This is a genomic window from Bradyrhizobium sp. P3_C3, from assembly GCF_056402655.1.
In genome coordinates this window covers 109,480-164,763 of record NZ_JBFUGY010000001.1, presented here as the reverse complement: position 1 = coordinate 164,763, position 55,284 = coordinate 109,480, and the positions used below count along the sequence as shown (strand labels likewise).

Here is a 55,284-nt window from a genome sequence, read left to right as displayed (position 1 = left end):
CCGGCTCAAGGCAGTCGCCGATGATGCGCCCGCAGGCGGGCATGCCCGGCCGCCGCATCGGCGTCTACGGCATGGGCGAGATCGGCCGCAAGATTGCGGCCCGCTGCGCCGCCTTCGAGAGCGAGGTCGGCTATTTCAGCCGCACCAAATACGATCTGCCCTATCAATATTTCCCGACGCTGGAGGCGCTGGCCGACTGGTGCAGCGTGCTGATGATCGCGGTCCGGGCAGGGGCCGAGACCCAGCACGTCGTCAACGCCGATATCCTCGGGCGACTCGGGGAGCACGGCTATGTCGTCAACATCTCCCGCGGCTCAGTGATCGACGAGAAGGCCCTGGTCGCGGCCCTGACCGACAGGACCATCGCCGGCGCCGGCCTCGACGTCTTCGATAAGGAACCGCACGCCCCCGACGTGCTGACGGCGCTCCCCAATGTCGTGTTCGCCCCGCATATCGGCGGCCACACCCTCGAATCGCACGTCGCCATGCAGAACTGCGTGCTGGCGAACCTGACGGCGTTCTTCGCGGGCAAGCCGCTGCCATACGGGGTCAAATCGGCCTGAATCGGCCCTTGTCGGGCGGCCTCAAGCCCGGCCGGCAATGGATTGGAACTGGTGTGAATTTTGCTCTTGGCAAGCGGGCTCCGAGCGGTTAAAGAACCGCTTCCGGACGTGCCGGCCTCGGCTGGCGCGTTCGTGCACGCATTCCGAAAACCCGACAAGACAGGAGATCATTCCTTTTCAGGACGTCCGTGAGGATTTGCCCGAAAAGGAAGGAAAACCCGTCGGTTGGTGGAGTGCGGGCAGGGGTCGGGCGGTTCGCCGGCTGACCTTGTCCTGTCCAAGACTGCAGGCGCCCGCGGGAAATTTCGATTTCTCAACGGCTTAATCGCATGGCCTGCATAGACGGGTGAAGACCGGATTTCACTTCGCGCCCAGCTTCAATGGCTGGTTCGCGAAACGGGTCTGGTTCGGACCTCGACACGCCGTGGGCTTTGAGGGCTCCCGGAGGGCAGGCTTTGAATTGTCGTCTCGCCCGGCGCGTGTCCTAGGGGTTTTGGCCCCGAGGTTCAGGTTTTGGGTGGGGCGATGGGTGCAACCCGGCGGTCCCGCTTCTCGCGATGACCGCCAACCGGAAAGAGCTTGCTGTGGAACGAGCGGCAAAAAAGGAAGCGGTCGAACAGCTCAATGGGGTCTTCAAGACCACGAGCGTCGCGGTCGTTGCTCAATATTCCGGCCTGACCGTTGCCCAGATGCAGAAGCTGCGTATGCAGATGAAGCAGGCTGGCGCCTCGGTGAAGGTCTCGAAGAACCGTCTCGCCAAAATTGCTCTTGAAGGCACTGACGTCGTTGCCATCGGCCCCATGCTGAAGGGACCGACCGTGATCGCCACTTCGAACGATCCGGTAGCGGCGCCGAAGGTCGCCGTCGAATTCGCCAAGACGAACGAAAAGTTCGTCATCATTGGCGGCTCGATGGGAAAGACCGTCCTGAATGTCGACAGCGTGAAGGCACTTGCCTCGCTGCCGTCGCTTGATGAACTGCGCGCCAAGATCGTCGGCCTTCTTGTGGCGCCGGCGACCAAGATCGCTCAGCTCGCCAATGCGCCCGCGGGCAAGCTCGCGCGCGTCATCCAGGCTCATGCCTCAAAGGGCGAAGCGGCCTGACGCCCTTCGCAAAACTCAAACCCGAACCAGACTTACACTTAAGGAAACTGAACAATGGCTGACTTGCAGAAGATCGTTGACGACCTCTCGAGCCTCACCGTGCTCGAAGCTGCCGAACTCGCGAAGCTCCTCGAAGAGAAGTGGGGCGTTTCGGCTGCCGCGGCTGTCGCCGTGGCCGGCCCGGCTGGTGGTGGCGCTGCCGCCGCTCCGGCCGAAGAGAAGACCGAGTTCACGGTCGTTCTTGCCGCCGCCGGCGACAAGAAGATCGAGGTCATCAAGGAAGTCCGCGCGATCACCGGCCTGGGCCTGAAGGAAGCAAAGGACCTCGTCGAGGGCGCGCCGAAGCCTGTCAAGGAAGGCGTGAACAAGGACGAAGCCGAGAAGATCAAGGTCCAGCTCGAGAAGGCTGGCGCGAAGGTCGAGCTCAAGTAAGCAACGCTTACTGGCCGGATCCCGGGGCGCGCATCATGCGAGGCCCGGGATCCTGGTCCATCCCCAAAAGGGGCGGGCCAGATGCAAAAGGCGTGCGACGGAGCGCTCCGACGTAGGCCGAACACGAAAAAGTGTTGGGATTTGAAGGTTAACCCCTCGAATCTCGACTATTGTCGCCCCATATCGGTTCGACAGCACGAAAGCGCGGTGGGCAGGGATGCCGGATTCCCTGTAAGCCGTTGGGAGAGCAGGCTATTTCGGGCTTTTGCAGTCCGTGAAGACAATCGTTGTGACGGGCGGGCGTGCCTATGCGCCCCGCGCGTCGTTTTGCGTTTTGAAGGTCTGAAGAACAGATTCAGGACATGACGGCCTGAAACTGGATTTTTGGTCCCCAAAGCGGGTTCGAAAAATTCAACCCGGGGAGCGGTGGCAACCGCGTCCTGGACGGCGCGCCCGGAGCGGGCGACGAAATGAGAGGCCACGATGGCGCAGCAGACATTCACCGGTCGCAAACGCGTTCGCAAGTTCTTCGGACACATCAAGGAAGTCGCCGAGATGCCGAACCTCATCGAGGTTCAGAAGGCGTCCTATGACCAGTTCCTGATGGTCGACGAACCCGCGGGCGGGCGTCTCGACGAGGGCCTGCAGGCTGTGTTCCGCTCGGTGTTCCCGATCTCCGACTTCTCGGGCACCTCGATGCTGGAATTCGTCCGCTACGAGTTCGAGCAGCCGAAATACGACGTCGACGAGTGCCGCCAGCGCGGCATGACCTTCGCGGCACCCCTCAAGGTGACGCTGCGCCTCATCGTGTTCGATATCGACGAGGAAACCGGCGCGAAGTCGGTGAAGGACATCAAGGAGCAGGACGTCTACATGGGCGACATTCCGCTCATGACGATGAACGGCACCTTCATCGTCAACGGCACCGAGCGCGTTATCGTCTCGCAGATGCACCGTTCGCCCGGCGTGTTCTTCGACCACGACAAGGGCAAGACCCATTCCTCGGGCAAGCTGCTGTTCGCCGCCCGCGTCATCCCGTATCGCGGCTCCTGGCTCGACATCGAGTTCGACGCCAAGGACATCGTCTATGCGCGTATCGACCGTCGCCGCAAGATTCCGGTGACGTCGCTGATGTTCGCGCTCGGCCTCGACGGCGAGGCGATCCTGTCCACGTTCTACAAGAAGATTCTCTACAAGCGGACCAAGGAAGGCTGGCGCGTTCCGTTCGACGCCAACCGTTTCCGCGGCTACTCGACCATCAACGACCTGATCGACGCCGACACCGGCAAGGTCGTGCTCGAGGCCGGCAAGAAGCTCACCGTGCGCGGTGCGCGTCAGATGCAGGAGAAGGGCCTGAAGGCGCTGCGGCTGTCCGATGAGGAGCTCGTCGGCAACTATCTCGCCGAGGACCTCGTCAACCCGAAGACCGGTGAGATCCACGCGGAAGCCGGTGAAGAGATCACCGACAAGTCGATGAAGGCCCTCAACGAGCAGGGCTACAAGGAGCTGCCGCTGCTCGACATCGACCACGTCAATGTCGGCGCCTACATCCGCAACACGCTCTCGGCCGACAAGAACATGACGCGTGAGGACGCGCTGTTCGACATCTACCGCGTGATGCGTCCGGGCGAGCCGCCGACGCTGGATTCGGCGCAGGCGATGTTCCAGTCGCTGTTCTTCGACGCCGAGCGCTACGACCTGTCCGCGGTCGGCCGCGTCAAGATGAACATGCGCCTCGACCTCGATGCGCCCGACACCCAGCGTACGCTGCGCAAGGAAGACATCCTCTCCGTCATCAAGACGCTGGTGGATTTGCGCGACGGCAAGGGCGAGATCGACGACATCGACCATCTCGGCAACCGCCGCGTGCGCTCGGTCGGCGAGCTCATGGAGAACCAGTACCGCATCGGCCTCCTGCGCATGGAGCGCGCGATCAAGGAGCGCATGTCCTCGGTCGACATCGACACGGTCATGCCGCAGGACCTGATCAACGCGAAGCCGGCGGCTGCCGCCGTGCGCGAGTTCTTCGGTTCCTCGCAGCTCTCGCAGTTCATGGACCAGACCAACCCGCTGTCGGAGATCACCCACAAGCGCCGCCTCTCGGCGCTTGGACCGGGCGGTCTGACCCGCGAGCGCGCCGGCTTCGAGGTGCGCGACGTGCATCCGACGCATTACGGCCGCATCTGCCCGATCGAGACGCCGGAAGGTCCGAACATCGGCCTGATCAACTCGCTCGCGACCTTCGCGCGCGTGAACAAGTACGGCTTCGTCGAGACGCCGTACCGCAAGGTCAAGGACGGTCGCGTCACCGACGAGGTCGTGTACCTCTCGGCGATGGAAGAGGGTCGCTACACGGTCGCGCAGGCCAACGTGCCGCTCGACCCGAAGGGCCGCTTCACCGAAGATCTCGTGGTCTGCCGTCACGCCGGCGAAGTCTTGCCGGTGACGCCGGACAAGGTCGACTACATGGACGTGTCGCCGAAGCAGCTCGTTTCGGTCGCCGCGGCGCTGATCCCGTTCCTCGAGAACGACGACGCCAACCGCGCGCTGATGGGCTCGAACATGCAGCGCCAAGCGGTGCCGCTGGTTCGCGCCGAGGCGCCGTTCGTCGGCACCGGCATGGAAGGCGTGGTTGCGCGTGACTCGGGCGCCGCGATCGCGGCGCGCCGTTCGGGCGTGATCGACCAGATCGACGCGACCCGCGTCGTCATCCGCGCCACGGAAGATCTCGATCCGACCAAGTCGGGCGTCGATATCTACCGTCTGATGAAGTACCAGCGCTCCAACCAGTCGACCTGCATTAACCAGCGTCCGCTGGTGAAGGTCGGCGACATCGTCAAGAAGGGCGACATCATCGCCGACGGTCCGTCGACCGATCTCGGTGAGCTCGCGCTGGGGCGGAACGTGCTGGTCGCGTTCATGCCGTGGAACGGCTACAACTTCGAAGATTCGATCCTGCTCTCCGAGCGGATCGTGAAGGAAGACGTCTTCACCTCGATCCACATCGAGGAGTTCGAGGTGATGGCCCGCGACACCAAGCTCGGGCCTGAGGAAATCACCCGCGACATTCCGAACGTCTCGGAAGAAGCGCTGAAGAACCTCGACGAAGCCGGTATCGTCTACATCGGCGCGGAAGTGCGCGCCGGCGACATCCTGGTCGGCAAGATCACGCCGAAGGGCGAAAGCCCGATGACGCCGGAAGAAAAGCTTCTGCGCGCCATCTTCGGCGAAAAGGCCTCCGACGTTCGTGACACCTCGCTGCGCGTTCCTCCGGGAGTGCAGGGCACGATCGTGGAAGTGCGCGTGTTCAACCGTCACGGCGTCGACAAGGACGAGCGTGCGCTGGCGATCGAGCGGGAAGAGATCGAGCGTCTGGCCAAGGACCGCGACGACGAGCAGGCGATCCTGGACCGCAACGTCTACAACCGTCTTGCCGAGCTCCTCGAGGGACGGCAGGGCATTGCGGGCCCGAAGGGCTTCAAGAAGGACACCAAGATCACCCGTGCGGTGCTCGAGGAGTACCCGAAGTCGCAGTGGTGGCTGTTCGCTTCGCCGAACGACAAGCTGATGGCCGAGATCGAGGCCATGCGGAAGCAGTACGACGAGTCGAAGAAGGGGCTGGAACAGCGCTTCCTCGACAAGGTCGAGAAGCTTCAGCGGGGTGACGAATTGCCGCCCGGCGTGATGAAGATGGTCAAGGTCTTCGTCGCGGTGAAGCGCAAGATCCAGCCCGGCGACAAGATGGCCGGCCGCCACGGCAACAAGGGCGTGGTGTCGAAGATCGTGCCGATCGAGGACATGCCGTTCCTCGAAGACGGTACGCATGCCGACATCGTGCTCAATCCGCTTGGCGTGCCCTCGCGCATGAACGTCGGACAGATCCTCGAGACCCATCTCGGCTGGGCTTGCGCCGGCCTCGGCAAGCGTATCGGCCAGACGGTCGATGCCTATCTGTCGAAGCAGGACATCAAGCCGCTGAAGGAAACCTTGAAGAAGGTCTACGGCGAGGACGAGACGATCAAGTCGCTCAACGACAACGAGTTGATCGAGCTTGGCCACAATCTGAGCCGCGGCGTGCCGATCGCGACGCCGGTGTTCGATGGCGCCAAGGAAGCCGACATCGAGGAGATGCTGAAGCTTGCCGGTCTCGACGCTTCGGGTCAGTCGACCGTCTATGACGGCCGTACCGGCGATGCCTTCGATCGCAAGGTGACGGTGGGCTACATCTACATGCTCAAGCTGCACCATCTCGTGGACGACAAGATCCACGCGCGTTCGATCGGTCCGTACTCGCTCGTTACCCAGCAGCCGCTGGGCGGCAAGGCGCAGTTCGGTGGCCAGCGCTTCGGCGAAATGGAGGTGTGGGCGCTCGAGGCTTACGGCGCGGCGTACACGCTCCAGGAGATGCTGACGGTGAAGTCGGACGACGTCGCCGGCCGTACCAAGGTGTACGAGGCGATCGTCCGCGGCGACGACACGTTCGAGGCCGGTATTCCGGAATCGTTCAACGTGCTGGTCAAGGAAATGCGCTCGCTCGGCCTCAACGTCGACCTGCACAACTCCAAGGTGGGACCGGCGCCGACGTCGGAAGCAGCCGAGTAATACGACCTTTCATGCCCGGCCTTCACGGCCGGGCATCGGCGCCCCTCCCGAGGCCTTGAGGGCAGGGCGCCCCGATTGAGTGATTTTCGAATTTGCGGCCGTAGGCGACCGGCACGCGAGGAGAAGACGATGAACCAAGAAATTATGAATCTCTTCAACCCGACGACTCCGGCTCAGGTCTTCGACCAGATCCGGATTTCGATCGCGTCTCCTGAGAAGATTCTGTCCTGGTCCTACGGCGAGATCAAGAAGCCGGAGACCATCAACTACCGTACCTTCAAGCCCGAGCGCGACGGCCTGTTCTGCGCCCGCATCTTCGGGCCGATCAAGGACTACGAGTGCTTGTGCGGCAAGTACAAGCGCATGAAGTACAAGGGCATCATCTGCGAGAAGTGCTCGGTCGAGGTCACGCTGTCGCGCGTCCGGCGCGAGCGCATGGGCCATATCGAGCTCGCAGCCCCCGTCGCCCACATCTGGTTCCTGAAGTCGCTGCCCTCGCGCATCGGCCTTCTGCTGGACATGACGCTGAAGGATCTCGAGCGGATCCTCTACTTCGAATATTACGTCGTGCTCGAGCCGGGCCTCACCGCGCTCAAGGACCGTCAGCTCTTGTCGGAAGACGAGTATCTGAAGGCGCAGGACGAGTACGGTCAGGATTCCTTCACCGCCATGATCGGCGCGGAAGCGATCCGCGAGCTGCTCAAGGGCATGGACCTCGAGAAGCTCGAAGCCACCTTGCGCCTCGAGATGCAGGAGACCGACTCCGACATCAAGCACAAGAAGCTCGCCAAGCGCCTGAAGATCGTGGAAGCGTTCCGCCACTCCGGCAACAAGCCGGAATGGATGATCATGACCGTGGTTCCGGTGATTCCGCCGGACCTGCGTCCGCTGGTGCCGCTGGACGGCGGCCGCTTCGCGACCTCGGACCTCAACGACCTCTACCGCCGCGTCATCAACCGCAACAACCGCTTGAAGCGGCTGATGGAGCTGCGCGCGCCGGACATCATCATCCGCAACGAGAAGCGCATGCTTCAGGAAGCGGTCGATGCGCTGTTCGACAACGGCCGCCGCGGCCGCGTCATCACGGGCGCCAACAAGCGTCCGCTGAAGTCGCTCGCCGACATGCTCAAGGGCAAGCAGGGTCGCTTCCGTCAGAACCTGCTCGGCAAGCGCGTCGACTATTCGGGCCGTTCGGTGATCGTGGTCGGTCCCGAGCTGCGCCTGCATCAGTGCGGCCTGCCGAAGAAGATGGCGCTCGAGCTGTTCAAGCCGTTCATCTACTCGCGGCTTGACGCCAAGGGCCTGTCCACCACCGTGAAGCAGGCGAAGAAGCTGGTCGAGAAGGAGCGGCCCGAGGTCTGGGACATCCTGGACGAGGTCATCCGCGAGCATCCGGTGCTGCTCAACCGCGCACCGACGCTGCATCGTCTCGGCATCCAGGCGTTCGAGCCCGTGCTGATCGAGGGCAAGGCGATCCAGCTGCATCCGCTGGTCTGCGCCGCGTTCAACGCCGACTTCGACGGCGACCAGATGGCCGTGCACGTTCCGCTGTCGCTCGAAGCGCAGCTGGAAGCGCGCGTCCTGATGATGTCGACCAACAACATCCTGCATCCGGCGAACGGCCAGCCGATCATCGTGCCGTCGCAGGACATCGTGCTCGGTCTCTACTACGTCTCGATCATGCGCGAAGGCCTGCCCGGCGAGGGCAAGATCTTCGGCGACATGGCCGAGCTCGAGCACGCGCTGCACGCGAAGGTCATCCACCTCCACACCAAGATCAAGTATCGGTGGCAGGGCATGGACGAGACCGGCAAGGTCTCGACGCGCTGGATCGAGACCACCGCGGGTCGCGTCATGCTCGGCAATCTGCTGCCGAAGAACCCGCGGATTTCGTACGAGATCATCAACAAGCTGATGACCAAGCGCGAAATCTCGGGCGTCATCGACCAGGTCTACCGTCACTGCGGCCAGAAGGAGACTGTGATCTTCTGCGACCGCATCATGGCGCTCGGCTTCTACAACGCGTTCAAGGCCGGCATCTCGTTCGGCAAGGACGACATGGTCGTGCCGCACTCCAAGTGGAAGATCGTCGACACCACCCGTACGCTGGCGAAGGATTTCGAGCAGCAGTACAACGACGGTCTGATCACCCATGGCGAGAAGTACAACAAGGTCGTCGACGCCTGGTCGAAGGCCACGGAAGAAATCGCCAAGGCGATGATGAAGGAGATCTCCTCGACCAAGAAGACGGCGAGCGGGGCGGATGCCGACATCAACTCGATCTACATGATGGCTCACTCCGGTGCCCGCGGTTCGCCGGCCCAGATGCGCCAGCTCGCCGGCATGCGCGGCCTGATGGCCAAGCCGTCGGGTGAGATCATCGAGACGCCGATCATCTCGAACTTCAAGGAAGGCCTCTCGGTGCTCGAGTACTTCAACTCGACCCACGGCGCCCGTAAGGGCCTCGCGGACACCGCGTTGAAGACCGCGAACTCGGGCTACCTGACCCGTCGTCTCGTCGACGTGGCGCAGGACTGCATCATCACGCAGAACGACTGCGGCACCAAGCTCGGCATCAAGATGCGCGCCATCGTCGATGCCGGCACCGTGGTCGCCTCGCTCGGCTCGCGCATCCTCGGCCGTACGGCCTGCGAAGACGTGCGTGACAGCTCGGGCAAGGTGATCATCAAGCGCGGTACGCTGATGGAAGAGAGCCATCTGGACGCCATCCACCAGGGTGGCGTGCAGGAGGTGAAGATCCGCTCGGCACTGACCTGCGAGCTCGTCAACGGCATCTGCGGCATGTGCTACGGCCGCGACCTCGCCCGCGGCACGCCGGTCAACCACGGTGAAGCCGTCGGCGTCATCGCGGCGCAGTCGATCGGCGAGCCCGGCACCCAGCTGACCATGCGCACCTTCCACATCGGTGGTGCGGCGCAGCTCAACGAGCAGTCGTTCGTCGAATCCAACTTCGACGGCAAGATCGTGATCCGGAACAAGGCCATCGCCCGCAACAGCGAAGGTCACCTGGTCGCGATGGTCCGCAACATGGTGATCGCGATCGTCGATGCCGACGGCACCGAGCGTGCGACGCACCGTATCCAGTACGGTTCGCGCCTGCACGTCGACGAGGGCGACACCGTCAAGCGCGGCCAGCGCATCGTCGAGTGGGATCCCTACACCCGTCCGCTGCTCACCGAAGTCGAAGGTACCATCGGCTTCGAGGATCTGGTCGAGGGGCAGTCGATCTCGGAAACGCTCGACGAGGCCACCGGTATCGCCAAGCGCGTGGTCATCGACTGGCGCTCGACCCGCGGCGGCGCGGACCTGCGTCCGGCCATCGTGGTCAAGGGCAAGGACGGCAAGGTGCTCAAGCTCGCCCGTGGCGGCGATGCCCGCTACATGCTGTCGGTCGATGCCATTCTCTCGGTCGACGTCGGAGCCAAGGTCAATACGGGCGACATCCTCGCCCGTGTCTCGACCGAAAGCGCCAAGACGCGTGACATCACCGGCGGTCTGCCGCGGGTGGCGGAACTGTTCGAGGCACGGCGTCCGAAGGATGCGGCGATCATCGCCGAAATCTCGGGCACCATCCGGTTCGGACGCGACTACAAGAACAAGCGTCGCATCTCGATCGAGCCGATGGACAAGACCGACGAGGCACGCGAGTACCTGATCCCGAAGGGCAAGCACATCCACCTTCAGGACGGCGACGTCGTCGAAAAGGGCGACTTCATCGTCGAAGGCAACCCGGCGCCGCACGACATCCTGGCGGTCAAGGGCATCGAGGAGCTTGCGGCCTATCTGGTCAACGAGATCCAGGAGGTCTACCGGCTCCAGGGCGTGCTCATCAACGACAAGCACATCGAGGTGATTGTCCGTCAGATGCTCCAGAAGGTGGAAGTCACCGACCAGGGCGACACGGACATGATCTCCGGCGAGCAGGTCGACAAGATCGAGTTCGACGCGCTCAACGAGAAGGCGAAGGAAGAGGGCAAGAAGATCGCTACGGGAACGCCGGTTCTGCTCGGCATCACCAAGGCGAGCCTTCAGACCCGCTCCTTCTTCTCGGCGGCCTCGTTCCAGGAGACCACCCGCGTCCTCACGGAAGCGGCGGTCAACGGCAAGGTCGATCCGCTCGAAGGCCTCAAGGAGAACGTCATCGTCGGCCGGCTGATCCCGGCGGGCACCGGCGCCTCCATGGCCAAGATCCGCGAAGTCGCGATGAAGCGCGACAAGCTGATCCTGGACGAGCGCGAGAAGCAGGCGGCCGTCGTGTCGCCCGCGCCGGAAGCGGAGCTTCCTGCGCTGCCTCCTGCGGAATAATCCTTCATCCGTAGGAATACCGAGGACAATGAAAAGGCCGGCGCAAGCCGGCCTTTTTGCTGCTTTGTTTGCCTGTTGCGGTGCAGGATCAACCTTTGTTCATCTTTCCTTCAGGCGCAAAAGCGCTTCTGCTAAGGGAAGTTAGACCGGTGGTCCCGTGACGGGGGCAGGGCCGGAGACCACGGAACTCATATGCTTGATCTCGCAATCGTAGGCGGCGGCCCCGGCGGGCTGATGAGCGCCTGGTACTTGAAGCGTAAGCTCGGCGACCTCTGCCGCATCACCATCTACGAGGCCTCCGACCGGCTCGGCGGCAAGATCGTCACGCGCAAATTCGATTCCGCGCCGGCGATGTACGAGGCCGGCGTTGCCGAGATCTACGACTACTCGATGACCGGTCCCGATCCGCTGCGCGAGCTGATCCAGCATTTCGGACTTCAGACCATTCCGATGGACGCCGAGCAGGTGCAGTTCGGCGGCGAGCTCCTCAACGACGTCGCGGGCATGCGCCGCAAATACGGCGCCAAGACTGCGGCGGCGATCGAGGCGTTCCGGAACCGCTGCGCCGAGGCGATGACGCCGATCGAATATTACGAGGGCGTCGGCGCGCACGACAACGAGAATCCCTGGGCCTACAAGACCGCCGAGCAGGTGCTCGACGAGGAGGTCGAGGACGAAACCGCGAAGCGTTTCTTCAAGGTGATGGCGCGCTCCGACATCGCGACCGAAAGCCACAACACCAACGGGCTCAACGCGCTCAAGAACTACCTGATGGATGTCGACGGCTATATCGGCCTCTATTCCATACAGAACGGCAACGAGCAGCTGATCGAGTGCCTGCAGTCAGAGGTCAACGCCGACGTCCAGCTCAATCACCGCGTGCTCACCGTCGGCAAGGCGCCGACCGGCCGCTACCAGCTGAAGATGATGAACGGCAAGGGGCCGGAGACGCGCGACTTCGACCTCGTGCTGGTCTGCCTGCCGCATTCGTGGCTCGCGACGATGGGCTGGGAAGGCGAGCAGCTCCGTAAGTCGATGGTCAAGCACGTCTCGTATTTCGATCGTCCCGCGCACTATCTGCGCGTCTCGATCCTGTTCGACACGCCGTTCTGGGGCGAGAAGATTTCCGGCGCCTGGTTCATGTCGGAAGCCTTCGGCGGCTGCTGCGTCTACAACGAGGGCGCGCGCCATGACGTTGGCAAGCACGGCGTGCTGAACTGGCTGATTCCCGGCTCCGACGCGCTGGCCTTCGCCAATTTGTCGGATCAGGAGCTGATCGACGCCGCACTGAAATCGCTGCCCGCCTCGCTCGGCGATGCGCGTTCGCATTTCGTGGAAGGCAAGATCCACCGCTGGCTGTCGTCGGTGAACGCCATCCCCGGCGGTCTGCCCGTGCGCGACGTCATGACCAATCACCGGCCGGAGCCGAAGGAGCATCCCGGCATCGTGGTGGTCGGCGATTATCTGTTCGACTCCACGCTGAACGGTCTGCTCGACTCCTCGGACGCGGCGACCGACATCATCCTGACCGAGATGATGCGCCTGCGCCGCGAGCGCGGACAGGAGGAGGGCGAGCCGGTCTCGGACAAGATCGACCGCGACTATTTCGAGAACTATCGCGGCCTCGGTCCCTACAGCGAAGCTTGGCGCCACTTCACCGATCCCGATTATCTCACCAAGCTGATCGGCATCGTCTGGGGCAAGGCCAGGGGCGCCAAGCTGCTGGTCGCGGGCTCGGCCAGCGGCGAACTGGTGGGCGCGCTGCGCGATCGCGGCATCGATGCCTTCGGCATCGAGAACAACCGCGCCATCCACGCCAGGACGCCGAAGGCGCTGAAGAAGTACAACAAGCTCGGCTCGATCACCGACATGCCGTTCAAGGATGGCGCCTTCGACTTCGTGTTCGAGACCAGCCTCTGCCATGTTTCCCCGAAGCAGGTGGTCCGCGCGATCCGCGAACTGAACCGCGTGGTCAAGACCGGCCTCGTGTTCGGCTCGATCACCTCGGACATGGCTTCGGTGGTGATCGACCGCTACGACCTGCTGCGCGGCGTCAAGAAGCTCGGCACCTGGTGGGAATGGTCCGAGCTATTCTTCGGCAACGGCTTTGACCTGTCGATGCATCGCAAGGACTGCACCGATGCGCTCTGGGAGGCGACGCTTGCCGCCAACAAGGGCCCGGGCCAGTGGTACGCCGACGCCGACAGCCTGCGTTATTCCTTCTTCGACAAGGTCGAGGGTGAGGACGACGACTAGAGACAGGATCGGACCGGCGTAGCCAATTGCTTTGCCGAATTCGTCATGATCGCATAGAATCGGTGCGATAGCGGTTGCCGCTATTTCCTGCTTTCTCCGCGGTCATGCCGGCCGTCAGCATCGGTTGGTTTCATGGCGTCCAAGCCCCTCCCGCCCGACAAACAGAAACTCGCCACGGAAGAGGCGGCCGAGCTCGACGACAAGCTTGTCCCAGTCAAGCCGGACCTCGAAGACGACGAGGACGACGAAGACGAGGAGGATGACGAGCTCGACGACGACGATGAGGACGAGGAGCTCGTCGTCTTTACCGCGCGCGAGGCCGCAGGCGCGCTCGCGACCATCCTGGGTTTCGTCAAGCCGTTCCTGTCCAACTACAAGCGGATGCTGTCATTCGTGGCGTTCGGCGTCTGCGTCGAGACGCTGTTCAACGTCATCATGCCGCTCAGCCTGAAGTACCTGATCGACGACGCGCTCGGCGAGGAGGATTTCCAGGCGCTCTACAAGATCCTCGGCGTGCTCGCGGTCGCCGGCATCTTCACCTCGATCGTGGCGGTCTGGTACGAGCGCTGGGACGCCAGGCTGGCTGCCTGCATCATCTCCGATGTCCGCAAGCGCCTGTTCGAGCACGTCCAGGACCTGCCGGCGGCCTATTTCGGCCGCACCAAGCGCGGCGAGATCCTGTCGCGCTTTTCCGTCGACCTTTCGGCCTTCGAGGGCTCGGTCAAGACCTTCGCCAACAGTGCGGCGCTGCCGTTCCTGGAATTGATCGCCGGCATCATCCTGATGTTGTTCCTGAACTGGCAGCTCGCCGCGGTCGCGCTGCTGGTGTTCCCGATCACGCTGATCGGGCCGCGCATCCTCACCCCGAAGGCGGTGCAGGCCAATTACGAGCAGAAGCAGAACGAGAGCGCGCTGCTCGGCATGGTGCAGGAGAACGTGGCCGCGCAGGCCGTGATCAAGGCGTTCAGCCTGCAACGCAAGATGTTCGGCTTCTTCAGCTTCCGCAACGACGAGACCCGCCGCAAGATCGCTTCGGCTGCGTTCCTGTCGACCATGGTGGAGCGGACGGTCACCATTTCGGTGCTGCTGCTGCACCTCGTCGTGCTCGCGATCGGCGCCTATCTGGCGACCAAGGGCCAGATCACCATCGGCACCTTCGTCACCTTCGAGAGCGCGTTCTGGGAGGTCTCCTACAACATCGCCCACGTGATGCACTTCATCCCGGTGTCGATCTCCTCGGCGGCCGCGATCCGCCACATGCAGGAGCTGCTGGATGAGCCGACGCGCGGCGCCGATCGTCCCGGCGCGCCCGATCTGCCGCGCATCACCAACGACATCACCTTCGACCACGTGACGTTCCAGTACGAAGGCAGCCAGACGCCGGTGCTGGACAATCTCAGCCTCAAGCTCAACGCCGGCAAGCGCATCGCCATCGTCGGCCCCTCGGGCTCCGGCAAGAGCACGCTGCTCAATTTGATCCTGCGGCTGTACGTGCCCAACGAGGGGCGCGTCGCCATCGACGGCGTCGACGTGCGCAAGGTGACGCTGGATTCGCTGCGCCGGAGCATGGCGGTGGTGTTCCAGGAGAACATGCTGTTCAACATGTCGATTCGCGAGAACATCCGGCTCGGCAAGGAAGGCGCGACCGACGAGGAGGTGGAGGACGCCGCCAAGAAGGCCGAGATCCACCGCTACATCATGAGCCTGCCGCAGCGCTACGACACGCCGGTCGGCGAGCGCGGCGATACGCTGTCGGGCGGCCAGCGCCAGCGCATCGCGATTGCGCGCGCGGTCATCCGTAACCCTTCCGTGCTGCTGCTGGACGAAGCCACCTCGGCGCTCGACCAGACCACCGAGGCCGCGATCAACCGCACGCTGCTGAAGGTCGCGAAGGGGCGCACCATGATCTGGTCGACCCATCGCCTGACCTCCGTGGTCGAGATGGACGAGATCATCGTGATCTCAGGGGGCAGGGCGATCGAGCGCGGCTCGCATGCCGAGCTGCTCGCCAGGAACGGCACCTATCGCAAGCTGTGGAACGACCAGATCCACCAGCCGCATGGCGCTGTGGCTCAGGCCGATGACGACAGCGACGATGACGACGAGGATGAAGACGACCTCGACGAGGATGATGAGGACGAGGACGACGAGGAGGCGTGACCGAGGAAGTTCGGCTCCAGATGAATTGCTCCTCCGAGCGGCCGCAGCAAGCCTTGAACTGACCAAGCGATGAAGCGCGCCCAGCGCTGCGCGGTCCAGTAGGGACTCGTCGCGGTCGAGACGGAGCGGAACTCGAACGCCTTCGCCGCCGACCATTCGTCGCAGGCCCGCTTGACCGGATCGGCGTAGAAGGTGGCGATCTTGGCCCCGTCCATCCCGTCGGAGGCGAGCCACTCCGGGATATGGACGTTGCAGAGCCGCTCGACGTCGGTGAAGACCTTGTCACAGCCGGTGCCGGCGGCGGGGCAGGAGGTCGAGAACGCATCGCCCACCAGCACGAGGCCGGGCTGGCCGCTTGCGTCGTTCACATAGAGGTCGACCGGGCGGATCTTGATCTCGCCGGCGATGTCGAAGGCGCCGGTGATGCGCTTGAGCCGGGGCAGGGCGGCGTTCAGCGTCTCGGCTGGCGCGCGGCGCAATTCGCGCAGCCATGGGTCGTCGACGCCGCGATAGACGAACAGATTGGCGCGCATCCGCGGACCGGTCGGAAACAGTGTGATGTAGGGGATTCGGTCGCTCGGCCGTTCCGAGAAATAGGTCAGTGCCGGGAAGTCGAACGAATTCCGTCCCGCCGGCACCACGTCGAACCCGATCGAGATCGAATGGCAGGCGCTGATGACTTTTCTCGCGATGCCGAGCTGGTGGCGCAGGCCGACGTTCAGGCCGTTGGCGAGCACGACCAGCCGGGCCGAGATCGTCTCCTCATTGGAGAGCGTGATCTTTTGCCGCTCCGGGCTCGTCTCGAGCGAGACCGCCTTGGCGCAGATGCGCTCGACGCCGGCAGGGATCTCGTCACGGACGGCGTTGACGAGCGAATCGTAGAGGATGTTGAACTGCCGACTCGGTGCCTTGTCGAGCAAACGGCCGAATCGAGCGATCCAGTTTTCGCCGGCAAAGGTCGCGCGGCGCAGCACCGATTCTCCGATTCCGGTCTTCAGGAATCGCTCGACCTGGACGTGACCACTGAGTTTTTCGACTCGAAAGTCCGCCGGATAGCTCTCATGCGGGTCGATCAGCACCGTCGAAATGCCGGCGCGGCCGAGCATTGCGGCGGCGGTCGAGCCGGACAATCCCCCGCCGATAATGGCAATGTCGGTGTAGCGCATGGTGCAAATCTCTGCCGCAGGCGGCAGATTGACGCATCAACAGGAAAAAAAGCCTTAGCAAGGGTTATAAAAGTACATTTAACCCGGGTATAAATTGTTTTTGGGCTGGCGGAACGGACGTCCGGTCCCCATATCCGGCAGGCGCGGTGAGTGCGGGCAAACAGCGATTTCGTCAGGTGGCAGAAGCGTTTTCTGACTGTCGTTTGACCTTGACTTGGCCGACTCTCACTTATAGAAAGCGCCTCACTTAACGACAGGCGGTGAGCATCGCCAGCGTCGGAACGGGCCACCCGTTGATCCGCAGGGATTAGATCCCCAAGGATCGGATCCTCAGGGATCGCTAAGGCGGGCACCAACCTCGACGAATGCCGCTCAAACGCTGTCGATCATAGCTAGGCAATGCCAGTGCGATTTTAGGTCTCTTGAGCTCGTTCTCTTGAGATCGAATTCGGATGCATGACCTCGGTGCGCGGGCCGCAGCTTTATGCTGATTGCCCTGAAACTGCGGTCCTCTGTGGCGTCGTAACGCTTTCCGCTCGGTGATGGAGCGGTTGGCGCAATTTCGCTTTGTGCGGATTGTTCCGTGCGAGGCGACCTCGTCGGGCGGGTGGCCCGAAAAAAATTGCGGTTCCGGCAACGGGCCGCGCCAAGACAGCGGACCCGGAAGGGACCGCGGCAGAACAAAGGGTAAGGCCAGGATGCCGACGATCAACCAGCTGATCGCTCAACCGCGTGAAGTGCAGAAGTCGCGCAAGAAGGTGCCGGCGCTGCAGCAGTCGCCGCAGAAGCGTGGTGTTTGCACCCGCGTCTACACCACGACCCCGAAGAAGCCGAACTCGGCGCTTCGTAAGGTCGCCAAGGTGCGCCTGACCAACGGCTTCGAGGTGATCGGCTACATCCCCGGCGAAGGTCATAACCTCCAGGAGCACTCGGTGGTCATGATCCGCGGCGGCCGCGTCAAGGACTTGCCCGGCGTGCGCTACCACATCCTCCGCGGCGTTCTGGATACCCAGGGCGTCAAGAACCGTAAGCAGCGTCGTTCGAAGTACGGCGCGAAGCGTCCGAAGTAAGCGGGAACCAGCTCAATGTCTCGTCGCCACTCAGCGGAAAAGCGCGAAGTTCTTCCCGATCCGAAGTTCGGGAACATCATCGTCACGAAGTTCATGAACTCGGTGATGTACGCCGGCAAGAAGTCGGTCGCCGAAGGCATCGTCTACGGTGCGTTCGGCATCATCGAAGCCAAGACCAAGCAGAGCCCCCTCGGCGTGTTCGAGCAGGCACTCGAGAACGTCATGCCGACGATCGAAGTGCGCTCCCGCCGCGTCGGCGGCGCGACCTACCAGGTGCCGGTCGAAGTTCGTTCGGTGCGCCGTCAGGCGCTGGGCATTCGCTGGCTGATCTCGGCCGCGCGCGATCGCAACGAGAAGACGATGACCGAGCGGCTCTCGGCTGAGCTGCTCGACGCCTCGAACAACCGCGGCAACGCCGTCAAGAAGCGCGAAGACGTGCACCGGATGGCGGAAGCCAACCGCGCCTTCTCGCACTATCGCTGGTAACGGCGAAACACGGAATCTAAGGATCAGCCCATGCCTCGCGTTCATGCCATAGAGAACTACCGCAATTTCGGTATCATGGCGCATATCGATGCCGGCAAGACCACGACCACCGAGCGCATCCTCTATTATACCGGCAAGAGCCACAAGATCGGCGAAGTGCACGAAGGTGCCGCGACGATGGATTGGATGGAGCAGGAGCAGGAGCGTGGCATCACGATCACCTCGGCTGCCACCACCGCATTCTGGGCCGGCAAGCGCCTGAACATCATCGACACCCCCGGCCACGTCGACTTCACCATTGAAGTCGAGCGTTCGCTGCGCGTGCTCGACGGCGCCGTCTGCGTGCTCGACTCGAACCAGGGCGTCGAGCCCCAGACCGAGACCGTCTGGCGCCAGGGTGACAAGTACAAGGTTCCGCGCATCGTCTTCGCCAACAAGATGGACAAAACGGGTGCCGACTTCTTCAAGTGCCTGGCCGACATCGTTGACCGCCTCGGCGCCAAGCCGATCGCGATCCAGCTTCCGATCGGTGCCGAGAACAACTTCAAGGGTCTCGTCGACCTCGTGAAGATGCAGGGCATCATCTGGAACGATGAATCGCTCGGCGCGAAGTTCGACTATGTCGACATCCCGGAAGATATGGTCGAGCAGGCCAAGGAATACCGCGAGAAGATGGTGGAAGCTGCCGTCGAGCTCGACGATGACGCATTGGCCGCCTTCCTCGACGGCAACGAACCGGATGAAGCGACGCTGAAGCGGCTGATCCGCAAGGCGGTGCTGACCGGCGCGTTCTATCCCGTGCTGTGCGGCTCGGCCTTCAAGAACAAGGGCGTGCAGCCGCTGCTCGACGCCGTCGTCGACTATCTGCCGTCGCCGATCGACGTCCCCGCGATCAAGGGCACCGACGACCGCGGCAACGAGGTCGTGCGCAAGGCCGACGACAAGGAGCCGCTCGCGCTGCTCGCGTTCAAGATCATGGACGACCCGTTCGTCGGCACCATCACCTTCTGCCGCATCTACTCCGGCGTCCTGCAGAGCGGCACCGGTGTCGTGAACTCGACGCGCGAGAAGAAGGAGCGCATCGGGCGCATGCTGCTGATGCATGCGAACAACCGCGAGGACATCAAGGAAGCCTATGCCGGCGACATCGTCGCGCTGGCCGGCCTGAAGGAAGCGCGCACCGGTGACACGCTGTGCGATCCCGACAAGCAGGTGATCCTGGAGAAGATGGAATTCCCCGAGCCGGTCATCGAGATCGCGATCGAGCCGAAGTCCAAGGCCGACCAGGAAAAGCTGGGCGTGGCGCTGGCGAAGCTCGCCGCGGAGGATCCGTCCTTCCGCGTGTCGACCGACCAGGAGTCCGGCCAGACCATCCTCAAGGGCATGGGCGAACTCCATCTCGACATCAAGGTCGACATCCTCAGGCGTACCTACAAGGTCGACGCCAACATCGGCGCGCCGCAGGTTGCGTTCCGTGAGCGCGTCACCAAGAAGGCCGAGGTCAAGTACACCCACAAGAAGCAGACCGGCGGTACCGGTCAGTTCGCGGAAGTGTCGATCGTGGTCGAGCCGAACGAGCCCGGCAAGGGCTACGAGTTCGAGTCCAAGATCGTCGGCGGTGCGGTTCCGAAGGAATACATCCCCGGCGTCGAAAAGGGCCTCAACAGCGTGATGAGCTCTGGTGTCGTCGCGGGCTTCCCCGTGGTCGACGTCAAGGTTCAGCTCGTCGACGGCAAGTACCACGACGTCGACTCGTCGGCGCTCGCCTTCGAAATCGCATCGCGCGCGGCATTCCGCGAAGCGCTGCAGAAGGGCAAGTCCGTCCTGCTCGAGCCGATCATGAAGGTCGAAGTGGTGACCCCGGAAGACTACACCGGCTCGGTCATCGGCGACCTGAATTCCCGGCGCGGTCAGATCCAGGGTCAGGACATGCGCGGCAACGCCAACGTCATCAACGCGATGGTGCCGCTCATGAACATGTTCGGGTACGTGAACAACCTGCGCTCGATGAGCCAGGGTCGCGCGACCTTCACCATGCAGTTCGACCACTACGCAGAAGCGCCGGCCAATGTGTCGGCAGAAGTCCAGAAGAAGTTTGCCTGATTGTCGTCGGTCTCGAACTGACGATTGAACGGAGAGTCAAATGGCCAAAGCAAAGTTTGAACGTAACAAACCGCACTGCAACATCGGCACCATCGGTCACGTCGACCATGGCAAGACGTCGTTGACGGCTGCGATCACCAAGATCCTCGCCGAGACCGGCGGTGCGACGTTCACGGCGTACGACCAGATCGACAAGGCGCCGGAAGAGAAGGCGCGCGGCATCACGATCTCGACGGCGCACGTCGAGTACGAGACCAAGAACCGCCACTATGCCCACGTCGACTGCCCCGGCCACGCCGACTACGTGAAGAACATGATCACCGGCGCCGCCCAGATGGACGGTGCGATCCTGGTCGTGTCGGCCGCTGACGGCCCGATGCCGCAGACCCGCGAGCACATCCTGCTCGCCCGCCAGGTCGGCGTGCCCGCGCTCGTCGTGTTCCTCAACAAGTGCGACATGGTCGACGATCCGGAACTCCTCGAGCTCGTCGAGCTCGAAGTCCGCGAACTGCTCTCCAAGTACGACTTCCCGGGCGACAAGATCCCGATCATCAAGGGTTCGGCGCTCGCCGCTCTCGAAGATTCCGACAAGAAGCTCGGCCATGACGCCATCCTCGAGCTGATGAAGAACGTCGACGAGTACATTCCGCAGCCGGAGCGTCCGGTCGACCAGCCCTTCCTGATGCCGGTTGAAGACGTGTTCTCGATCTCGGGCCGCGGCACCGTCGTGACCGGCCGTGTCGAGCGCGGCATCGTCAAGGTCGGCGAGGAAATCGAGATCGTCGGTCTGCGCGCCACGCAGAAGACCACGGTCACGGGCGTCGAAATGTTCCGCAAGCTGCTCGATCAGGGCCAGGCGGGCGACAACATCGGTGCGCTGCTCCGTGGCACCAAGCGCGAGGACGTCGAGCGCGGCCAGGTGCTGTGCAAGCCGGGTTCGGTCAAGCCGCACACCAAGTTCAAGGCTGAGGCCTACATCCTCACCAAGGAAGAGGGCGGTCGCCACACCCCGTTCTTCACCAACTACCGTCCGCAGTTCTACTTCCGCACCACCGACGTGACCGGTGTCGTGCATCTGCCGGAAGGCACCGAGATGGTGATGCCGGGCGACAACATCGCGATGGAAGTGCACCTGATCGTGCCGATCGCGATGGAAGAGAAGCTCCGCTTCGCGATCCGCGAAGGTGGCCGCACCGTCGGCGCCGGCGTCGTCGCCTCGATCATCGAGTAATTACGAGAATAGGGATTGGCGCGTAGCGAGTGTGACATTCGCTATTCGCTATTCGCCACCCCCCACTAAAGAGAGACCACGGCAATGAACGGCCAAAACATTCGTATCCGTCTCAAGGCGTTCGACCATCGTATCCTCGATACGTCGACCCGCGAGATCGTGAACACGGCGAAGCGCACCGGCGCGCAGGTCCGCGGACCCATTCCGCTGCCCACCCGCATCGAGAAGTTCACCGTCAACCGTTCGCCGCACGTCGACAAGAAGAGCCGCGAGCAGTTCGAGATGCGCACTCACAAGCGCCTGCTCGACATCGTCGATCCGACCCCGCAGACCGTCGATGCTTTGATGAAGCTCGACCTGGCCGCCGGTGTCGACGTCGAGATCAAGCTCTAAGATTTTTGGATCACGTTCGCGACTAGCGGACAGAAAGAACAGGAAGCACGCCGATGCGCTCCGGAGTGATCGCACAAAAGGTCGGGATGACGCGGGTCTTTACAGAGGCCGGCGAACATATCCCCGTGACCGTGCTGAAGCTCGGCAATTGCCAGGTCGTAGGCCACCGCACTGAAGAGAAGAACGGTTACGTCGCGCTCCAGCTTGGTTCTGGCAGCCGCAAGACCGTGTACATGCCCAAGGCAGAGCGCGGCCAGTTCGCGGTCGCCAAGGTCGAGCCGAAGCGGCAGGTCGAGGAATTCCGCGTCTCCGCGGATGCCATGATCCCCGTGGGCGCCGAGATCCTTGCCGATCATTTCGTAGTCGGCCAGTTCGTCGACGTCACCGGCACCTCGGTCGGTAAGGGCTTCGCCGGCGGTATGAAGCGCTGGAACTTCGGCGGTCTGCGCGCCACCCACGGTGTGTCGGTCTCGCATCGTTCGATCGGTTCGACCGGTGGCCGTCAGGACCCCGGCAAGACCTGGAAGAACAAGAAGATGCCCGGCCACATGGGTGTCGACCGCATCACCACGCTCAACCTTCGAGTCGTTCAGCTCGATGTCGAGCGCGGCCTGATCCTCGTCGAAGGCGCCGTTCCCGGCTCCAAGGGCGGCTGGATCCGCGTGCGCGACGCTGTCAAGAAGCCGCTGCCGAAGGATGCTCCGAAGCCCGGCAAGTTCAAGGTTGCTGGCGAAGCGGACGCTGCTCCGGCTGCACAGGAGGCGTGAGATGGAATTGAAGGTCACGACCCTCGAAGGTAAGGAAGCCGGCTCGGTCCAGCTTTCCGACGCCATTTTCGGCCTCGAGCCGCGCCAGGACATCATTGCGCGTTGCGTGCAGTGGCAGCTCAACAAGCGTCAGGCCGGCACTCACAAGGCCAAGGGCCGCGCCGAGATCTGGCGCACCGGCAAGAAGATGTACAAGCAGAAGGGCACCGGCGGTGCTCGTCACGGCTCGGCCCGCGTGCCGCAGTTCCGCGGCGGTGGCCGTGCCTTCGGTCCGGTGGTGCGTTCGCACGCCACCGATCTGCCGAAGAAGGTCCGCGCGCTTGCCCTCAAGCATGCGCTGTCGGCGAAGGCCAAGGACGGCGATCTGCTGGTGATCGACAAGGCCGCGCTGGAAGCCGCCAAGACCAAGGCGCTGCTCGGCCACTTCTCGGGCCTCGGTTTGACCAACGCGCTGATCATCGACGGCGCCGAGCTCAACAACGGCTTTGCCGCTGCGGCCCGCAACATCCCGAACATGGACGTGCTGCCGATCCAGGGCATCAACGTCTATGACATCCTGCGCCGTCAGAAGCTCGTTCTGACCAAGGCCGCCATCGATGCGCTGGAGGCGCGCTTCAAATGACGAAGAACATCGAGCCTCGCCACTACGACGTGATCTTGTCGCCGGTCGTGACCGAAAAGGCGACGATCGCCTCGGAGCACAACAAGGTCCTGTTCAAGGTGGCCGCGAAGGCGACCAAGCCGCAGATCAAGGAAGCGATCGAGAAGCTGTTCGACGTCAAGGTCAAGAGCGTCAACACGCTGGTCCGCAAGGGCAAGACCAAGATCTTCCGCGGCAATCTCGGCTCGCAGTCGAACAGCAAGCGCGCGATCGTGACCCTCGAAGAGGGCCACCGGATCGACGTGACCACCGGTCTGTAAGGTCGTACGACGATGGCACTGAAAAAATTCAATCCCACGACGCCGGGCCAGCGCCAGCTGGTCATGGTCGATCGTTCGGCCCTCTACAAGGGCAAGCCGGTCAAGGCGCTCACCGAAGGCAAGCACTCCTCGGGCGGTCGCAACAACACCGGTCGCATCACCGTGCGCTTCCGCGGCGGCGGTCACAAGCAGACGCTGCGCATCGTCGACTTCAAGCGCGACAAGGTCGATGCACCCGCGACGGTCGAGCGGCTGGAATACGATCCGAACCGCACTGCGTTCATCGCGCTGGTCAAGTACGAAGACGGCACCCAGGCCTATATCCTGGCGCCGCAGCGCCTTGCCGTCGGTGATTCCGTGGTTGCCGGCAACTATGTCGACGTGAAGCCGGGCAACGTCATGCCGCTCGGCAACATGCCGGTCGGCACGATCATCCACAACATCGAGGTCAAGATCGGGAAGGGCGGCCAGCTCGCTCGTTCCGCCGGCACCTACGCCCAGCTCGTCGGCCGCGACCACGACTACGTGATCATCCGCCTGAACTCGGGCGAGCAGCGCCTGGTGCACGGCCGTTGCCGCGGCACGATCGGCGCGGTGTCGAACCCGGATCACATGAACACCTCGATCGGCAAGGCCGGCCGCAATCGTTGGCTGGGCCGCAAGCCGCATAACCGCGGTGTCTCGATGAACCCGATCGACCATCCGCACGGCGGTGGTGAAGGTCGTACCTCGGGCGGTCGCCACCCGGTCACCCCGTGGGGCAAGCCGACCAAGGGCAAGAAGACCCGCAGCAACAAGTCGACCAACAAATTCATTCTCCTAAGCCGCCACAAGCGGAAGAAGTAAGGAACGCCGGACATGGTTCGTTCAGTCTGGAAAGGCCCGTTCGTCGAGGGTTCTCTGCTCAAGAAGGCAGATGCCGCCCGCGCGTCCGGCCGTCACGACGTCATCAAGATCTGGAGCCGTCGCTCGACGATCCTGCCGCAGTTCGTCGGCCTGACCTTCGGCGTCTACAACGGTCAGAAGCACGTACCGGTTGCCGTCAACGAGGAAATGGTCGGTCACAAGTTCGGCGAGTTCTCGCCGACCCGGACCTTCCATGGCCACTCCGGCGACAAGAAAGCCAAGAAGGCTTGAGGATTAAACGATGAGCAAACCTAAGCGCGAACGGAGCCTCGCCGAGAACGAGGCCAAGGCGGTCGCCCGGATGCTGCGGGTGAGCCCGCAGAAGCTCAACCTGGTCGCCCAGCTCATTCGCGGCCGGAAGGCGGCTGCTGCGCTCGCCGACCTGCAGTTTTCGCGCAAGCGGATCGCGGTTGACGTAAAGAAGTGCCTGGAATCGGCTATCGCCAATGCCGAGAACAACCACGACCTCGACGTCGACGATCTCGTCGTGGCGCAGGCCTTCGTCGGCAACGGCCTCGTGATGAAGCGCTTTGCCGCCCGCGGCCGTGGCCGCTCGGGCCGTGTCTACAAACCATTTTCGCAGCTGACGATCATTGTTCGTCAGGTCGAAGCCGAAGCAGCAGCGGCTTAAGGGGCGCAGGAGAAAACGATGGGTCAAAAGATCAATCCAATCGGTCTGCGTCTCGGCATCAACCGGACCTGGGATTCCCGCTGGTTCGCCGGCAAGCAGGAATACGGCAAGCTGCTGCACGAGGACGTCAAGATCCGCGAGATCCTGCACAAGGAGCTCAAGCAGGCGGCCGTCGCCCGCATCGTGATCGAGCGTCCGCACAAGAAGTGCCGCGTCACCATCCACTCGGCTCGTCCGGGCGTGGTGATCGGCAAGAAGGGCGCCGACATCGACAAGCTTCGCAAGAAGGTCGCGGACATCACCTCGTCCGACGTCGTCATCAACATCGTCGAGATCCGCAAGCCGGAGCTCGATGCGACGCTGGTGGCCGAGTCGATCGCGCAGCAGCTCGAGCGCCGCGTGGCGTTCCGCCGTGCCATGAAGCGCGCCGTGCAGTCGGCGATGCGTCTCGGCGCGGAAGGCATCCGCATCAACTGCTCGGGTCGCCTGGGCGGCGCGGAAATCGCGCGCATGGAGTGGTACCGCGAAGGTCGCGTGCCGCTGCACACGCTGCGCGCCGACATCGACTACGGCGTTGCGACCGCGTTCACGACCTTCGGCACCTGCGGTGTCAAGGTCTGGATCTTCAAGGGCGAGATCCTCGAGCACGATCCGATGGCCCAGGACAAGAGAATGGCCGAAGGCGAGACCGGCGGCGGTGGTGATCGCGGTGGCCGTGGGCGCCGTGACAACGCTGCGGCCTGACGCCAGCACAGAGAATTTGAGGGCTTGAAGCCATGATGCAACCTAAGAAAACGAAGTTCCGGAAGGCGCATAAGGGCCGCATCCACGGCGTTGCGTCTTCGGGTGCGACGTTGGCCTTTGGCCAGTTCGGCCTGAAGGCGACCGAGCCGGAGCGCGTTACCGCGCGCCAGATCGAAGCCGCTCGCCGCGCGCTGACCCGCCACATGAAGCGCGCCGGCCGCGTCTGGATCCGCGTGTTCCCCGACGTTCCGGTGTCGAAGAAGCCGGCCGAAGTCCGCATGGGCTCCGGCAAGGGTGCTCCGGAACTGTGGGTCGCGCGCGTCAAGCCCGGCCGGGTGCTGTTCGAGATCGACGGCGTCAACACCCAGACGGCGCGTGAAGCGCTGACCCTGGCGGCCGCCAAGCTGCCGATCAAGACGCGCTTCGTCGAGCGCATTGCGGAGTAATGGCCATGGCCCAGATGAAGATCGAAGACATCCGTGCATTGAGCCCTGATCAGCAGGATGACGCCATCCTGAATCTGAAGAAGGAGCGCTTCAACCTGCGCTTCCAGCGCGCCACCGGGCAGCTCGAGAACACCTCGCGCCTGCGCGAGGCTCGCCGTGACATCGCCCGCATCAAGACCGTCGCCGCGCAGAAGCGCGCGAAAGAGAAGTAAGGGGCTTACGAATATGCCGAAACGTACTTTGCAAGGCGTGGTCGTCAGCGACAAGACTGCCAAGACCGTTGTGGTGCGCGTCGATCGCCGCTTCACGCACCCGATCTACAAGAAGACGATCCGCCGTTCGAAGAACTACCACGCGCACGACGAGGACAACCAGTTCAAGCCGGGCGACATGGTGTGGATCGAGGAAACCAAGCCGATTTCGAAGTTGAAGCGCTGGATCGTGATCCGGGGCGAACACAAGAAAAGCGCCTGATCTGTTGGCTTTAGCCGACTGACTTCAGGAAAATGTTGAGCGCCGGCTGGGCTGGCGCAAGAGAGAAGAGGACGAGGTGCATCAATGATTCAGATGCAGACCAACCTCGACGTGGCCGACAATTCTGGCGCACGCCGTGTCATGTGTATCAAGGTGCTCGGAGGCTCCAAGCGCCGCTACGCCACGATCGGCGACATCATCGTCGTCTCGATCAAGGAAGCGATTCCGCGTGGCAAGGTGAAGAAGGGCGACGTGATGAAGGCCGTCGTAGTGCGCGTCCGCAAGGACATCCGCCGCGCCGACGGTTCGGTCATCCGCTTCGACCGCAACGCCGCCGTTCTGATCAACAACCAGTCCGAGCCGGTCGGCACCCGTATCTTCGGGCCCGTGCCGCGCGAGCTGCGCGCGAAGAACCACATGAAGATCATCTCTCTCGCGCCGGAGGTGCTGTGATGGCTGCGAAGATCCGCAAGGGCGACAAGGTCGTCGTGCTGACCGGTCGCGACAAGGGTCGCACCGGCGAAGTATTCGAGGTTCGCCCGGACGCCGGCACGGCGCTGGTGCGCGGTATCAACATGGTCAAGCGTCATCAGAAGCAGACGCAGGCCCAGGAGGGCGGCATCATCTCGAAGGAGTCGCCGATCCAACTGTCCAACATCGCGTTCGTCGGCAAGGATGGAAAGCCGACCCGCGTCGGATTCAAGATTCTGGCGGACGGCAAGAAGGTCCGCATCGCCAAGAGCTCGGGAGCTGAGATCGATGGCTGAGGTCGCTTACACGCCGCGCCTGCGCGCGGAATATGACGCGAAGATCCGGACGGAAATGACCGAGAAGTTCGGTTATGAGAACGTCATGCAGGTTCCGCGTCTGGACAAGGTCGTGCTGAACATGGGCGTTGGCGACTCCGTCAACGACCGTAAGAAGGCCGAGAACGCCGCCGCTGAATTGACGCTGATCGCCGGCCAGAAGGCGATCGTGACCTATTCGCGTATCGCGATCGCGACCTTCAAGCTGCGTGAGAACCAGCCGATCGGCTGCAAGGTCACGCTGCGCAAGGCCCGCATGTACGAGTTCATCGATCGCCTGGTGACGGTCGCGCTGCCGCGCGTCCGCGACTTCCGCGGCCTGAACCCGAAGAGCTTCGACGGCCGCGGCAACTACTCGCTCGGCCTCAAGGAACACATCATTTTTCCCGAGATCGACTTCGACAAGGTCACGGAAGCCCGCGGTATGGACATCACCGTCTGCACCACGGCCAAGACCGACGACGAGGCGAGGGCCTTGTTGACCGCTTTCAATTTCCCGTTCCGGCAGTGAGACGCTGACCTAAAGCCTCTCAAACGCGGATACCCAGGAGCCAAGCATGGCAAAGAAGAGTTCAGTCGAGAAGAACAACCGGCGCAAGCGGATGGCGAAGAACGCCGCCCCGAAGCGCGAGCGGTTGAAGGCGATCATCGCCGACAAGACGCTGCCGATGGAGGAGCGGTTCGCCGCCACCCTGAAGCTTGCGGAAATGCCGCGCAACTCGTCGGCGACCCGCATCCGTCTGCGTTGCGAGCTGTCGGGCCGTTCGCGCTCGAACTACCGCAAGACCAAACTGTCTCGCATCGCGATGCGCGACCTTGGCTCCAAGGGCATGGTCCCGGGCCTCGTGAAGTCCAGCTGGTAAGGAGGGTCGTTTAGATGTCTACGCACGATCCAATCAGCGATCTGATCACCCGTATCCGCAACGCGCAGATGCGCTCCAAGAGCAAGGTCTCGACGCCTGGTTCGAAGATGCGCGAGAATGTGCTCGAAGTGCTCAAGACCGAGGGCTACATCCGCGGTTACGCCACGCTCGAGCACTCCTCGGGCCGCAGTGAGATCGAGATCGAGCTGAAGTATTTCGACGGCGAGCCCGTCATCCGCGAGATCGAACGAGTCTCCAAGCCCGGGCGTCGTGTTTACGCCTCGGTGAAGGCTCTGCCGCGGGTCAACAACGGGCTCGGCATTTCGGTGTTGTCGACCCCGAAGGGGATCATGGCCGACCACAGCGCGCGCGAAGCGAATGTGGGCGGCGAAGTTCTCTTCACGGTGTTCTGAGAAGGATTGTTGATCCATGTCACGTGTTGGCAAAAGGCCTGTGGCGGTTCCGTCGGGTGTGACCGCGACCGTCGACGGGCAGACCGTCAAGATGAAGGGGCCCAAGGGCCAGCTTCAGTTCGTCGTCCATAACGACGTCGAGGTGAAGCTCGAGAACGGCCAGGTCAAGGTGAACCCGCGGGTCGAGACCAACCGCGCGCGGGCGCTGTACGGTACCGCTCGCGCCCAGGTCGCGAATCTGGTCGAAGGCGTCACCAAGGGTTTTGAGAAGAAGCTCGAAATCACCGGCGTCGGTTACCGCGCCGCGATGCAGGGCAAGAACCTGCAGCTCGCGCTCGGTTACAGCCACGACGTGGTCTACGCGATCCCGGAAGGGATCACGATCACCGTGCCGAAGCCGACTGAGATCACGGTGACCGGCAGCGACATCCAGCGTGTCGGCCAGGTCGCCGCCGAGATTCGCTCCTATCGTCCGCCGGAGCCCTACAAGGGCAAGGGCGTGAAGTATGTTGGCGAATTCATCTTCCGCAAGGAAGGCAAGAAGAAGTAACGGAGCCGGTCATGTCCAAAGCCAAGGTTACCAATGCCCGGCGCAAGCGGAGTGTGCGGCTGAAGCTGCGCCGCTCCGGTGGCGGTCGTCCGCGTCTGTCGGTGTTTCGCTCGTCCAAGCACATCTACGCCCAGGTCATCGACGACCTGAAGGGCGAGACGCTGGCCTCTGCCTCGTCGCTCGAGAAGTCGATGCGCGACGGCGGCAAGACCGGCGCCGACATCGATGCGGCGAAGGCGGTCGGCAAGCTGCTGGCCGAGCGCGCCGCCGAGAAGGGCGTCAAGGAAGTCGTGTTCGATCGCGGCAGCTACCTCTACCACGGGCGCGTCAAGGCACTGGCCGACGCTGCGCGTGAGAGCGGGCTGAGCTTCTAACAGAATTTGAGGATTGAGGCGCAAGCCTCTGAAGGATTGGAAAAATGGCAGAACGCGAACAACGTGGTGGACGCGATCAACGCGGCGGCGGCGGACGTGAACGCCGGGAGGAGCGCGACAGCGAGTTCGTCGACAAGCTCGTCCACATCAATCGCGTGGCAAAGGTCGTCAAGGGCGGCAAGCGCTTCGGTTTCGCAGCGCTGGTCGTGATCGGCGACCAGAAGGGCCGCGCCGGCTTCGGTCACGGCAAGGCGCGCGAAGTGCCTGAGGCGATCCGCAAGGCGACTGAATCCGCCAAGCGCAACCTGACCCGCGTGTCGCTGCGCGAGGGCCGTACGCTTCATCACGACATCGCCGGCCGTCATGGCGCGGGCCGTGTCTACCTGCGTGCTGCTCCGGCCGGTACCGGCATCATCGCCGGCGGCCCGATGCGCGCCGTGTTCGAGACGCTCGGCGTCCAGGACGTGGTCGCGAAGTCGATCGGCTCGTCGAACCCCTACAACATGGTTCGCGCAACCTTCGACGCGCTGAAGCATCAGGATTCGCCGCGTTCGGTCGCAGCCCGCCGCAATATCAAGGTGTCCACCCTCCAGTCCCGCCGTATCGGTGGTGACGCCGAGGCGGCTGCCGACTAACGGAAGCTTTTCGGAGTAGACTCCCATGGCCAAGGCAGCAAAGACGATCAAGCTCGAGCAGACCGGCAGCGCGATCCGCCGCCATCACTCGCAGCGTTCGACGCTGATCGGACTCAAGCTCAACAAGATCGGCCGCACCAGCGAACTGCCGGACACCCCGGCGGTTCGTGGCATGATCGAGAAGGTTCACCATCTCGTTCGCATCGTCGACGAGAAGTAAGCAAAGGCGCAGGATCCCGAAAAGCGGGCACCCGTTTTCGGTGAAGATCATGCGCAAGAAACAAGGAGCAGGGCGATGAAGCTCAGCGATATCGCCGACAACGCCGGCTCGCGCAAGAAGCGTATGCGCGTCGGCCGTGGCATTGGTTCGGGCAAAGGCAAGCAGTCCGGCCGCGGTGGCAAGGGCCAGACCGCGCGTTCGGGCGTGCGCATCAAGGGTTTCGAAGGCGGCCAGATGCCGATGCATCGCCGTCTGCCGAAGCGCGGCTTCAACAACATCTTCCGCGTCGAGTTCGCCGAGATCAATCTCGACCGGCTCCAGGAAGCGGTCGATGCCAAGAAGATCGACGCCGGCAGCGTCGTGAACGTCGAGGCCCTGGTGAAGGGCGGCGTGCTGCGCCGCGCCAAGGCCGGCGTGCGGCTGCTCGGCCGCGGCGAGCTCAAGTCCAAGCTCAACATCGAAGTGCACGGCGCCACGAAGACCGCGATCGCCGCGGTCGAGAAGGCGGGCGGCTCGGTGAAGATCCTCGCCCCTGCCAAGGAAGAAGGCGAGGCGGCGTAACAACTGCGTCATTGGCCCGCGGCTCGCGGGCCTTTACGCGTGTGGGACGTGGACTTATCGAAGCCGAGCCCCAGATAATGTCCGGCGTCCGCTAGAGTAGCCCGGCCGCGGGCATGACGGCGCAATAGGCGGCGGGAGAAAGTCCAAGATGGCCTCTGCAGCGGAACAACTGGCAGCCAATCTCAATTTCGGTGCGTTTGCCAAGGCTGACGAACTGAAGAAGCGCATCTGGTTCACTCTGGGTGCGCTGCTCGTTTATCGGCTCGGGACCTACATCCCGCTTCCCGGCATCGATCCCAACATCTGGGAACAGGTGTTCCGCTCCCAGGCGGGCGGCATCCTCGGCATGTTCAACATGTTCGCCGGCGGCGGTATCCACCGCATGGCGATCTTCGCGCTGAACATCATGCCGTATATCTCGGCCTCGATCATCATCCAGCTCCTCACCACCGTCTCGCCGCAGCTCGAGGCGCTGAAGAAGGAAGGTGAGTCCGGCCGCAAGCTGCTGAATCAGTACACCCGCTATCTCACGGTGATTCTGGCCGCGTTCCAGTCTTACGGCATCGCGGTGGGCCTCGAAGGCGCCGGCAACGTCGTCAGCGACCCCGGCATGTTCTTCCGCCTGTCCACGGCGATCACGCTGACCGGTGGCACCATGTTCCTGATGTGGCTGGGTGAGCAGATCACCTCGCGCGGCATCGGCAACGGCATCTCGCTGATCATTCTCGCCGGCATCGTCGCCGAGCTGCCTGCGGCGCTCGCCAACATGCTCGAGCTCGGCCGTCAGGGCGCGATGTCGACCGGCCTGATCCTGGTCGTCATCATCATGGCGGTCGCCGTGATCGCCTTCATCGTGTTCATGGAGCGCGCCCAGCGCCGGCTGCTGATCCAGTATCCGAAGCGCCAGGTCGGCAACAAGATGTTCGAGGGCCAGTCCTCGCATCTGCCGCTCAAGCTCAACACCTCGGGCGTGATCCCGCCGATCTTCGCGTCCTCGCTGCTGCTGCTGCCGACCACGGTTGCCAACTTCAACGCCGGCAGCGGGCCGGAATGGTTCCAGTGGATCACGACCCAGCTCGGCCACGGCCGTCCGCTGTTCCTGATCATGTATCTCGCGCTGATCGTGTTCTTCGCGTTCTTCTACACCGCGATCGTGTTCAACCCGACCGAGACCGCGGACAATCTGAAGAAGCATGGCGGCTTCATTCCAGGCATCCGCCCGGGCGAGCGCACCGCGGAATATATCGACTACGTGCTGTCTCGCATCACCGTGCTCGGCGCTGTTTATCTGGCGATCGTCTGCTTGATCCCGGAAATCCTGATCTCCTACGCCTCGGTGCCGTTCTACTTCGGCGGCACCTCGCTGCTGATCGTCGTCAGCGTCACCATGGACACGGTGGCGCAGGTGCAGGGCTATCTGCTGGCGCATCAGTATGAGGGCCTGATCCGGAAGTCGAAGCTGCGCGGCCGCCGCCGCTAAGCGCGGCGTTCTCCGAGGGCGACGCGACAGCGCCGCCGATTCGCCGCGCGAGCAGCGCGCGGCGCCCGCCGAGGCGACCAGTCAGCCATTCCAAGACATCGGCAGAGCTGCTCTCCCTGCGACGCAATCACTGATTTCAAAGGCCTTCTTGGCGTCCTGGCATTTGCTCCCCTATGATATGGGTAGCGGTGCGACGCCGATTATGATTTGCACTGTCATTGGACTTCAAACACAGGTGCGCGACGTATCGCTCACCAATCCGGGGGGCGTACGCCGATGAGAATTATACTTCTGGGACCGCCGGGGTCGGGCAAGGGGACCCAGGCGCAACTGCTGGTGCAGCGCTATGGCATCGTCCAGCTCTCGACCGGAGAGATGCTGCGCGCGGCCGTTGCGGCGGGAACGCCGGTCGGGCTGAAGGCCAAGGAGATCATGGCCAGCGGCGGCCTCGTGCCCGACGAGATCGTGGTGGGAATCATCTCCGACCGCATCGACCAGCCGGACGCCAAGAACGGTTTCATCCTCGACGGCTTCCCGCGCACCGTGCCGCAGGCCGAGGCGCTGGATGAGCTGCTCAAGCACAAGCATCTCAAGCTCGACGCCGTGGTCGAGCTCCGCGTCAACGAGAGCGCGCTGCTGAGTCGCGTCGAGACCCGCGTCGCCCAGATGCGGGAGCGCGGGGAGGAGGTCCGGGTCGACGACACCCCGGAGGTCCTGACCAAGCGGCTCGCCAGCTACCGCAGCCAGACGGAACCGCTGATTCACTACTATTCCGAGCGGCGGAAGCTCTCGACCATCGACGGCATGATGGCCATTGATGAGGTGACCCGCGCGATTCACCGCCAGCTCCTGGCCCTCGGGGCGGTCGAACCCAAGACGCATGGCAAGGCCCAAGCGCGCAGCGCGGCCAAGTCGGGGCCTGCCAAGAAGGGTACCAAGAAGGCCAAGGTAGCCAAAAAGCCGGCGAAAACGGCCAAAAAGGCTGCCAAATCCGCTAAAAAGGCCGCCAAGAAGGCCGTGAAGGGCGCCAAGAAGGCGGCCAAGAAAACGATCAAAAAGGCAGCCAAAACGACCGCCAAGAAGGCTGTCAAAAAAGGTGCCAAAAAGGCCGCAAAAAAGGTCACGAAAAAGCGAGCTAAGCGCTAGCAGCGGTTGACGAAAGCCCCCTGAATCCCCTAATAAGCCCCGCATCCAAGTCGGATAGTTTCAAACGATGCCGGGCCCCAGGAAGACCAGGGGTGGGCGTCGTGTTCGCGTTTGTGAACACCTGCCCGAGAAACCAAGCACTTAAAGCCTGATTCCTGACGAGGGATCGGCAACAGGAGAGAAGGCCGTGGCCCGTATTGCCGGCGTGAACATTCCGACCAACAAGCGCGTGCTGATCGCGCTCCAGTACATCCATGGCATCGGCCAGAAGATCGCTGGTGAGATCCTGGAGAAGGTGAAGATCCCCGAGGATCGTCGCGTCAACCAGCTCAGCGATGCCGAAGTGCTCCAGATCCGCGAAGTGATCGACCGCGACTATCTCGTCGAGGGCGACCTGCGTCGTGAGGTCGGCATCAACATCAAGCGTCTGATGGACCTCGGCTGCTATCGCGGCCTGCGTCATCGTCGTGGCCTGCCGGTGCGCGGTCAGCGTACCCACACCAATGCGCGTACGCGCAAGGGTCCGGCCAAGGCCATCGCCGGCAAGAAGAAGTAAGTTTTCGAATCCAATCGCGGCGTGTGGCGAACAGGGGACATCCCGTTCGCCACACGCCTTTCGTTCCACAGGTGTAGCCGCTGGCATTACGGCGGCGTTTGAGATCTTCAGGAAAGGTACTCTATGGGCAAGGAAGCCACCCGCGTTCGTCGTCGTGAGCGCAAGAACATCGCCTCCGGCGTCGCGCATGTGAACTCGTCGTTCAACAACACGACCATCACCATCACCGACGCGCAGGGCAACACGATTGCCTGGTCCTCTGCCGGCACGATGGGCTTCAAGGGTTCGCGCAAGTCGACCCCGTACGCCGCGCAGGTTGCCGCCGAGGACGTGTCGAAGAAGGCGCAGGAGCACGGCATGCGCACGCTCGAAGTCGAAGTCGCTGGTCCCGGTTCGGGCCGCGAGTCGGCGCTCCGTGCGCTTCAGGCCGCGGGCTTCACCGTCACCTCGATCCGCGACGTGACCACGATCCCGCACAACGGTTGCCGTCCCCGCAAGCGTCGGCGCGTTTGATACCAAGTTGCGGGCGCATTGGTCGCCCGCAATGACTTTTTGCAAAGCCGCGCGAATGATCCGCGGCCTTTCTCCAACGCCAGTGTCTGCACTAGCAGTTTGACTGGCCTGTATGGGTGAAACAGTGACGATCCAGAAAAATTGGCAAGAACTGATTCGGCCGAACAAGCTCCAGATCCAGCCCGGCAGCGATTCGACCCGTTTCGCGACCATCGTCGCCGAGCCGCTCGAGCGCGGCTTCGGCCAGACGCTCGGCAACGCGCTGCGCCGTATCCTGCTCTCCTCGCTCCAGGGCGCGGCGGTGCAGTCGGTGCACATCGACGGCGTGCTGCACGAGTTCTCCTCGATCGCTGGCGTCCGTGAAGACGTCACCGACATCGTGCTCAACATCAAGGACATCTCGATCAAGATGCAGGGCGAAGGCCCCAAGCGCATGGTCGTGAAGAAGCAGGGCCCGGGCGTCGTCACCGCCGGCGACATCCAGACCGTGGGCGACGTGGTCGTGCTCAACCCGGACCTCCAGATCTGCACGCTCGACGAGGGCGCCGAGATCCGCATGGAGTTCACGGTCGCCACCGGCAAGGGCTACGTGCCCGCCGAGCGCAACCGTCCCGAGGACGCGCCGATCGGACTGATCCCGGTCGACAGCCTGTACTCGCCGGTCCGCAAGGTCTCCTACAAGGTCGAGAACACCCGTGAGGGCCAGATCCTCGACTACGACAAGCTGACCATGACGATCGAGACCAACGGCGCGCTGACGCCGGATGACTCGGTGGCTTATGCCGCCCGCATCCTGCAGGATCAGCTCAACGTGTTCGTCAACTTCGAAGAGCCGCGCAAGGAAGTCGCCCAGGAGATCATCCCGGACCTCGCCTTCAACCCGGCCTTCCTCAAGAAGGTGGACGAGCTCGAGCTGTCGGTGCGTTCGGCCAACTGCTTGAAGAACGACAACATCGTCTACATCGGCGACCTCGTGCAGAAGAGCGAAGCGGAAATGCTCCGCACCCCGAACTTCGGCCGCAAGTCGCTGAACGAGATCAAGGAAGTGCTGGCCCAGATGGGTCTGCATCTCGGCATGGAAGTGCCGGGCTGGCCGCCGGAGAACATCGACGAGCTCGCCAAGCGCTTCGAGGATCACTACTGAGCGCAGCATGATCCCGGAAAAGTGCGAAGCGGTTTTCCGATAAGGATCATACTCAAACAAGAAAGCGAAAGCGCAACGCGCTTTCGCGGGCGAACGCAGGCAGCCCACCTGAGCAACATGTCCGACGAACCGTCGCGGCAGTTTCAAACTAAGGAATAGTTACATGCGTCACGGCAAGGTTCATCGGAAGCTCAACCGCACTGCCGAGCATCGCCGCGCGATGTTCGCCAATATGTGCGCCGCGCTGATCAAGCACGAGCAGATCGTCACCACGCTGCCCAAGGCCAAGGAACTCCGTCCGATCGTCGAGAAGCTCGTCACGCTCGGCAAGAAGGGCGGCCTGTCCATGCGTCGCCAGGCGATCTCCGAGATGCGCGACAAGGATCAGGTCAAGAAGCTGTTCGACGTGCTGGCGCCCCGCTACAAGGACCGTCAGGGCGGCTACACCCGCATCATCAAGGCCGGCTTCCGCTACGGCGACAACGCGGCGATGGCCGTGATCGAGTTCGTCGACCGCGACGTCGATGCCAAGGGCCAGGACTCCGGTCCGGTGCAGGAGAAGGAAGCCGAGGCGGCGTAAGCCGGCCGGTACCTCAAGTTTTCAGAAAGCGGCGCCCCTGGGCGCCGCTTTTTTGTATGGCGCGGCGATATCTCATGCCGCGCATCGTCTGGTGAACGCGATTCCGGCCGGGGGGCTGTCGATGAGGATTGTGCTTGGGATCGCGCTGGCGCTGTTGATGTCGCCGGCCTCCGGCGAGACGCTGGTCGAGCGCGGTGCCTATCTCGTCAACAGCGTGATGGTCTGCCACAACTGCCACACGCCGCGCGGACCGCAAGGGCTCGATCTTTCGCGCGCGCTCGCGGGCGGCAGCCAGGTCTTCGATGAGCCCGCCTTCAAGGTCACCGGCTCCAACATCACGCCGGACAAGGACACCGGCATCGGCAACTGGAGCGATGCCGAGCTGAAGCGGTTTCTGGTCAGCGGCAACAGGCCGAACGGGACCAAGGTCGCGCCGATCATGCCGACCGCGTTCTACACGGTGCTCACGGCCCGGGATCTCGATGCGCTTACCGCTTACCTGCGCTCAGTCCCCGCAGTGCGCCACGAAACCCCGGTGCCGGAATACAGGATCGCGCTGAAACCGGAAGCGCCGACCTATGCCGGCAAGCAGGCGACCGAGGCCGATCTCTCCGACAAGCTCGCGCGCGGCCGCTATCTCCTGACCATCGCCCATTGCCTGGAATGCCACACGCCGGAGGGCCCGTCCGCCGTGCATGATTTCGCGGGTGCGAGCGGCAAGGGTGGCCGCACGTTCAAGGGGCCGTGGGGCGAATCCATCTCCCCCGATATCACCGCGGATCCCGCGGCCGGCTTGGGCGGCTGGAGCGACGACGAAATCAAACGTGCGATTACGCAAGGCATCGCGCGCGACGGCCACAAGCTCAAGCCGCCGATGGCCTATGCTGCCTATGCCAGCATGACGGCGCAGGACCTCGATGCCATCGTCGCGTTTCTCAGGACGCTACCGCCGCGGCAATAGTGCCGCAGGGTGGGCAAGGGTGCGCTCTCCGCGCGCCGTGCCCACCATTTCGCTTTCAACTCGTGTCGAAAAGATGGGCGCGCTTCCGCCTTCGCTCTTCGCGCTACGTCGGGCAAGTCGCGCACCCTACGATTTCGCAGTTGTGGCGATTGAAGCGGCGTGCGCTGGACACGATATCCGCTTCAGCAACAATGGAGATGATTCATGAAGATCGACCTTTCCGGAAAGACCGCCCTCGTGACCGGCTCCACCGCCGGCATCGGCCACGCTATCGCAAAAGGTCTCGCTGCGTCCGGCGCGAGCGTGGTCATCAACGGTCGCGGCCAGGACAAGGTCGATGCCGCCGCGCGCAAGCTGGAAGGGGCGGGCGTCAAGGTCCGCGGCATCGCCGCCGACGTCTCGACCGCAGCGGGCTGCAAGGCGCTTGTGGCGGCGCTGCCGGAGGTCGACATCCTCATCAACAATGCCGGCATCTTCGAGCCAAAAGACTTCTTCGAGATCCCTGACGAGGACTGGAGCCGCTTCTTCGAGGTCAACGTCATGAGCGGCGTGCGGCTGTCGCGCGCCTATATGAAGGGCATGCTCAAGCGCAACTGGGGCCGCATCGTCTTCATCTCATCGGAGTCCGGGCTCAACATTCCCGTCGAGATGATCCACTACGGCATGAGCAAGACGGCCCAGCTCTCGGTCGCCCGCGGCCTCGCGCAGCTCACCCGCGGCACCGGCGTCACCGTCAATTCCGTGCTGCCGGGTCCGACCATGTCGGAAGGCGTCGAGACCTTCGTGAAGGATCTCGCCAAGCAGAATGGCCAGTCGGTCGATGAGGCCGCGGCCAATTTCGTCAAGCAGCACCGCCCGAGCTCGCTGATCCAGCGCTTCGCCAGCGTCGACGAAATCGCCAACATGGTGGTCTATGTCGCGTCGAAGGAAGCGTCCGCGACCAACGGTGCGGCGCTGCGCGCGGAAGGCGGGATCGTCAACACGATTGCCTGAGGTTGCGCGAAGGCGTGGCACCGGAAGCGTGGCACCGTAGGGTGGGCAAAGCGACTTGTCCGCCGTAGCTCGAAGAGTGAAGGCGGAAGCGTGCCCACCACTTTTGTCGCACCCGTTGCGAGATGGTGGGCACGGCGCGAGCGCGCCTTTGCCCACCCTACGCAGCTTCGCCCTAACGTTGTGACTGCTACCACCCCTCCAACACGATCTTGCCGCGCGACTTGCCGCTTTCGAGCAGCGCATGCGCGCGCTTGAGGTTGGCTGCGTTGATCGTGCCAAAGGTCTGGTCGAGCGTGGTGCGCAGCACGCCCTTGTCGATGAGGTCGGAGACGTCGTTGAGCAGATGATGCTGCGCGATCATGTCGGACGTCTGGAAAGAGGAGCGCGTGAACATCGATTCCCAGTGTACCGAGATCGCCTTGCCCTTGAAGGTGCTCACGGTGAACTCCGGGGGATCGTCGATCAGGCCGAACCGGCCCTGCGGCGCCATGAACTCGGCGATCGCCTTGTAGTGCTGGTCGGTGAAGGTCAGGCTCGCCACCAGCGCGACCGGCGGCAGCCTCAAGCTCTCGATCTGCTCCTTCATCGGCTTGCCGTGGTCGATCACCGCATGCGCGCCGAGATCGAGGCACCATTTTTGCGACTCCGGCCGCGTCGCCGTCGCGAGCACCGTGAGGCCCGTGAGGCGGCGCGCAAGCTGGATCAGGATCGAGCCGACGCCGCCGGCGCCGCCCGTGATCAGCAGCGTGCGCGGATCGACGCTCTTGCCGGGCACCGCGCCGAGCCGGTCGAACAGCAATTCCCAGGCGGTGATGGAGGTGAGGGGGAGGGCTGCGGCCTGCGCGAACGAGAGCGACTTCGGCTTGACGCCGACGATGCGCTCGTCGACCAGGTGGAATTCGGAATTGGTGCCCTGGCGCAGGATCGAGCCGGCGTAAAACACCTCGTCGCCCGGCTTGAACAGTGTGACGTCCGGACCCACGGCATCGACGACGCCGGCCGCGTCATAGCCAAGAATCTTCGTCTCGCCCTCGGGCGGGGCGGCACGCTTGCGTACCTTGTAATCAACCGGGTTGGCCGAGATGGCCTTCACGGCGACGCGGATATCGCGCCCCTTGGGCTCGGGCTTTGCGGTCTCGAAATCGATCAGCGCGTCCTGATCCTCGATCGGAAGCGATTTTTTGTAGCCGACGGCCTTCATGGCTTGTCTCCATCAAATGGCGCGTAGCTTGTGATCTGCGCCTGGCCCGCTAACTGTCCCGCTAGCCCCGATTTGGCAAGTACTGTAAATTCGGGGATATAGTCCCTGTTTGGATACTATTGGGAAAACACGCATGAAGCGGCGAGATTTTACTCGGCGTCCCGGCTGCTCGGTCGAGGCGACGCTGGACCTGATCGACGGCAAGTGGAAGGGCGTGATCCTCTACCACCTCCAGGACGGCACCCAGCGCTTCGGCGAACTGCGCCGCCGGATGCCCGGCATCACCCAGCGCATGCTGACAAAGCAGCTTCGTGCGCTGGAGGAGGACAAGCTCGTCATCCGCAAGGTCTATGCCGAGGTGCCGCCACGCGTGGAGTATTGCCTCTCCGAGCTCGGCGAGAGCCTGCGGCCGGTGATCGACATCCTGAAGGCCTGGGGCGAAAGCCATCAGCAACGGCTGTCCTGCGCGCCGCCGCCTGAAGCGGAGCCGGTCAAGAAGCCGAAGCGCGCAGCGTAACTCTCCGGGAGCGGACTGTGCCGCTCCCGGAAGAGATTGCATCAGAACGCAAACTGCGTGCGCAACGCGACCGCATCGAACTTCGAGCCGGTGTCCGCCGCCGACACCGCCGAGGCCTGCTTCGACACCGTGCCATGCAGATAGTCGAGCATGAAGCGCACATTGCCGTTGACGTACCAGTTGAGCGCCAGCGTGTAGACGGTTTGCCGCCCGCCGGCGATGCCGGCGGCGGTCGCCAACTGATCGTTCAGATCTATGGTCGAGTAGCGACCGGCGATCTCCCAGGCACCCCAGCCGCCGCCGTTGATCGAGAACGGATTGTTCGGCTTGACGCCGCCATAGGCCGCGTTGCTCGGATTGTACTTGCGCGATTCACCGGTCAGGACATAGGCCGCCTGTGCGTAGCCGCCCTGGAATTTGAGGCTCGACGTACCGATGGGCGCCACCGCGGTGTTCGCACCGCGATCGATGTTGAACCAGTAGTATTCGCCCTGGACCCAGAGCGGTCCATAGGTGGCCGCGGCTTCCACGCCATAGACCTGCGCGCCCGACACATTTGCAATCGCACCGGTCGAGATCAGCGTCGTGGGATCGATGCGCAGCTCGGGACGATCGCTGAGCGTGAGCGTTTGCGTGTTCGCGAGCAGATTGCGCGGCGGCTGGATCAGCCATTCCGCGTCGGCGCCGAGATGCACGGAGTAGTCGTTGCCGCTCACGACCTGACCCGCAACGCGGGCGGTCGCGCCGTATTGCTCGCTGGTCCCGGGAGGTGACACGCTCGAGGCCGAGTGAATGGCACCCGAGGTCGGGCCGGTCACGTAAGCGCCGGCCCAGAACACGTCATTGTACCAGCGGGCACCAGCGGCGGAACGGAAGTCGCCGGCGGCGATATTTTGCGCGATGATGCCGACCGAGGCGCGTTCCATGAAGGCAATGTCGTTGGAACTCGTGGATTCATCCAGGGTCCAGGCAAGGTCCATGATGCCGGCTTCGATTGCCATCTTGCCGCCGAACGGCTTCAGCCCCGTGTAGCTCACCCAAGCATTCTCGATGCCGGAGGTGCCTCCGCCCGGCAGGAAGCCGACAGGGGTCGCGCCGGCGGCGCCCGTGCCGCCAAATCCGTCGGACGAGCCTCCGAAATCGTAGATCAGCGCGAAATTCCAGTCTTCGAGGAATTTGCCGACGACACCGATGCGCGCGCGACGCACGTTTTCGCCGCTGTCCAGCTTTTGCGGCACAGTTGCCGCCGTGTTGGGACGATAGTCATAGCCGCCCATATCGTAGTGCACGCGACCGGTGATCGCGACGCAGTTCGCCCCGTCGGCGGTGCAGATGGTCGGCCGGTTGTTCGGCATCGTCACGACGGCGCCGGACGCGGGCGCCGGTCCCTTGAGCGGGATCGCCGCGCTGGCATTGGCCACGACCGCCTTCGCCTCCGAGCGCGCTTCGGCCTTGGCCTCTGCCTTTGCTTCGACTTTGGCCTTCGCCGTGGCCGCCGTGTTGGCGGCGGTCTGGCTCTGGAGCTTGTCGAGCTTCTGCTCCAGCATCTTCAATTGCTGCTTCAGCAGTGCGATCTCCTGATCGCTGCTGCTTGCCGTTTGGGCCTGGGCCTGCGAGGCCGCCAGCGCACCGGCGAGACCAATCGCGGTGGCTGCAAGTCTTGTCCTGCTCACATCATGACTCCATCGTTTGACGAACTTCCCCAAGTCGCAACGGGAGAGCCTAGGTATGAACGATGACTGCCCCGCGACGCTGCGCCCGGTTGCGCGGTTCCCACTGATGCCAATTCGCCGCAACCGAATCCGCTCGACACCACAATGGTGGATGACGCGCATCATGCCAATCCACCGCCCAGGTAAATTGTCATTTCGCATGCGGGACTTGCAAGGCGGACACACCGGAAAGGCGGCTGAATAATGCCCCCTGGCGCCCTTCTATTGGCGGGCGAACGCGCCTATATTCCGGCGTCTTTTCCGAGAGGTAGGAATGTTTCGATCGACCCGGACCGCCGTCATCACGGCATTGTGCATAGCGTTTTCAGCCCACCTCAATCCGGCCGCCGCGCAGGACCGTCGTGTCCCGTCCTCGCCCGCCGAGCTGCGGCTGTCCTATGCGCCGATCGTGCAGCGGGTGCAGCCGGCCGTCGTCAACGTCTACGCCGCCAAGGTGGTGCAGAACCGCAATCCGCTGCTGGACGACCCGATCTTCCGCCGCTTCTTCGGCGTACCGGGCCAGCAGCCCGAGCAGATGCAGCGCTCGCTCGGCTCCGGTGTCATCGTCGATGCCTCCGGCCTCGTCGTCACCAACGTCCACGTCATCGAGGGCGCGGACCAGGTGAAAGTATCGCTGTCGGACAAGCGGGAATTCGAGGCCGAGATCCTGCTGAAGGATCCGCGCACCGATCTCGCCGTGCTGCGCCTGAAGGACACCAAGGAAAAGTTTCCGACCCTGGACTTCACCAATTCCGACGAGCTGCTGGTTGGCGACGTCGTGCTCGCGATCGGCAATCCCTTCGGCGTCGGCCAGACCGTGACCCACGGCATCATCTCGGCGCTCGCGCGCACCCAAGTCGGCATCACCGACTACCAGTTCTTCATCCAGACCGATGCGGCCATCAATCCCGGCAATTCCGGCGGCGCGCTGGTCGATATGAGCGGAAAGCTCGCCGGCATCAATACCGCGATCTATTCGCGCTCCGGCGGCTCGCAAGGCATCGGCTTTGCGATCCCCGCCAACATGGTGCGCGTCGTCGTGGCCTCCGCCAAGAGCGGCGGCAAGGCGGTGAAGCGGCCGTGGCTAGGGGCAAAATTGCAGGCGGTGACGCCCGAGATCGCCGAGAGCCTCGGCCTGCGTTCGCCGACCGGCGCGCTGGTCGCAAGCGTGGTCTCGACCGGCCCTGCGGCCAAGGCCGGCCTGAAATCCTCCGACCTCATCACCGGGATCGACGGCCAGACCGTGGATGATCCCAACGCCTTCGATTACCGTTTCGCCACGCGTCCGCTCGGCGGCACGGCGCAGATCGACGTGCAGCGCGGCGGTAAGCCACTCAAGGTCACGATCTCGCTCGAGACCGCACCCGACTCCGGCCGCAACGAACTCGTCGTCACCGCGCGCTCGCCGTTCCAGGGCGCGAAGGTCTCGTCCATCACGCCGGCGGTTGCCGACGAGCTGCATCTGGACGCCGACACCGAAGGCGTCGTGATCACCGATCTCGGCGGCGACAGCGCGGCTGCGAGTGTCGGCTTCCAGAAGGGCGACATCATCCTCGCCGTCAACAACCAGAAGATCGGCAGGACTGCCGACCTCGAAAAGGCGGCGGGCGAACGGCCGCGGATCTGGCGCATCACGCTGGTGCGTGGCGGCCAGCAGATCAACGTCACGCTGGGCGGATGAGCCCGAAGCGACCACAGGAGACGCCAACTCTCTTCGCCGCGGCGGGGCTCGACCACGAGGCTCCGCATCCGCTGCCGGACCGGCTGCGCCCGCGCGCGCTGTCGGAGGTCGTTGGCCAGGACCATATCCTCGGTCCCGACGGTGCGCTGACGCGCATGCTGGAGACGCGCACGCTCGGCTCGCTGGTGTTCTGGGGCCCGCCCGGCACCGGCAAGACCACGGTGGCGCGGCTGCTGGCGGATGCGACGGATCTGCATTTCGAGCAGATCTCCGCGGTGTTCTCCGGCGTCGCCGATCTGAAGAAGGCGTTTGACGCCGCACGCGCCCGCCGCGAGATGGGCAAGGGCACGCTGTTGTTCGTCGACGAGGTGCATCGCTTCAATCGCGCCCAGCAGGATTCGTTTCTGCCCGTCATGGAAGACGGCACCGTCGTGATGGTCGGCGCGACCACCGAAAACCCGTCCTTTGAGCTCAACGCGGCGTTGCTCTCTCGCGCGCGCGTGCTGGTGTTTCGCTCGCTCGATGCCGCCGCGATCGAAAAACTGTTCGCGCATGCCGAAGAGGTCGAGGGCCGCAAGCTGCCGCTCGATGACGAGGCGCGCGCTGTGCTGGTGCGCATGGCCGACGGCGACGGCCGGGCCTCGCTGACGCTTGTCGAGGAGGTCTGGCGTTCGGCGCGGGCGGACGAGATTTTCAACGCGGCGCAGTTGCAGGAGATCCTGCAGCGCCGCGCGCCGATCTACGACAAGTCGGCCGACGGTCACTACAACCTGATCTCGGCGCTGCATAAGTCGGTGCGGGGCTCCGACCCCGACGCCGCGCTGTATTACCTCGCGCGCATGCTCGATGCCGGCGAGGACCCGCTGTTCCTGGCCCGCCGCGTCGTACGCATGGCGGTCGAGGACATCGGCCTTGCCGATCCGCAGGCGCTCGTCATTGCCAACGCGGCCAAGGACGCCTTCGACTTCCTCGGCCATCCCGAGGGCGAGCTCGCGATCGCGCAAGCCGTCGTCTATCTCGCCACCGCGCCGAAATCGAATGCCGTCTACACGGCTTTCAAGGCCGCGATGCAGGTCGCAAAACAGGCCGGCTCGCTGCTACCGCCAAAGCACATCCTCAATTCCCCGACCAAGCTGATGAAGTCGGAGGGCTACGGCGCGGCCTACGAATACGACCACGACGCCCCCGACGCCTTCTCCGGCCAGGACTACTTTCCGGAAGCCCTGGGCCGCCAGACCTTCTACGACCCGCCCGAGCGCGGTTTTGAGCGCGAGATCCGCAAGCGGCTGGATTACTGGGCCAAGCTGCGGAAGGAGCGGGGAGGCTCGCGCTAGAAGCGGCCATTTCGCCGTGACGGGAGCCGGCTTTTAGGGTACGCAGGCAACCATGAGCCGCCGCATCAAGAGAATGAACCCAAAGCCCCGCTCGCGTGACGAGCGCGACGATTCGCGTCCGTTCAAGGCGCGCACTGCGAAGAAGGCGGGACCACGGCCGGGTGGCAAGCCGGGTGCGAAGCCGCCGCGCTTTGCGGCGGAGCGTGCTGAGCGGCGGCCGCCCAAGGCTGCGCCCGAAGCGCCTGCGCCGGCAAAGCCCGTCGAGGCGCTGCTGCCGACGAAGGTGCAGACCGTCAAGGTGACGGCTGACGAGAACAACATGCGCGTCGATCGTTTCCTGGAAGCGCGCTTTCCCGGCCTGTCGTTCTCCCACATCCAGCGCGTCGTCCGCAAAGGCGAGCTGCGCGTGGACGGCAAGCGTGTCGACAGCAAGGATCGGCTGGAGGAGGGCCAGAGCGTCCGCATTCCGCCGTTGAAGCTCGACACGCCGAAGGCCGCCGGTGAGCTGTCGGAAGGTGCCCAAAAGACGCTTCAGGCGCTCAAAGAGATGACGATCTACGAGGACGACGACGTCCTCGTCCTGAACAAGCCTCTCGGCCTCGCCGTGCAGGGTGGCTCGGGCATGACACGGCACATCGACCAGATGCTGGAGGTGATGCGCGATTCCAAGGGTCAGAAGCCGCGCCTGGTGCACCGCATCGACCGGGAGACCTCGGGTTGTCTCCTGATCGCCAAGACGCGGTTTGCCGCCTCGCATCTGACCGGCGCGTTCCGTTCGCGGTCCGCGCGAAAAACCTATTGGGCGCTGGTGCCGGGTCTGCCGAAGCCGAAGCAGGGCCGCATCTCGACCTTCCTCGCGAAGGAAGAGAGCGAGGACGACACCATCATGCGCATCGCCCAGCATGGCGACGAAGGTGCCAGCCACGCGGTGACGTATTATGCGGTGGTCGAGACCGCCGGCAACAAGCTGACCTGGGTGTCGCTGAAGCCGGTGACGGGCCGCACCCACCAGCTGCGCGCCCACATGGAGCATATCGGCCACCCCATCGTCGGCGATCCCAAATATTTCAACATCGAGAACTGGCAGCTGCCGGGCGGCTTGCAAAACCGGCTGCATCTGCTGGCGCGCCGCATCGTCATTCCGCATCCCCGCGGCGGCGTGATCGACGCCACCGCGCCATTGCCGCCGCACATGCAGCAGTCGTGGAATCTGCTCGGGCTCGATGCGAGCCGGTTTGATCCGATCGAGAACGCGCCGGAAGAGTAGGGATTGGACGTGCCGGCTGCGGCAGTTGCGCGACCGAGTAAGCCACATTCTCCGGTGTCATCGCCCGCCTTGTGCACAATTGCGCACTGGGGCGGGCGATCCAGTACTCCGAGACGGCCGCGGTTGAATCGATAGGCCGCGGCGTACTGGATGCCCCGCCTTCGCGGGGCATGACAGCTGTGAGTCGAACAACCCCCTCACTTCCGAAACTGCTCCAGAAACATCCGCAGACTGTCATGCGGGCTCTCGACATCCGTGATCAGCCAGCCTTCGGGTCCGTTGACCAGGACGAAGTTCAGCGTGACCTTCCGTCCGCGATTGTCGAAATTCGCCGCGACATAGGTCTTGTCGTATTGCCTGCGGACGACCGCGATCGCGACCGGGCCGAGCTTCCAGCTCGGACTCTGCACCAGGAAGTCGTAGGGCTCGACCCTCGGCGCGCTCCAGGCCTTGCGCAGGCTGGGGTCGAAGAATTGCCGGGCGGAGGCGGCATCGCGCGGCAGGCCTTTTGACAGTTCCGGCGCCCCATCGCCGTAATGCGCGTAGACATTGCGGACCAGCGATTCCGGGGTGCGGAAACCGGCGTCCGCCGCGGCCAGCCAGAGCCCGGCGAAAAGGGCCGCAATGCCCGCAAGTTCCCTCATGCGTTGCCGCTCGCTTTATCGGCCGCCGGTCTTGGCTTACAAGCCTAGCATCCAGAGACCGGGGCCGAAACGAGATGCGCGAATTGTTCGATGAGGTTGCGGGGCGGTCCCCGCTCGATCCGCAGGAGGCGGTGCGCCAGGCCGCGCGTACGCCGCGGCGCAAGCGCTTCTACAAGGAGGCGGGCCTGGCCGAGGCCGAGGGCGGTTTCGCCATCACGCTGGACGGCAGGCCGATCCGGACGCCATCTGCCCGGCAGGTGGTGATCCCGTCGCGCGCGCTGGCCGATGCTGTGGCCGCGGAATGGGCGGCCCAGGGCGAGACGATTAATCCCGTGACCATGCCGCTGATGCGGATCGCCAACAGCGTCGTCGAGGGTGTCATCGATCGCGTCGAGCTCGTCAGCGACGACCTTGCAAAATACTTCGAGACCGACCTGCTGTTCTATCGCGCCGGCCACCCCGAAGGGCTGGTCGCCCGCGAGGCCACGCATTGGGACCCCGTGCTGTTCTGGGCCGCGGAGACGCTGGGCGCGCATTTCATCCTGTCCGAGGGCATCATGCATGTGAAGCAGCCGGACGAGGCCGTTCAGGCCGCCCGCGCCGCGCTGCCCGGTGATCCCTGGTCGATCGCGGCGCTCCACGTGGTCACGACCCTGACCGGTTCTGCGCTGCTGGCGCTGGCGCTCGCCCATGGCGTGCGCGATGCCGGCCAGGTCTGGGCCGCCGCCCATGTCGACGAGGACTGGAACGCCGAGAAATGGGGCGTGGACGAGGAGGCGGCTGCCCGCCGCGCCGCCCGCCTGAAGGATTTTCAGGCCGCCGTGGCGGTTTTGGCGGCCGTGAAGCCGCAAGCGGACAAAGGTCCTTAACGAGAGGGAAAGGACCAATCGAGCAAAATCAAGCGTTTCCCACGCACGGTTTCCCACTTCCTCTGACTGGCCGCGCACAGCGGCGCACGCCGCCCGGCCGATTTCCGGGCGAAGCTTAAAGCCGCAGCGCCGCGTTTCCGCCCTCCCGCCCATCGCTGCGGCCCGGGGTCGGGTGCCGCGCTCCCGGTGCGCTGTACGGCCTTCTAATGGCCGATAACGCCTGCGGCTTGCCGTCGTTGTCTGAGGTTGAACCGGCGACTATCGCTTCCGTCTGGGCGAGCACTGCCGCTCCCGTCCATTGGAAAGCGAACTGAAAATGAATTTCGAAAGCAGCACCGATGTCGTCTCCATCACCAGCGATGACGGCGACGCCCTGGTCCCCGGCACGCAAGCCCGTGCGGTGGCACAGCAGGAAGCCAACGCGACCGGCAAGCCTGTCACGATCCGCAACCCCGTCACCGACGAGGTGCTGGCGACCATCAGACCAGCGTCGGTCGAGCAACCCGCACACCGCGACGCTGGCGCGCTCGACGTGGTGATGCCGCGCTGACGGGATGCCGCGCGGTGGGTTTGTACCCGGTCGATCACGTCGGTGAGCGATAAGGCTTGTGTTCAAGGTCACGTTGATCTTCGTTACCGGGGCAGGCCGGTTCAGTTTCGATCGGGCATCGTAGCCGACATCATTTCAAGTTGGGCTTGAAAGCTTCCTCGATCACTCGGCGGATGCTCTTTGAGAGCGGTTTCAGGGCCTCGCTCACGAAGGCGAAGAGAAGCATCAGCCACGTCGCAAGCGCGGCACACCACAGCAGCACTTCCAATATCTCAGGCATGATGACCTCAAAAATAACTACTCTGAAACGGGGCAAGGGCGCGCCTTAGCGGGTCTAAATCCCCAAAACCCAAACCGCAACAATCGTCCCGAGCACGGCTAGGCCGGAGATTGTCCAGCCTGTGACGTAGACCGCACCATCCGTTTCAGGTCTATCGACCATCGTGTCATGCCAGTGGGTCATGACAGCCTCCGAGAGATTTGCCTCTGTAGGTAGGTCGCCGCCAGCGGCTCAAGGTTCAAACCCTCGGCGTTGCCGAGACGCCCTTCCGGCAGGCGGATGCTGCTTTCAGCCCACCGCGCGTGCGGGGGCTCAATAAGGTTCAATGTCGGGAGCCGGACAGACAGCACTAACGTTTGGATTTAACTTAAGCCATGGCGGGACTGCTGCCCCGTCCATAAGGACGGCTCCAGCAATTGCCGCCAGCCCCCAATGCTGGGGCCGCTTTCTTCAGGCCGCTACCATCGCAGCACTGCAGGGGGTGTCTGCAATGACGGATCGATCCCACGAGATCGCGTCGGACGACGACCTCCGTAATCTCGCCCGCGTTGTCTCAGCTTGCACATTAGGCCTCTGGGCATTTGCTGTAGGTTTGCTGATCGGGGTCTTTCTGTTTTCGTGATCGAGGGCCTGCCTCGTCCTTGTCCGGCCCGGCGGCAGCTTCGCCCGCCGCCCGCAGAAGGCTGGCAATATCGGCATCCGAAATCGTGAAGCGAGCCGGATCAATCGCGACCAGCGCCCCGTCACCGACGAGGTGCTTGCGACCGTCAGGCCAGCGTCCGTCGAGAGGACCGCAAAGGGTTTCGAGAACGCTGGCGCTCAACGTGGTGATGGCGCGATGACGTGATGCCGTCCTAATCTGATGGCAAAATCCCGTTTCGTTTTAATTTTCATGAATGAGCAATTTTGACCATTAGCTCGCGTTGTTTTGCGGAACAGTATCTCCATCACCGCTCTATTCTCGGCATCCATCGGTGACGGAGACCCGCCCGATCTTGGGAGGTTTATGGGAGGTGCCCACGCCGGTTTTCCCCAACCTCCCGAGGAGTGATCGCAATGACACCAGATGAACCAACGGTAGAGGAAGTTGTGAAGGCACCAGAGGCAGCTCCGGCTGTGGAGGCAACTCCTACGGAGGCTCCGGCTGTGGAGGCTCCGGCGGATGCACCGGCTGCGGTTGAAGCACCGAAGGCAGAGTAGTGATGGTTACGGCCCCCGGCGAAGGGGGTCCCTTTGCCGGGGTGGTCACCAAAGGCAATTGTTTCAGCAGCAAGGCAATATCGGCATCCGAAATTGTGAAGGTGGCAGGATCGACCGGGGCCGCGAGCGGCGCGGTCCTGACCCGCCGCAGGAGCCAAGCGCGGAATTCTCGCCGGTCAAGGCGCAGCGCCGCCTTCAGGCCCGCTTGGAAAAACCGCTCGCGCTGCGCCGGATTGAGCCTCGACCAGCCCTGCATTGTGGCCTCAAACAGATCAATGCGCCGCATCTGGCGAGCCTTTGAAAAAGCAGATGCAGCAAACAAACATCGAAAAACGTAAAAGGCAAATATGCTGAAGGGGCGCGGTCGCGCGGTCCCCGCGGAGAGCGACACGCCCCAAAGGACCCAAACGGGACGTCACGACCTCGCGCGTTCTTGTTTTCGCTGCGTCGGCCCCCCCTTGATCTGGATCAATGGAATTCAGACCGCTTTGTGCCGGTCTCTCACCGAGCACTCGCCCTGCCCATGTAGCACGGCGAGTGCTTCGCGGTTCTGAGCAAACTTTCCATGCATTTGGCGCGGTGCCTTTGACGCCCGCAAAAAAAGAGGGTGACGCCATGTTTCGCTGCAAACACAAGGATGCAAACTCTTGCACCCCAAACCTGCTGTGCAACGTTGCGACAGGTCGGCACAAACGATCCTGCGCCGCGCTTCTCGGCGCTACGGCACTGATGTCGCTGTCGCTGTCCGGACCGGCGACAGCGCAAACACCGCAGAAGCCAAACATCATCTTCATTATGGGCGATGACATCGGCTATATGCAGCCGCGCATCTATCACCAAGGCCTGATGGTCGGCGAGACGCCCAACATCGACAAGATCGGGCAGGAAGGCGCGAAGTTCACCGACTACTACGCCGAGCAGAGTTGCACGGCAGGGCGCAATGCCTTCTTCACGGGAATGAACCCACTGCGCACCGGCATGATCATGCCGCAACTCCCGGGCAGCCCGTCATATCTGCTGCCCCGCACACCGACGATCGCCAAGTTCCTGCTTGATCTCGGCTACACTACCGGCGAGTTCGGCAAGAACCATCTGGGCGACCACACCGATGCTCTGCCGACCGCCCACGGCTTCCAAGAGTTCTGGGGCTACCTGTATCACCTCGATGCGATGCAAGGGGTGAGCTTCCCCGACATCAACAATACTCCCACGGAGCAGGGCGTCGCGCCGCCGTGCAAGAACACGCTGATCCCCGGCGTGCCTGAAGTCCCCGGCGCGGTGGACCCGAGAGCAGCAGTTTGTCTGACCCCGCCGCGTCCCGTGCTTGCGTGCAAGTCCGACGGCTCAGCCCAGAATATGATGTGCAAGGATGAAGGTCCGCTGACCTTGGAGCGCTCGAAGACGGTGGACGAGGAGATTTCGGCAAAGGTCGTTGACTTCATGGACCGCAACGATCCCAAGAAGACCAACAAGCCGTTCTTCGTCTGGTATAACCCGGCCCGCATGCACATCACCACCGTGCTGTCGGACAAGTACTTGGCGATGGTGGGCACGCGTGGCGGCAAGGACTGGGGCGTCAACGAAGCCGGTATGAAGCAGATGGATGACAACATCGGCGTGGTAATGAAGAAGCTCGAAGACATGGGCCAACTCAATAACACCATCGTCGTCTTTACGACCGACAACGGCGCGGAGACCCAGACCTTCCCGGACGGCGGCACCACTCCCTTCAAGGGCAGCAAGGTCACCACGTGGGAGGGTGGCATGCGCGCCCCGGCGGTCATTCGCTGGCCCGGCGTCATCAAACCCGGCACAGTCAAGGAAGGCATTTTCGCGTCTCTCGATTGGCTGCCCACCCTCGTCGAGATCGCCGGTGGCCCGAAGAGCGACGGACTGAAGAAGCAGATCGAGGCCGGTCAATATCCCGGCATCGTGAAAACGACACTCGACGGTGTGAACCAGCTCGACTATCTGAGCGGCAAGTCGGAGAAGTCGGCGCGCGATACCTTCTTCTACTATTCCGGCAAGGAGCCTTCGGCGGTCCGGTACAAGAACTGGAAGATGTACTTCGCGATGGTCTCCGACAGCCCAGAGGGCTTCACGGTAGGGGTGGTTCCCTATCACTGGACCCAGATCGTCAACATCAAACGCGATCCCTTTGAGACTTCCATCGGCTCGCAAATCAAGACGCTCATGTCGCTGGGCGGAGCTATCGCTGCACCCATGACCGCTTATCAATATGACTGGAACATGCTGCCCATCGGCCAGCTGTTATGGCTGAAGGAGCTGGAGAGCTACGTTCCTTTCCCGCCGATGCAAAATCCGGCGAGCTACAACCTCGAGCAGGTCATTCAGCGGGTGAAGGAAATGAAGGTGATCAATAAAGCGAGCGAATAACCGGCGTCGAGCCAACATGACTACCGAGCGGACGTCCCGTGGGGCGTCCGCTAACCCAGCCCATAGGTGTCAGCTTCTGGGTGGCAATGTGGACATCGCAGTCCCTTGCGGTGAGACCTTGGCCGCGTCGTCTCCTCCGTTGTGCCCAGCACGCCGTCCACAACCATCTGTAGCGGCTTGCCTATCCATCGTGGCCGGACGGAGTTGTTTGCTATTTCTGCTGCTCGCGATATTCTGATCATCGGCTGGGGGGCCTTAGAATGTTCGATGTGTATCTGAACAACAGGCGCGATCTGTTGGTTGTGCGCAATGGTTTGCCAATTCCTTTTCCCGACGTGTCAAGCAGATGGCGCAAAAAGAAAAAAGTGGCGAGCGTCAGCGAGGACATTAAGCTCGCCGTTCAGAGGCAAGGCTACTACATGCGCAAGCTAACGGACTTCAACAAGCGGTAGTCCGCAAAGCGCATGTGTAACCTTTACAGCATCACGACCAACCAAGCCGCGATCATCGCACTCTTCCGCGTCGTCAACCGCTATGTCGGCAACCTCGCACCGATGCCGGGCGTGTTTCCAGATTATCCGGCTCCGGTGGTGCGCAACACCGAGATGGGCCGCGAGCTGGTAATGATGCGATGGGGCATGCCGCCGCCACCGCGCACGGGCGGGCCGCCGGTCACCAATATCCGCAACACGTCATCGCCGCACTGGCGCGGCTGGCTAAAGCCGGAGAACCGATGTCTGGTGCCGTTCAACAGCTTTGCGGAATATGCGCCGGAGCCGAACCCCGAAACCAAGAAAAAAGATGTCGTCTGGTTCGCACTCAACGAGGATCGACCGCTCACGGCCTTCGCTGGCATCTGGACCACGTTCAACGGTGATCGCGGCACCAAGTCGAAGCCAGTGCCGGGGCCGCATCAGGTCTATGGCTTCCTCACGACTGCGCCGAACGCGGTGGTCGAACCGATCCATCCTAAGGCGATGCCGGTAATCCTGACCACCGACGAAGAACGGGACGTTTGGATGCGCGCGCCGTGGGATGAGGCGAAGGCGTTGCAGCGACCATTGCCGGATGATGCACTGAAGATTGTGGCGCGTAGCGCTGACAAGGAAGACAAGGCGACGGCATAGGCAGACCCAATGGATGAAACATGTCGGTTGCTAAGTTAGACCCGCGTCTGTTGGCGCTGTATTGCAGTCTCATGGAGGAGATCAAGCGGCGCATCGATGTTGTGTCTTCCATCACGCAACGTCGCATTGCCGTCCCCGAGATTGTTGCGATTGAACTCGCCTATCTACAGCTCAGAATGATCTGCGAGTTGATTGCTCTCGCTTGTCTGACAGCGCACGGGGACGTTCCGGAGACGAAGGCAAAGCGGCTAACTAAAGCGTATAACGCCGATCAGATCATGAAATTGCTCGCAACCTTGCATCCGGGGTTCTACCCCGTTCCGGGGCGACAAGTACATGATGAAGCCGGTAAAGTGATCAATATTACCGTAGTCAATGAACCTCACCTGACCAAAAGCGAATTGCAGCGGCTATACGGAGAATGCGGAGACTTCCTCCATCGAGGAAACTTGGAACAGTTAATGAAAGGCCGGAGCTTGCCCAAGTTCTCTCAAATAGAAGGTTGGATTGGGAAGATAACAGTCCTTCTCAATCATCATCAAATACAACTAGTTGACGCCCGCCGCCAACTTTGGGTCTTGATGGAAGCGGAGCACGATGGTCGGGTGCACGCCGCTGAATTCCACGAAATGGAAGGCCCAATGCCACTCCAGAGCACAAGATGACGCTCGATGGGGGGAGCCCCGGTCTGACTGCCGTGGGCGTGACCGGCACTTGATAAGAATGGCCATACATGCCAGCCCAGCTATCGCAAGTTGACGCGAGCAGCGAGGACCGTCCCTGCCAATGAGTGCCACTCCGACCCGCACATACAATCCCCTTCCATTCACCGACCTCGAACCAAAGCGGTTCGAAGATTTGGTGCGGCAGCTTGTCTACGATTTTCGCCCGTGGCGGAGACTAGAGGCGACCGGGCGATCCGGCTCAGACGATGGTTTCGATGCCCGCGCCCTTGAGATTGTCGAGGCACCGGACGCGACTGCGGCGGTGGATCAGGATGAACCGGAGGATGAGACAGCGTTCGATGGCGCGGCAGATCGGCTATGGCTGATCCAGTGCAAGCGGGAGAGGACTATCAGCCCCGCCAAGCTTAAAGCCCACCTTGCCCAAATAAGTCTCGCGCCGGAAGACAAGCTGCACGGGATCATCTTTGCTGCCGCTTGCGACTTCTCGAAGACATCCCGCGATGCATTTTATGGTTGGTGCCGGGATCAAGGTATCAGTGAGGCGGTGATCTGGGGCAAAGGCGAATTAGAGGACCAGTTATACCAACCCAAAAACGACAATCTGCTTTTTGCTTACTTCGGCATTTCCCTAACGATCCGTCGTCGGAGCCAAGCCACGCAGATACGCGCCGAAATAGCGACCAAGCGGAAACTGACGAAGACCGTCGGCAAAAGTTCGGCCCAGATACTCGTACGCGACCCGACGGACACCGAATACCCGACCGTCCCCGAAGGTGAACGGCCGAAAAAATGGCGGGTCTTTCACCCCGAAAGCATAACTCATAGAGGACTAGAGGTAAGCACGTCTTGGTTTCATGCGTACTTAGACCCAACGACCGGCGAGTGGGACGCTGCCGACCTGATAGCGACAAGGCATATGCAGAACGACCCCTGGAAAGTGAACGACCCGGAGAACGAAAAACTAGACCAGGCTGCGTCGGCGATTTGGAATGCTCTGCCAGATGACAACAAAGCATGGTTGAAAGTTACCGGGATAATCCCCTTTGCGAACATCGTGGCAATCGACGACATGGGCGACGATATTGTAACGGGCACCCACATATACGTGCCATTCACACCGAACCAAGGGCCGTTCGACTACTTCTTCGTCAACTTGGAAACAGTGGGGTTTGGGCACCCGAAGCAATGGGGCGACATGGACCCCAAAACTCGCGTCGTTAAGTTTCCGCCCCAGACACGGAAGC

At 63.0% G+C, this 55,284-nt stretch carries 58 protein-coding genes (2 of these 58 cut by a window edge); 51 read left to right on the top strand and 7 right to left on the bottom strand.

What is annotated here, in order from left to right:
* The 7 genes from AC1DW2_RS00885 to AC1DW2_RS00855 all read left to right on the top strand — a co-directional run.
* On the top strand, positions 1–563 hold the 3' portion of the coding sequence (locus AC1DW2_RS00885; RefSeq protein ID WP_477005060.1) for a 2-hydroxyacid dehydrogenase. Its footprint begins 391 nt before the window's first position; only the last 563 of its 954 coding nucleotides appear in the window; its start codon lies off the left edge, out of view; its stop codon occupies positions 561–563.
* A 584-nt stretch (positions 564–1,147) separates the two neighbouring features.
* Entirely contained in the window at positions 1,148–1,666 is a 519-nt protein-coding gene (gene rplJ, locus AC1DW2_RS00880) for a 50S ribosomal protein L10 (protein WP_063986291.1), read from the top strand.
* A gap of 54 nt (positions 1,667–1,720) precedes the next feature.
* Positions 1,721–2,098, top strand: a complete 378-nt coding sequence (rplL, locus tag AC1DW2_RS00875) for a 50S ribosomal protein L7/L12 (RefSeq protein ID WP_028152883.1) — start codon at positions 1,721–1,723, stop codon at positions 2,096–2,098.
* 483 nt (positions 2,099–2,581) lie between these two features.
* Positions 2,582–6,700, top strand: a complete 4,119-nt coding sequence (rpoB, locus tag AC1DW2_RS00870) for a DNA-directed RNA polymerase subunit beta (protein WP_028152884.1) — start codon at positions 2,582–2,584, stop codon at positions 6,698–6,700.
* Positions 6,701–6,829: 129 nt separating this feature from the next.
* Positions 6,830–11,026 carry a DNA-directed RNA polymerase subunit beta' gene (gene rpoC, locus AC1DW2_RS00865; protein WP_071912831.1) on the top strand — a complete coding sequence of 1,399 codons (4,197 nt, stop codon included), beginning with the start codon at positions 6,830–6,832 and terminating at the stop codon, positions 11,024–11,026.
* Positions 11,027–11,218: 192 nt separating this feature from the next.
* Entirely contained in the window at positions 11,219–13,282 is a 2,064-nt protein-coding gene (locus AC1DW2_RS00860) for an FAD-dependent oxidoreductase (protein ID WP_208087432.1), read from the top strand.
* Positions 13,283–13,414: 132 nt separating this feature from the next.
* The gene (locus tag AC1DW2_RS00855; protein ID WP_477005059.1) at positions 13,415–15,442 is read left to right on the top strand and encodes an ABC transporter ATP-binding protein; all 2,028 of its coding nucleotides are present in this window, start codon (positions 13,415–13,417) and stop codon (positions 15,440–15,442) included.
* Here the strand turns inward: AC1DW2_RS00855 and AC1DW2_RS00850 are convergent.
* Complete coding sequence (locus tag AC1DW2_RS00850; RefSeq protein ID WP_354125806.1) at positions 15,355–16,608, bottom strand: FAD-dependent oxidoreductase; 1,254 nt, start codon at positions 16,606–16,608, stop codon at positions 15,355–15,357. The genes AC1DW2_RS00855 and AC1DW2_RS00850 overlap by 88 nt on opposite strands.
* 698 nt (positions 16,609–17,306) lie before the next feature.
* Between AC1DW2_RS00850 and rpsL the strand changes: the two genes are divergently transcribed.
* The 33 genes from rpsL (at position 17,307) to AC1DW2_RS00685 (ending at position 38,575) form a co-directional block, all read left to right on the top strand.
* Positions 17,307–17,678: a 30S ribosomal protein S12 gene (gene rpsL / locus AC1DW2_RS00845; protein WP_007603006.1), complete on the top strand. Its 372-nt coding sequence runs from the start codon at positions 17,307–17,309 to the stop codon at positions 17,676–17,678.
* A gap of 15 nt (positions 17,679–17,693) precedes the next feature.
* Positions 17,694–18,164: a 30S ribosomal protein S7 gene (rpsG, locus tag AC1DW2_RS00840; RefSeq protein ID WP_063982575.1), complete on the top strand. Its 471-nt coding sequence runs from the start codon at positions 17,694–17,696 to the stop codon at positions 18,162–18,164.
* Between the two features lie 30 nt (positions 18,165–18,194).
* The gene (gene fusA, locus AC1DW2_RS00835; RefSeq protein WP_071912837.1) at positions 18,195–20,267 is read left to right on the top strand and encodes an elongation factor G; all 2,073 of its coding nucleotides are present in this window, start codon (positions 18,195–18,197) and stop codon (positions 20,265–20,267) included.
* Positions 20,268–20,307: 40 nt separating this feature from the next.
* Positions 20,308–21,498 carry an elongation factor Tu gene (tuf, locus tag AC1DW2_RS00830; RefSeq protein WP_063982577.1) on the top strand — a complete coding sequence of 397 codons (1,191 nt, stop codon included), beginning with the start codon at positions 20,308–20,310 and terminating at the stop codon, positions 21,496–21,498.
* Between the two features lie 84 nt (positions 21,499–21,582).
* Complete coding sequence (gene rpsJ / locus AC1DW2_RS00825) at positions 21,583–21,891, top strand: 30S ribosomal protein S10 (RefSeq protein ID WP_002712302.1); 309 nt, start codon at positions 21,583–21,585, stop codon at positions 21,889–21,891.
* Between the two features lie 53 nt (positions 21,892–21,944).
* Entirely contained in the window at positions 21,945–22,658 is a 714-nt protein-coding gene (gene rplC, locus AC1DW2_RS00820) for a 50S ribosomal protein L3 (RefSeq protein ID WP_063982578.1), read from the top strand.
* 1 nt (position 22,659) lies between these two features.
* Positions 22,660–23,280: a 50S ribosomal protein L4 gene (gene rplD, locus AC1DW2_RS00815; RefSeq protein ID WP_011088150.1), complete on the top strand. Its 621-nt coding sequence runs from the start codon at positions 22,660–22,662 to the stop codon at positions 23,278–23,280.
* Positions 23,277–23,579 carry a 50S ribosomal protein L23 gene (locus AC1DW2_RS00810; RefSeq protein ID WP_007603019.1) on the top strand — a complete coding sequence of 101 codons (303 nt, stop codon included), beginning with the start codon at positions 23,277–23,279 and terminating at the stop codon, positions 23,577–23,579. Before rplD ends, AC1DW2_RS00810 begins: the two co-directional genes overlap by 4 nt.
* Positions 23,580–23,591: 12 nt before the next feature.
* Positions 23,592–24,425: a 50S ribosomal protein L2 gene (gene rplB / locus AC1DW2_RS00805; RefSeq protein WP_028152985.1), complete on the top strand. Its 834-nt coding sequence runs from the start codon at positions 23,592–23,594 to the stop codon at positions 24,423–24,425.
* 12 nt (positions 24,426–24,437) lie between these two features.
* Positions 24,438–24,716 (top strand): 30S ribosomal protein S19, encoded by a 279-nt coding sequence (gene rpsS, locus AC1DW2_RS00800; RefSeq protein WP_008136357.1) that lies wholly within the window; start codon positions 24,438–24,440, stop codon positions 24,714–24,716.
* Positions 24,717–24,726: 10 nt separating this feature from the next.
* Positions 24,727–25,116 (top strand): 50S ribosomal protein L22, encoded by a 390-nt coding sequence (gene rplV, locus AC1DW2_RS00795; RefSeq protein ID WP_011088147.1) that lies wholly within the window; start codon positions 24,727–24,729, stop codon positions 25,114–25,116.
* 18 nt (positions 25,117–25,134) lie between these two features.
* Positions 25,135–25,860 carry a 30S ribosomal protein S3 gene (rpsC, locus tag AC1DW2_RS00790; protein ID WP_063982580.1) on the top strand — a complete coding sequence of 242 codons (726 nt, stop codon included), beginning with the start codon at positions 25,135–25,137 and terminating at the stop codon, positions 25,858–25,860.
* A gap of 32 nt (positions 25,861–25,892) precedes the next feature.
* Complete coding sequence (gene rplP / locus AC1DW2_RS00785) at positions 25,893–26,306, top strand: 50S ribosomal protein L16 (protein WP_063982581.1); 414 nt, start codon at positions 25,893–25,895, stop codon at positions 26,304–26,306.
* Positions 26,307–26,311: 5 nt separating this feature from the next.
* A complete protein-coding gene (gene rpmC, locus AC1DW2_RS00780; protein ID WP_063986292.1) occupies positions 26,312–26,518 on the top strand; it encodes a 50S ribosomal protein L29 in 207 nt (68 codons plus the stop codon).
* Between the two features lie 13 nt (positions 26,519–26,531).
* A complete protein-coding gene (gene rpsQ / locus AC1DW2_RS00775; RefSeq protein WP_063982582.1) occupies positions 26,532–26,780 on the top strand; it encodes a 30S ribosomal protein S17 in 249 nt (82 codons plus the stop codon).
* Between the two features lie 84 nt (positions 26,781–26,864).
* Entirely contained in the window at positions 26,865–27,233 is a 369-nt protein-coding gene (gene rplN, locus AC1DW2_RS00770; RefSeq protein ID WP_007603030.1) for a 50S ribosomal protein L14, read from the top strand.
* Complete coding sequence (rplX, locus tag AC1DW2_RS00765) at positions 27,233–27,547, top strand: 50S ribosomal protein L24 (protein WP_063982583.1); 315 nt, start codon at positions 27,233–27,235, stop codon at positions 27,545–27,547. Before rplN ends, rplX begins: the two co-directional genes overlap by 1 nt.
* Positions 27,540–28,097, top strand: coding sequence for a 50S ribosomal protein L5 (gene rplE / locus AC1DW2_RS00760; protein ID WP_063982584.1), 558 nt, complete (start codon positions 27,540–27,542; stop codon positions 28,095–28,097). Before rplX ends, rplE begins: the two co-directional genes overlap by 8 nt.
* A gap of 46 nt (positions 28,098–28,143) precedes the next feature.
* On the top strand, positions 28,144–28,449 hold the full coding sequence (gene rpsN, locus AC1DW2_RS00755; protein ID WP_063982585.1) for a 30S ribosomal protein S14: 306 nt from the start codon (positions 28,144–28,146) through the stop codon (positions 28,447–28,449).
* A 14-nt stretch (positions 28,450–28,463) separates the two neighbouring features.
* Positions 28,464–28,862, top strand: coding sequence for a 30S ribosomal protein S8 (gene rpsH / locus AC1DW2_RS00750; protein WP_008136338.1), 399 nt, complete (start codon positions 28,464–28,466; stop codon positions 28,860–28,862).
* 16 nt (positions 28,863–28,878) lie between these two features.
* Positions 28,879–29,412, top strand: coding sequence for a 50S ribosomal protein L6 (gene rplF, locus AC1DW2_RS00745; protein WP_063982587.1), 534 nt, complete (start codon positions 28,879–28,881; stop codon positions 29,410–29,412).
* A gap of 11 nt (positions 29,413–29,423) precedes the next feature.
* On the top strand, positions 29,424–29,786 hold the full coding sequence (rplR, locus tag AC1DW2_RS00740) for a 50S ribosomal protein L18 (RefSeq protein WP_007603036.1): 363 nt from the start codon (positions 29,424–29,426) through the stop codon (positions 29,784–29,786).
* 44 nt (positions 29,787–29,830) lie between these two features.
* Complete coding sequence (gene rpsE, locus AC1DW2_RS00735) at positions 29,831–30,421, top strand: 30S ribosomal protein S5 (protein WP_028152981.1); 591 nt, start codon at positions 29,831–29,833, stop codon at positions 30,419–30,421.
* A 25-nt stretch (positions 30,422–30,446) separates the two neighbouring features.
* Positions 30,447–30,641 carry a 50S ribosomal protein L30 gene (rpmD, locus tag AC1DW2_RS00730; RefSeq protein WP_011088137.1) on the top strand — a complete coding sequence of 65 codons (195 nt, stop codon included), beginning with the start codon at positions 30,447–30,449 and terminating at the stop codon, positions 30,639–30,641.
* A gap of 75 nt (positions 30,642–30,716) precedes the next feature.
* Entirely contained in the window at positions 30,717–31,202 is a 486-nt protein-coding gene (gene rplO / locus AC1DW2_RS00725) for a 50S ribosomal protein L15 (protein WP_014494508.1), read from the top strand.
* Between the two features lie 148 nt (positions 31,203–31,350).
* Positions 31,351–32,682 (top strand): preprotein translocase subunit SecY, encoded by a 1,332-nt coding sequence (secY, locus tag AC1DW2_RS00720; RefSeq protein ID WP_071912844.1) that lies wholly within the window; start codon positions 31,351–31,353, stop codon positions 32,680–32,682.
* Between the two features lie 276 nt (positions 32,683–32,958).
* Complete coding sequence (locus AC1DW2_RS00715) at positions 32,959–33,828, top strand: adenylate kinase (protein ID WP_354099935.1); 870 nt, start codon at positions 32,959–32,961, stop codon at positions 33,826–33,828.
* Positions 33,829–34,015: 187 nt separating this feature from the next.
* Positions 34,016–34,384, top strand: a complete 369-nt coding sequence (rpsM, locus tag AC1DW2_RS00710) for a 30S ribosomal protein S13 (protein WP_014494511.1) — start codon at positions 34,016–34,018, stop codon at positions 34,382–34,384.
* Between the two features lie 123 nt (positions 34,385–34,507).
* Positions 34,508–34,897: a 30S ribosomal protein S11 gene (rpsK, locus tag AC1DW2_RS00705; protein WP_007603045.1), complete on the top strand. Its 390-nt coding sequence runs from the start codon at positions 34,508–34,510 to the stop codon at positions 34,895–34,897.
* 112 nt (positions 34,898–35,009) lie between these two features.
* Positions 35,010–36,041 (top strand): DNA-directed RNA polymerase subunit alpha, encoded by a 1,032-nt coding sequence (locus AC1DW2_RS00700; RefSeq protein WP_038942308.1) that lies wholly within the window; start codon positions 35,010–35,012, stop codon positions 36,039–36,041.
* A 163-nt stretch (positions 36,042–36,204) separates the two neighbouring features.
* Positions 36,205–36,621, top strand: coding sequence for a 50S ribosomal protein L17 (gene rplQ, locus AC1DW2_RS00695; RefSeq protein ID WP_014494513.1), 417 nt, complete (start codon positions 36,205–36,207; stop codon positions 36,619–36,621).
* A 121-nt stretch (positions 36,622–36,742) separates the two neighbouring features.
* Positions 36,743–37,582, top strand: a complete 840-nt coding sequence (locus AC1DW2_RS00690; protein WP_477005058.1) for a c-type cytochrome — start codon at positions 36,743–36,745, stop codon at positions 37,580–37,582.
* 204 nt (positions 37,583–37,786) lie between these two features.
* Positions 37,787–38,575, top strand: a complete 789-nt coding sequence (locus AC1DW2_RS00685) for an SDR family NAD(P)-dependent oxidoreductase (protein WP_477005057.1) — start codon at positions 37,787–37,789, stop codon at positions 38,573–38,575.
* Positions 38,576–38,762: 187 nt separating this feature from the next.
* Here the strand turns inward: AC1DW2_RS00685 and AC1DW2_RS00680 are convergent, their stop codons facing one another.
* Positions 38,763–39,776 (bottom strand): zinc-binding alcohol dehydrogenase family protein, encoded by a 1,014-nt coding sequence (locus AC1DW2_RS00680; protein WP_477005056.1) that lies wholly within the window; start codon positions 39,774–39,776, stop codon positions 38,763–38,765.
* Between the two features lie 133 nt (positions 39,777–39,909).
* On the opposite strand from AC1DW2_RS00680, the gene AC1DW2_RS00675 reads away from it, so the two are divergent.
* Positions 39,910–40,293 carry a winged helix-turn-helix transcriptional regulator gene (locus AC1DW2_RS00675; protein WP_028151187.1) on the top strand — a complete coding sequence of 128 codons (384 nt, stop codon included), beginning with the start codon at positions 39,910–39,912 and terminating at the stop codon, positions 40,291–40,293.
* Between the two features lie 41 nt (positions 40,294–40,334).
* Here the strand turns inward: AC1DW2_RS00675 and AC1DW2_RS00670 are convergent, their stop codons facing one another.
* Entirely contained in the window at positions 40,335–41,966 is a 1,632-nt protein-coding gene (locus AC1DW2_RS00670; protein ID WP_354099938.1) for an OprO/OprP family phosphate-selective porin, read from the bottom strand.
* A gap of 313 nt (positions 41,967–42,279) precedes the next feature.
* Between AC1DW2_RS00670 and AC1DW2_RS00665 the strand changes: the two genes are divergently transcribed.
* Genes AC1DW2_RS00665 through AC1DW2_RS00655 form a run of 3 tightly spaced genes read left to right on the top strand, consistent with a single transcriptional unit; the run spans position 42,280 to position 46,287 of the window.
* Complete coding sequence (locus AC1DW2_RS00665) at positions 42,280–43,686, top strand: DegQ family serine endoprotease (protein ID WP_354240574.1); 1,407 nt, start codon at positions 42,280–42,282, stop codon at positions 43,684–43,686.
* Positions 43,683–45,020, top strand: a complete 1,338-nt coding sequence (locus AC1DW2_RS00660) for a replication-associated recombination protein A (RefSeq protein WP_028151184.1) — start codon at positions 43,683–43,685, stop codon at positions 45,018–45,020. Before AC1DW2_RS00665 ends, AC1DW2_RS00660 begins: the two co-directional genes overlap by 4 nt.
* Before the next feature lie 52 nt (positions 45,021–45,072).
* Complete coding sequence (locus AC1DW2_RS00655; protein ID WP_354099940.1) at positions 45,073–46,287, top strand: RluA family pseudouridine synthase; 1,215 nt, start codon at positions 45,073–45,075, stop codon at positions 46,285–46,287.
* 197 nt (positions 46,288–46,484) lie between these two features.
* Here the strand turns inward: AC1DW2_RS00655 and AC1DW2_RS00650 are convergent, their stop codons facing one another.
* On the bottom strand, positions 46,485–46,931 hold the full coding sequence (locus AC1DW2_RS00650; RefSeq protein WP_477005055.1) for a hypothetical protein: 447 nt from the start codon (positions 46,929–46,931) through the stop codon (positions 46,485–46,487).
* A gap of 74 nt (positions 46,932–47,005) precedes the next feature.
* Between AC1DW2_RS00650 and AC1DW2_RS00645 the strand changes: the two genes are divergently transcribed.
* On the top strand, positions 47,006–47,800 hold the full coding sequence (locus tag AC1DW2_RS00645; RefSeq protein ID WP_477005054.1) for an ATP12 family chaperone protein: 795 nt from the start codon (positions 47,006–47,008) through the stop codon (positions 47,798–47,800).
* A gap of 316 nt (positions 47,801–48,116) precedes the next feature.
* Positions 48,117–48,350 (top strand): hypothetical protein, encoded by a 234-nt coding sequence (locus AC1DW2_RS00640; RefSeq protein WP_477005053.1) that lies wholly within the window; start codon positions 48,117–48,119, stop codon positions 48,348–48,350.
* Between the two features lie 130 nt (positions 48,351–48,480).
* Here the strand turns inward: AC1DW2_RS00640 and AC1DW2_RS00635 are convergent, their stop codons facing one another.
* From AC1DW2_RS00635 to AC1DW2_RS00625, 3 genes are all read right to left on the bottom strand, one after another.
* Positions 48,481–48,630, bottom strand: coding sequence for a hypothetical protein (locus AC1DW2_RS00635; RefSeq protein ID WP_477005052.1), 150 nt, complete (start codon positions 48,628–48,630; stop codon positions 48,481–48,483).
* Positions 48,631–49,195: 565 nt separating this feature from the next.
* A complete protein-coding gene (locus AC1DW2_RS00630; protein ID WP_477005051.1) occupies positions 49,196–49,453 on the bottom strand; it encodes a hypothetical protein in 258 nt (85 codons plus the stop codon).
* 306 nt (positions 49,454–49,759) lie between these two features.
* Positions 49,760–50,116 (bottom strand): hypothetical protein, encoded by a 357-nt coding sequence (locus AC1DW2_RS00625; RefSeq protein WP_477005050.1) that lies wholly within the window; start codon positions 50,114–50,116, stop codon positions 49,760–49,762.
* Positions 50,117–50,559: 443 nt separating this feature from the next.
* On the opposite strand from AC1DW2_RS00625, the gene AC1DW2_RS00620 reads away from it, so the two are divergent.
* The 5 genes from AC1DW2_RS00620 to AC1DW2_RS00600 form a co-directional block, all read left to right on the top strand.
* The gene (locus tag AC1DW2_RS00620; RefSeq protein WP_477005049.1) at positions 50,560–52,227 is read left to right on the top strand and encodes an arylsulfatase; all 1,668 of its coding nucleotides are present in this window, start codon (positions 50,560–50,562) and stop codon (positions 52,225–52,227) included.
* Positions 52,228–52,487: 260 nt separating this feature from the next.
* Positions 52,488–52,679, top strand: coding sequence for a hypothetical protein (locus tag AC1DW2_RS00615; protein ID WP_477005048.1), 192 nt, complete (start codon positions 52,488–52,490; stop codon positions 52,677–52,679).
* A gap of 12 nt (positions 52,680–52,691) precedes the next feature.
* Positions 52,692–53,354 carry an SOS response-associated peptidase gene (locus AC1DW2_RS00610; protein ID WP_477005047.1) on the top strand — a complete coding sequence of 221 codons (663 nt, stop codon included), beginning with the start codon at positions 52,692–52,694 and terminating at the stop codon, positions 53,352–53,354.
* A gap of 20 nt (positions 53,355–53,374) precedes the next feature.
* A complete protein-coding gene (locus AC1DW2_RS00605) occupies positions 53,375–54,019 on the top strand; it encodes a hypothetical protein (protein WP_477005046.1) in 645 nt (214 codons plus the stop codon).
* A 121-nt stretch (positions 54,020–54,140) separates the two neighbouring features.
* Positions 54,141–55,284, top strand: partial view of a hypothetical protein gene (locus tag AC1DW2_RS00600; protein ID WP_477005045.1) — the 5' portion only. It continues 23 nt past the right edge of the window; 1,144 of the gene's 1,167 nt are visible here — the first part of the coding sequence; the start codon lies at positions 54,141–54,143; the stop codon falls past the right edge of the window.

Bases quoted from the DNA above. Each gene is read 5' to 3' on its own strand.
- rplL (WP_028152883.1), top strand. From the start codon at position 1,721: ATGGCTGACTTGCAGAAGATCGTTGACGACCTCTCGAGCCTCACCGTG.
- rpoB (WP_028152884.1), top strand. From the start codon at position 2,582: ATGGCGCAGCAGACATTCACCGGTCGCAAACGCGTTCGCAAGTTCTTC.
- rpoC (WP_071912831.1), top strand. From the start codon at position 6,830: ATGAACCAAGAAATTATGAATCTCTTCAACCCGACGACTCCGGCTCAG.
- AC1DW2_RS00860 (WP_208087432.1), top strand. From the start codon at position 11,219: ATGCTTGATCTCGCAATCGTAGGCGGCGGCCCCGGCGGGCTGATGAGC.
- AC1DW2_RS00855 (WP_477005059.1), top strand. From the start codon at position 13,415: ATGGCGTCCAAGCCCCTCCCGCCCGACAAACAGAAACTCGCCACGGAA.
- AC1DW2_RS00850 (WP_354125806.1), bottom strand. From the start codon at position 16,608: ATGCGCTACACCGACATTGCCATTATCGGCGGGGGATTGTCCGGCTCG.
- rpsL (WP_007603006.1), top strand. From the start codon at position 17,307: ATGCCGACGATCAACCAGCTGATCGCTCAACCGCGTGAAGTGCAGAAG.
- rpsG (WP_063982575.1), top strand. From the start codon at position 17,694: ATGTCTCGTCGCCACTCAGCGGAAAAGCGCGAAGTTCTTCCCGATCCG.
- fusA (WP_071912837.1), top strand. From the start codon at position 18,195: ATGCCTCGCGTTCATGCCATAGAGAACTACCGCAATTTCGGTATCATG.
- tuf (WP_063982577.1), top strand. From the start codon at position 20,308: ATGGCCAAAGCAAAGTTTGAACGTAACAAACCGCACTGCAACATCGGC.
- rpsJ (WP_002712302.1), top strand. From the start codon at position 21,583: ATGAACGGCCAAAACATTCGTATCCGTCTCAAGGCGTTCGACCATCGT.
- rplC (WP_063982578.1), top strand. From the start codon at position 21,945: ATGCGCTCCGGAGTGATCGCACAAAAGGTCGGGATGACGCGGGTCTTT.
- rplD (WP_011088150.1), top strand. From the start codon at position 22,660: ATGGAATTGAAGGTCACGACCCTCGAAGGTAAGGAAGCCGGCTCGGTC.
- AC1DW2_RS00810 (WP_007603019.1), top strand. From the start codon at position 23,277: ATGACGAAGAACATCGAGCCTCGCCACTACGACGTGATCTTGTCGCCG.
- rplB (WP_028152985.1), top strand. From the start codon at position 23,592: ATGGCACTGAAAAAATTCAATCCCACGACGCCGGGCCAGCGCCAGCTG.
- rpsS (WP_008136357.1), top strand. From the start codon at position 24,438: ATGGTTCGTTCAGTCTGGAAAGGCCCGTTCGTCGAGGGTTCTCTGCTC.
- rplV (WP_011088147.1), top strand. From the start codon at position 24,727: ATGAGCAAACCTAAGCGCGAACGGAGCCTCGCCGAGAACGAGGCCAAG.
- rpsC (WP_063982580.1), top strand. From the start codon at position 25,135: ATGGGTCAAAAGATCAATCCAATCGGTCTGCGTCTCGGCATCAACCGG.
- rplP (WP_063982581.1), top strand. From the start codon at position 25,893: ATGATGCAACCTAAGAAAACGAAGTTCCGGAAGGCGCATAAGGGCCGC.
- rpmC (WP_063986292.1), top strand. From the start codon at position 26,312: ATGGCCCAGATGAAGATCGAAGACATCCGTGCATTGAGCCCTGATCAG.
- rpsQ (WP_063982582.1), top strand. From the start codon at position 26,532: ATGCCGAAACGTACTTTGCAAGGCGTGGTCGTCAGCGACAAGACTGCC.
- rplN (WP_007603030.1), top strand. From the start codon at position 26,865: ATGATTCAGATGCAGACCAACCTCGACGTGGCCGACAATTCTGGCGCA.
- rplX (WP_063982583.1), top strand. From the start codon at position 27,233: ATGGCTGCGAAGATCCGCAAGGGCGACAAGGTCGTCGTGCTGACCGGT.
- rplE (WP_063982584.1), top strand. From the start codon at position 27,540: ATGGCTGAGGTCGCTTACACGCCGCGCCTGCGCGCGGAATATGACGCG.
- rpsN (WP_063982585.1), top strand. From the start codon at position 28,144: ATGGCAAAGAAGAGTTCAGTCGAGAAGAACAACCGGCGCAAGCGGATG.
- rpsH (WP_008136338.1), top strand. From the start codon at position 28,464: ATGTCTACGCACGATCCAATCAGCGATCTGATCACCCGTATCCGCAAC.
- rplF (WP_063982587.1), top strand. From the start codon at position 28,879: ATGTCACGTGTTGGCAAAAGGCCTGTGGCGGTTCCGTCGGGTGTGACC.
- rplR (WP_007603036.1), top strand. From the start codon at position 29,424: ATGTCCAAAGCCAAGGTTACCAATGCCCGGCGCAAGCGGAGTGTGCGG.
- rpsE (WP_028152981.1), top strand. From the start codon at position 29,831: ATGGCAGAACGCGAACAACGTGGTGGACGCGATCAACGCGGCGGCGGC.
- rpmD (WP_011088137.1), top strand. From the start codon at position 30,447: ATGGCCAAGGCAGCAAAGACGATCAAGCTCGAGCAGACCGGCAGCGCG.
- rplO (WP_014494508.1), top strand. From the start codon at position 30,717: ATGAAGCTCAGCGATATCGCCGACAACGCCGGCTCGCGCAAGAAGCGT.
- secY (WP_071912844.1), top strand. From the start codon at position 31,351: ATGGCCTCTGCAGCGGAACAACTGGCAGCCAATCTCAATTTCGGTGCG.
- AC1DW2_RS00715 (WP_354099935.1), top strand. From the start codon at position 32,959: ATGAGAATTATACTTCTGGGACCGCCGGGGTCGGGCAAGGGGACCCAG.
- rpsK (WP_007603045.1), top strand. From the start codon at position 34,508: ATGGGCAAGGAAGCCACCCGCGTTCGTCGTCGTGAGCGCAAGAACATC.
- AC1DW2_RS00700 (WP_038942308.1), top strand. From the start codon at position 35,010: ATGGGTGAAACAGTGACGATCCAGAAAAATTGGCAAGAACTGATTCGG.
- rplQ (WP_014494513.1), top strand. From the start codon at position 36,205: ATGCGTCACGGCAAGGTTCATCGGAAGCTCAACCGCACTGCCGAGCAT.
- AC1DW2_RS00690 (WP_477005058.1), top strand. From the start codon at position 36,743: ATGAGGATTGTGCTTGGGATCGCGCTGGCGCTGTTGATGTCGCCGGCC.
- AC1DW2_RS00685 (WP_477005057.1), top strand. From the start codon at position 37,787: ATGAAGATCGACCTTTCCGGAAAGACCGCCCTCGTGACCGGCTCCACC.
- AC1DW2_RS00680 (WP_477005056.1), bottom strand. From the start codon at position 39,776: ATGAAGGCCGTCGGCTACAAAAAATCGCTTCCGATCGAGGATCAGGAC.
- AC1DW2_RS00675 (WP_028151187.1), top strand. From the start codon at position 39,910: ATGAAGCGGCGAGATTTTACTCGGCGTCCCGGCTGCTCGGTCGAGGCG.
- AC1DW2_RS00665 (WP_354240574.1), top strand. From the start codon at position 42,280: ATGTTTCGATCGACCCGGACCGCCGTCATCACGGCATTGTGCATAGCG.
- AC1DW2_RS00660 (WP_028151184.1), top strand. From the start codon at position 43,683: ATGAGCCCGAAGCGACCACAGGAGACGCCAACTCTCTTCGCCGCGGCG.
- AC1DW2_RS00655 (WP_354099940.1), top strand. From the start codon at position 45,073: ATGAGCCGCCGCATCAAGAGAATGAACCCAAAGCCCCGCTCGCGTGAC.
- AC1DW2_RS00650 (WP_477005055.1), bottom strand. From the start codon at position 46,931: ATGAGGGAACTTGCGGGCATTGCGGCCCTTTTCGCCGGGCTCTGGCTG.
- AC1DW2_RS00645 (WP_477005054.1), top strand. From the start codon at position 47,006: ATGCGCGAATTGTTCGATGAGGTTGCGGGGCGGTCCCCGCTCGATCCG.
- AC1DW2_RS00640 (WP_477005053.1), top strand. From the start codon at position 48,117: ATGAATTTCGAAAGCAGCACCGATGTCGTCTCCATCACCAGCGATGAC.
- AC1DW2_RS00635 (WP_477005052.1), bottom strand. From the start codon at position 48,630: ATGCCTGAGATATTGGAAGTGCTGCTGTGGTGTGCCGCGCTTGCGACG.
- AC1DW2_RS00625 (WP_477005050.1), bottom strand. From the start codon at position 50,116: ATGCGGCGCATTGATCTGTTTGAGGCCACAATGCAGGGCTGGTCGAGG.
- AC1DW2_RS00620 (WP_477005049.1), top strand. From the start codon at position 50,560: ATGTCGCTGTCGCTGTCCGGACCGGCGACAGCGCAAACACCGCAGAAG.
- AC1DW2_RS00615 (WP_477005048.1), top strand. From the start codon at position 52,488: ATGTTCGATGTGTATCTGAACAACAGGCGCGATCTGTTGGTTGTGCGC.
- AC1DW2_RS00610 (WP_477005047.1), top strand. From the start codon at position 52,692: ATGTGTAACCTTTACAGCATCACGACCAACCAAGCCGCGATCATCGCA.
- AC1DW2_RS00605 (WP_477005046.1), top strand. From the start codon at position 53,375: ATGTCGGTTGCTAAGTTAGACCCGCGTCTGTTGGCGCTGTATTGCAGT.